Genomic DNA, 56,685 nt, shown 5'->3' with positions numbered 1-56,685 from the left:
AGCGTGCCGGCAATCCTGAAATGCTTGAAAAGACCCATGGTGCGTTTCCCTGCTGTTGGCGGATTGCCCGCGGTTGGCCCAGCCGGCTTCTTGGCGTCCGGCTCGGAAATCGAAGATCAGTCTGCGCGTTTGCCCTGGCGTACGAGGTTGATCAGAGGCTCGCCGGCATAGCAGCGCCGGATATTGTCGGCGATCGTCTGCTGGCGGCGGCGGATCGTGCCGCTTGTCCATCCTGACATATGCGGCGTCATCACGATGTTCGGCAGCTCTTCAAAAGGCAACGAGCCCGGCAGGGGATTCATGTCCCCGGGGCCGGGATATCGGTACCAAGTGTCGATCACGGCGCCGCCGATACGTTCCTGCTTGAGCGCCTGGTATAAAGCCGCCTCGTCGAGCAGCGGGCCGCGCCCGACATTGAAGATGGTCGCATTTCGGCGCATCGCGGCGAAGGCGTCGGCGCCGACAATGCCCCGCGTCTCGGGAGCCAGCGGCAGCGACACCACGATCGCGTCGGCCGAGCCCCAGAATTCGCCGAGCCTGTCGAGCGTGAAGGAGCGGTCGACGACCTCGGAGGTCGCGACCGGGCTGCGATTGGCAACATTGACCTCCATCTCGAAGGCCTTGGCGCGCCGCGCAACCGCCTTCCCGATATGTCCGAAGCCGAGCAGGCCGATGATCTTGCCGGCGATCTCGCCATGGATACGCTCGGGGGAGCCGGCCCAATAGGCCCAGTCGCCGCGCCGCAATCGCTGATCGGCATCGGCGAGCGGGATGTGCCGCGCCAGCAGCGCGCTCATCACATATTCCGCGATCGCCTGCTCATGCCCGAAGCAATTGCAGAGGTTTGCCCCTGGCGGAAGCTCGTCGAGCCGCACAGCGTCGTACCCAGCTCCCGGCACATGGAACAGGCGAAGGTGGACCGGCGTCGGGAGCGCGGCGTCGAACTTCACGCCGATGATGACGTCCGCCCCTGCGTAAGCGAGACGATCCGCCTCGGCCTCCAATTGATCCGGAAGAATTGTGATGTCGGCGTCCGCACCCGCCAACTCGGCAAAGCCATGGCTGAAGGAGGCGGCATTCTCACCGTGGAAGACGATGCGCATGATCGGGCAGCTTTCCTTAGGTCAGGTATTTAGCAGCGGCTCGACGCTGCAATCCAGCAACGAAGGGTCGATGGCAGCTTCCATCTCGTCGAACATGCCGTCGACGAAACCGATCAGCGCATCAGAGGCTGCGACGGCGCGGTCGCCATGGCGCATCGCGATAGCGTTCAGCACGGCGAGATGGTGGTCGATCGTGCCTTCCAGGCCGGCGCGGCGGGGCATGTAGTTGTGATAGATGAAGCCGATGCGCCTGAAGATCGTATGCAGGGGGCGCAGCGTATGCTCGAGGAACGGCTCGGCAGCGGCCGACAGCACCATCTGGTCGATGCGCCTGTCGAGGATGTTGAATTCGGCAAGCGTCAGCTCCGCCCGGCGTTCCCTCAGCAGACGCTCCATATGGAGCATCTGGTTGCGGTGCGAAGGCCCGGCACGCTCGGCGGCGAGGCCGATGACGAAGCGCTCGAGATCGCGCCGAAGCTTGAGCAGCAGACGCTCGCGCGCGAGGTCGATCGGGGCGATCTGCAGGCCATGGCGCGGGCGGATAATAATCAGCGTGTCGGCCGCGAGTCGGTTGACGGCATTATGGACGGGGGTCCGGCCGAAGCCCGTCAGATCCTGCAGGTCCTGTAGGGCAAGAAAACGGCCCGGGCTGAGCTCGCAGGTCACCAGCATCTCCTCGATGCGGCCATAGGCGAGCTCGAACAGGTTGACGCGATTGCGCCGCTTCGACGTTGCCGGATCGTCGGCCGAGACCAGTCGCGGCTGGTTATGGCGCCTCGCCATGCCGTGCTCCTCCCATGTTCGTTTCGAATCCCGCGTGACGCTTCGAAACGGCGCCATCTTGCGCTTGACGATAAACATGTTGTGAAATTTTACAAGCGCTCCTATGGTCTCGCCATGCGAGGCCGCCAGCGCTCATGGGCAGCCCGCGCAGCAAGCGAACAAGGCGCTCCCGAGATCGTCTCGCAGAAGAGCGCAGCTCCGGGAGGCCGATTTGAAGATCACCGCGATCGAAACGCTGCGGACGGACGAGTTCGCCAATGTTCTCTGGGTCCGCGTGCACACCGATGCCGGAGTCATCGGCCTCGGCGAGACCTTCTACGGTGCTGCCGCCGTCGAGGCGCATCTCCATGACACCCTCGCCATGCGGTTGCTCGGCAAGAACCCGCTGCATATCGAGGCGCTGCACAAGGAGATGACGAACCTGCCGATGGCGCAGGCCTCGACTGGCGTGGAGTCTCGCGCCACATCTGCGGTCGACATTGCGCTGTGGGACATCTTCGGCAAGGTCTGCGGCCAGCCGGTGCATCAGATGCTTGGTGGCCTGTGTCGCGACCGGCAGCGCATCTACAATACCTGCGCCGGCTACCGCTATGTCCGCTCGCAGAACATCAAGCCAGTCTCGACCTGGAACCTCGGCGAGACGCAAGGCCCCTACGAAGATCTGGACGGCTTCATGAACCGCGCCGACGCGGTGGCCGAGAGCCTGTTGGAGCAGGGCATCACCGCGATGAAGATCTGGCCTTTCGATCCGCCCGCGATCGAGAACCAGGGCCTTTTCATCACGCCCGAGCAGATGCGGAAGGCATGTGAGCCTTTCGAGAAGATCCGCAAGGCGGTAGGCGACAAGATCGAGATCATGGTCGAGATGCATTCGCTCTGGAACCTGCCGACCGCGATCAAGATCGCGCGGTTTCTGGAGCAGTATGAGCCGAGTTGGTACGAGGATCCGATCCGGATGAACTCGCCGCAGGCGCTGGCCGAGTTCGCGCGCTCGACGACGGTCTCGGTGACGGCGAGCGAGACGCTGGGCTCGCGCTTCCCCTACAAGGACATGCTCGACCGCGACGCGATGCATGTGGTGATGGCGGATCTCTGCTGGACCGGCGGCCTGACCGAGGGCCGCAAGATCGCGGCGATGGCCGAGACCTATCACCGCCCCTTCGCGCCGCATGACTGCATCGGCCCGGTCGGCTTCGTCGCTGCGATCCATGCCTCCTTCAGCCAGCCGAACACGCTGATCCAGGAATCGGTTCGCGCCTTCTACACCGGCTGGTACAAGGAACTGGTCACCGAGATGCCGCGGATCGAGGGCGGCTATGTCTATCCGATGGAGGCGCCGGGCCTCGGCGTCGAATTGCTGGAGGCCGTGTTCCAGCGGCCTGATCTGCATCATCGTCGGTCGAGCCTCTGAGGTTTCCGGGATGACCAATCCGTTGTTCGATCTCACCGGGCGCACCGCCCTCGTCACGGGTTCCTCACGGGGCCTCGGGAGGGCGATGGCTGAAGGCCTTGCGGCCGCCGGCGCAAGCGTCCTGATCAACGGCACCGACTCCAGCCGCGTCGACGTAGCGGTGCGAGAAATGCGCGAGGCCGGCTTCGAGGCCGCTCCGGCGGTATTCGACGTGACCTCCGAGGAGCAGATTGTGCAGACCTTCGCCGACTTCGATGCTGCCGGCATCGCGGTCGACATCCTCGTCAACAATGCCGGCATTCAGTTCCGCAAGCCGATGGTCGAACTGGCGACGGCCGACTGGCAGCGCGTGATCGACACGAACCTGACGTCGGCCTTCATCATCGGCAGGGAAGCGGCAAAGCGGATGATCGCGCGCGGCCACGGCAAGATCATCAACATCGGCTCGCTGACCAGCGCGCTGGCGCGCGCGACCGTCGCGCCCTACACCGTCGCCAAAGGCGGCATAAAAATGCTGACCCAGGCCATGGCGGCCGAATGGGCCGAGCATGGCATTCAGGCCAATGCGATCGGCCCCGGCTATATGCTGACCGATATGAACCAAGCGCTGGTCGACAATCCGACCTTTGATGCGTGGGTCAAAGGCCGCACGCCATCAAAACGCTGGGGCAGGCCCGAAGAACTGATCGGTGCGGCGGTATTTCTTGCTGCCCCTGCATCGCATTACGTCAACGGGCAGATCATCTACGTCGACGGAGGAATGAGTTCGGTTCTGTAAGATGCAGATCCGCTCCATAAGCCAGATATTCCGGGCGTTCGATATCGTCCGGGTTATCCGGGCAGGGCGCGCACCGCTGCCCCCACGCAGATGATCAACATCATCGCCGGCACCGCCCAGCGCAACTGGCAGCGCAGGTCCGCGGCATGGCCGCGCCAGCGAGAGCCGGGGTGGGCGATGGCGACCGAGAGGACGATCTCGAACATCAGCACCACGACAAGATAGAGGTAACCGAGCGAAATCATCTCGGCCACGGGAGTGTTGAGAGAGATCGAGCCGGGAACCGAGGATTCGAAGGTAAAGCTGATTGCGGCGAGGGCCAGCAGCGAGGAGAAGATCAGGCCGCCCTTGTCCGGCTCGTTAAAGCCCGGGGTCCACAGCACGAACAATGAGACCGCGAGCACGGCGATGATGGGAATGAAAACGCGAAGATGATAGCGCTCCGCATAGCGCGCGATCGTCACCGTCGTGTTGAGGCGCGAATAGGAGCGCGCGTTCCAGCCGATCGCCAGATCGTTGGTGAAACGCAAGCCGACGGGCCGCCGGTCGACGACCGAAATCCTCGACTCCCGAAAACGGCCGGTCCGCCCCTGTCGTCAGAACGATCGCCGCCAATGGTGTCGATAGCCGGGCGCCGACCAGGGATCGGGCGGAGGTCTGGTTTTGGCCGCGCAAGGTCAGGGCGAAAGCGCCGGCCTGGGTCTCGGTCAGGCTGTCCTGCTGGAAATAGTTCAGGCTGACGCCGGCTTCAGGCGACAGGTCGAGACCGGCAAGCGAGGCGAGCCGATAACCGGCGATGGCATGGCCGATGACGCCATAGCCGCTGCCCTCGCCATGCGCGACCCGCTGGATGTTGCCGAACTGGATCGTCCTGCGGAGGTCCGTCTACGGGCCGGCGAGGCGAGCCTTGAGGCGCGGGGTCGTCCAATTGAGAAAGGCGCGCAGTTTGAGCGGCATGGGTTTTCGCTCCGCGTATATAATGTGGATGGGCATCGGTTTCGGTTCAAACGCCTCAAGCACGATCGTCAGGAGGCCCGCGCGCCTTGCTGCCTCCATTTTGTAAGACATAACCCTCGCGATGCCCGATCCAGCAATGGCTGCCCCCACGGCTGCCTCGGAAGTATTCACGGTGAGTCTCGACCGAATCTGCTCGCCGACCTCCTTGTTGTCTCTGATGAACTTCCAACTGCGCGGCGCGCCAAAATCATCGATCGTTATGCAATCATGACCTGAGAGATCTTCAAGTCTTTCCGGGTGTCCGCGCGCTGAAAGATACGCAGGGCTTGCACAGGCCACGAGCCGGACAGAACCGATCCGAGTCGCTATCATACTGCTATCCGCAAGGGGCCCGATACGGATCAAGACGTCGATGTGGTCTTCCAGCGGTCGAAGCACGCGGTCGGTTAACAAGAGTCTGAGTGCGATATCGGGATAAGCCGTAAGGAATTCACTGGCGATGGGCAGCAAGTGTAGGTGCCCTAGTCCCCAAGGTGCAGTGACCGTAAGGTCTCCACTAGGTGTTCTATATTCTCCGGACACCTCTCTCTCGGCATCTTCTACCTGCTCTATGATCCGTCGGCAAGTTTCAACGTAGGATCTTCCGGCATCGGTCAATTTCATTTGCCGTGAAGACCTTTGGAATAGTTCGGTGTTCAGGTGCGCCTCGAGTTCGGCGAGCTTGCGGCTTACGGTCGCGACCGGCATAGCCAGCTTACGGGAGGCTGCGGAAAGACTCCCCACCTCAGCCACAGCGATGATGATCGACATCGATTCCAGGCGATTCATGCGCTGATCGCTCTCTCATGTTTGAAAAGAACCTTCTCAAATTTATGGACTGCCCTCGTGTGCCGCAATCGTCTAACCATGGCGGGACGGCACGAGCTTGTTAGCGCCCTTAAGGCGATCGTTATTGGCCGACTTCGTGCCACGGATGAATCTCAGCCTATGCGTGAATATTTGTTGTGACTGGCCAGCGAGCCGGCAGTTTGTTTGACGAGTAATCAGCAACTCCACGCGGCGCGCCAACGTTCAGTCTGCTTGTAATTCGAAGGCTTCTATGGAGCGCCGATGAACCCAGTTTCACTTGGGCCTCGTGGGTTCGGCATTCTGGCGACTTTGGAATTTGGCGCATGTCGCGCGGGGCGACCACAGATCCGATCAGAGCGTCTAACCAATTCTCACGTATTTGTACTTAGTTCGTAAAAGTTTAAATTTATCAAAACGGTTGTAAAATTTAATATATGTAGCCGTTCAAGGGGTAAAGATTACCGCTAAATGATTGCGCCCATAATTATATCATGGAGAAAAATGCGCATGACTCACAATTTTTCGCTTAAATTCTCTCGAGGAGCGATTTTGGCGAGCGCCAACGGCATTCTGGTGTTCTCCGCTTTGACGAGCCCGGTAAATTACTTGATGTCGCAGCCGGTATCGCGTGCCTCTCAGAGGGGCAAGAGCATGAATACAATCACAACAAAAGACGGCACAAAGATTTTCTTCAAAGATTGGGGCCGTGGTCCCACGATCGTCTTTTCTCATGGCTGGCCGCTGACCGCCGATGCGTGGGACCCCCAGATGTTCTTTATGATGTCGCGTGGTTTCCGCTGCATTGCCCACGACAGGCGCGGTCATGGCCGGTCCAGCCAGCCCGCGAACGGGAACGACTTCGACACATATGCCGACGATCTTTCCGCCCTGTTGGAAGAGCTTGAGCTCAAAGACGTTGTGTTGGTCGGACACTCCGTCGGCGGCGGGGAAGTGACAAGGTATATGGGCCGGCACGGCACGCGCCGCGTTTCCAAAGCCGTTCTTGTGTCGGCCATACCCCCGCTCATGCTGAAAACGCCTGCCAACCCCAGCGGCCTACCCATCGAGGTCTTCGACACTACGCGCGCCAGCCTCGCCGCTAGCCCCACCCAATTCTACAGAGATCTCGGCGACGGTCCGTTCTATGGCGCCAACCGCCCGGGCTCGAAGGTGCCGCAAGGTGTGAAGGACGCCTTCTGGCTGATGAGCATGCAAGCCGGGTTGATGAATGCCTATGAGTCCATCAAGGCGTTCTCGGAGACGGATTTCACTGAGGATCTCAAGAAGATCAACGTACCCACGCTGATCGTGCATGGTGACGACGACCAGAACGTCCCGATCGCGGACTCGGCGCTTCTGTCGTCGAAGCTGATCAGGCAGGCGACCTTGAGAGTCTATCCGGGCGCTCCGCACGGCCTGACGACTACGCATGCAGACCAGTTCAACTCGGACCTGCTTGCCTTTCTGAAGGCTTGAGGTCGGCTCGCTGCCTGCTGTCCTGCAACCGAACGAGGTCGCCATGACTGCTCTGTCGCGCTCCATGTCTCGCCGGCACTTCTGCCTCTGTTGCGTTGCCGCATCCGGTGCCGCCGCCCGTGGATGGCTCAGTCCGTGCGAGGCCTACGCCGAAGCGCGCGGCCTCGTCAGCCTGATCAAGGACAGCGCGGCCGCCGCGCCCATCGTCACCCATAAGCTGCGCAATAATATCAGCGTGCTCGAAGGTTCGGGCGGGAATGTCGCCGTGGTGACCGGGCCGGACGGCAAGGTGCTCGTCGACGCCGGCATCGGCGTCTCGCGCCCGCAGATGACAAAGGCTTTGGCCGATCTGTCCGCGGATCCCGTCACGCATCTGATCAACACGCATTGGCATTTCGATCATGCCGATGGCAACACTTGGCTGCACGAGCTCGGTGCGAAGATCATCGCCCAGGAGAACACCCAAAAATACCTGTCGCAGGTCCAGCGGGTCGCCGATTGGGACTATAACTTCCTGCCTCTGCCGCAGGGAGGCGTTCCCGACGATGTTTTTGCCACCACGCGCTCCCTCAAGCTCAACGGAGCATCAATCATGCTGAAATATTACGGCCCGGCCCATACCGACGGCGACATCTCCGTCACCTTTGCCGAAGCCGACATCGTCCATCTCGGTGATACTTTCTGGAACGGCATCTATCCCTTTATCGACTATTCGACTGGCGGCAGTATCGACGGAATGATCGCCGCATCCGACGCCAACCTGGCGGCCACCACTGACAAGACGATCATTATTTCCGGCCACGGCAAGCCCGTCAGCAGCAGGGCCGAGCTCAAGGACTTTCGCGACATGCTGGTCGCGATCCGGGAGAACGTCGCCAAGCTCAAGCAACAAGGCCGGTCGCGGGACGAGACTGTCGCCGCCAGGCCCACCGCCGCCTTCGATGCCAGATGGGGCAACTTTCTCATCGATCCCGCCTTCTTTACCCGCTTGGTCTACGCGGGCGTGTGAGTGCCGATCGCCAGCCATCCCGACTTCGCAGGAGTCCGACCTGGAGGATCAGATGAACACCGAGAGCATTTCCCAAAGATCTCCCGCAGTCGATCGCCGCGGACTCCTGGTCGGGCTTTCGGTCCTGGCCGCCGGAACTGCGGCAGCGCAGGCAACTCCCACGGCCGAGCCGCGCCAGAGCAACGCCCAAGCCGGTTCGCCCTTACCCCGCTACCATACCAGGACTGTCGATGGGGTCGGGATCTTCTACCGCGAAGCGGGGCCGGCAGACGGGCCGGTCGTGCTGCTGCTGCACGGTTTCCCGACCTCGTCGCATATGTATCGCAACCTGATCCCCGCGCTCGCGGATCGCTATCGCGTCATCGCGCCTGATTATCCCGGCTATGGCCAGAGCGACATGCCCGACCGCGCCACATTCGCCTATACGTTCGATCGCTTTGCGCAACTCGTCGACGGACTGCTCGATCAGCTCGGCCTGGCGCGCTACGCGATGTATGTGATGGACTATGGGGCGCCCGTCGGCTGGCGGCTAGCCCTCCGACACCCCGAGCGGATTACGGGCCTCATCGTCCAGAACGGCAATGCCTACGACGAGGGGCTCAAGGAATTCTGGGACCCGATCAAGGCCTATTGGTCGGATCATTCGGAAAGTCATCGCAAAGCCCTTTATGTGCTGGTCACCCCGGAGATCACGAAGTTCCAGTACACTGACGGTGTGGCGGATCTCAGTCGCATCTCACCCGACAACTGGGTTCACGACCAGGCGCTACTCGACCGGCCGGGTAATGCCGATATCCAGATGGACATCTTCTATGATTACCGCACCAATCTGCCACTATACCCTGCGGTACAGGCCTATTTTCGTAACCACCGGCCACCGACTCTGATCGTCTGGGGCAAGAACGACAAAATTTTTCCGGCTGACGGCGCCCATCCCTACAAGCGCGACCTGCCGGAGGTCGAATTCCATCTCCTCGACACCGGCCATTTCGCGCTCGAAGACAAGGCCGACGAGATGGTCCCACTGATCCGCGACTTCCTCCAGCGCAAAGTCGGGTAGCAGCCAGCTTCACAGGCTCTCAACCCGGGCAATTTCGTAGTTTCGGCGACAGTCGTGGAGCAACCGCTATGAACCCGGCTCCGAAAAATTTCGTACCAATGGCCACATCCATGCCCATCGTTGGGGCAGCTTCGGTTCGGACGGCCAGGGCAATTCGCTGTCCATCGCCGCTGATCGCCATCCAAGATGAGCCCGCGCCCAAGCTCATCGTAGACCAGCCGCTAGAAGGGCCATTGTCGCGAGGGTCGGTATTCATCCAGTATCGGACCGAGAATCTTCGCATCGCCCCGGTGTTCGGAGCGGGCGCGCTGGACGTGTCGCCGCGGGTTGGCCATGTCCATATCACCGTTGACGACGCTCCGTGGCATTTCGTCGACTCGAGCGGCGAGACTATTATCGTTGTCGGCCTGAAACCCGGGCCGCATCAGGTTCTTGTCGAGCTGGCGGACCCCACCCACAGGGTCATTACCAGCGAGACCGTTACGTTCACCGTGCCCGAGCGCGGGAACCGCTGAGCCATGCGCACTCCTTCCGTTCCAGCGTCATTTTTCGGGGTGGTTCTTGGTCTGGCAGGGCTCGGTGGCGCCTGGCGGTTGGCCCACCGGATCTGGGGAATGCCGCCCATCGTGGGAGAAATGCTGATGCTGCTCGCGAGCCTGATCTGGGCATGTCTCCTCCTGCTCTACTTTATGAAATGGCTTCTCGCGCGCGATGAGGCCATCGCCGAGCTCGACCATCCCGTGCAGTGCTGCTTCGTCGGGCTGATCGGTGTCTCGACCATGCTGATCGGACTGGCAACGCTTCCCTATTCCGCCACCGCGGCCAGGATCCTCACGCTGCTCGGCGCCTTGCTAACGTTAGCTTTCGCGCTGTGGCGAACCGGACGGCTCTGGCACGGCGAACGTGATCCCGGCACGACGACGCCGGTTCTCTACCTGCCCCTCGTCGCGGGCGCCTTCGTCAGTGCAACGGCTCTCGGAGCCATCGGGCACTCAGATTGGGGGCAACTTGCTCTCGGTGCCGGCTTCTTCTCTTGGCTGGCGATCGAATCCGTCCTGCTGCATCGGCTTTATACGGGGCCCGCGCTTCTGCCGGCTCTTCGTCCGACGCTCGGCATTCAGCTCGCCCCGCCAGTCGTGGGCCTGATCGCATACCTCAGTGTGTCCGAGGGAAGCCCCGATATCGTCGCCCATGCGCTTCTTGGATATGGCCTACTGCAGGCGCTTCTGCTCCTCCGCATGTTGCCCTGGATCATGCAACAACCTTTCGCGCCTTCCTATTGGGCCTTCACCTTCGGGGCGACCGCCCTTGGGGCAGCGCCGCTGCGCATGATCGAGCACGGAGAAACAGGCGCCGCGGCTGTTCTGGCCCCGTACCTGTTCATCGGCGCGAACCTGACCGTCGGGTTGATCGCGATCGCCTCGATCCTGCTCGTCGCTCGACCGTGGTTCTCTGCCACTTCGTCCCTGTCACCGGCGTCGCGCAGGGTGTCGCCAAACCGTAGTTCAAAGCTCGAAATAGGAGAGTGAACCATGCCCACGATCACAACCAAGGACGGCACGGAAATCTTTTACAAGGACTGGGGCAAGGGCCAACCGATCGTCTTCCACCATGGCTGGCCGCTCAGTGCCGATGACTGGGATAACCAGATGCTGTTCTTCCTGCAGCACGGCTATCGCGTCATTGCGCATGACCGCCGCGGCCATGGTCGATCGACACAAACGGCCATCGGCAACGAGATGGACACCTACGCCGACGATGTTGCGGAACTCGCGGCAGCGCTGGATCTCAACGCCGCCATTCACATCGGCCACTCGACCGGCGGCGGTGAGGTAGCGCGTTATCTCGGTCGCCATGGCACTCGGCGCGCAGCCAAAGCAGTGCTCATCAGTGCGGTTCCGCCGATCATGGTGAAGTCTGACAAAAACCCTGGCGGCCTGCCGATCGAGGTATTCGACGGCTTCCGCGAAACCCTCGCAGCCAACCGCGCTCAGTTCTATATCGACGTGCCCATGGGCCCCTTCTATGGGTTCAACCGACCAGGAGCGGCAATATCGCAAGGGGTCATCAACAATTGGTGGCGTCAGGGCATGATTGGCGGCGCCAAGGCCCATTACGACTGCATCAAGGCTTTCTCTGAGACCGACTTCACGGAGGATCTCAAGAAGATCGATATACCCGTGCTGGTCATGCATGGCGACGATGACCAGATCGTCCCGTTCGCCGACGCGGCGCCCCTCTCGGCCAAGCTGCTGAAGAACAGTGTCCTCAAGGTCTACAAGGGCTTCCCGCACGGCATGTGCACCACCCATGCGGACGTCATCAATCCGGAGTTGCTCGCCTTCATTAAAGGATAATCCGGCGATCGGGGGGAGTTCTTGGCGCCAAGTGCTTGTGGGGGCGCAACCAGGTCGGCGTGCGATGCCTAGCGAGAAAGACAAGCCACCATCAGTTCGTCGTGATGCACCGAATCCAGCCGAGGAGCGCTCCAATGGGTAGACTTCAGGGCAAAGTCGCCGTGATCACCGGCGCCAATAGCGGTATCGGGTTGGCTAGCGCCAAGCTCTTCGCACAGGAGGGGGCTCGCGTTTTTATGACAGCGCGTCGCAGCAAAGAACTCGATGCGGCGGTCGCCGACGTGGGAAGTAACGCCCGCGGTGTTCCAAGCGATGTCTCCAACCTTGCCGACCTGGGCCGCCTATTTGCGATCGTACGCGACGAGGCTGGCATGATCGATGTCCTGTTTGCCAACGCTGGCGGCGGCGAGTTCGCCGCGCTCGGCTCTATCACCACCGAGCACTTCGACAAGACATTCTCGACCAATGTCAGAGGAACACTATTCACCGTCCAGAAGGCTCTTCCTCTGCTCAAGGACGGAAGCTCGATCATTCTTACTGGTTCCACCACGGCAGTAACCGGTACACCAGCCTTCAGTGTTTACAGCGCAAGCAAAGCCGCAATTCGAAACTTTGCTCGCTGCTGGATTCTCGACCTCGCTCCCCGAAAAATCCGAGTCAATGTGCTTGTGCCCGGCGCCACTTCGACGCCTGGCTGGCATAATCTTGCGAGCTCTGAGGAGAGCCACGAGGAAATGATCGCGTTCGTGAAGTCGACGACACCGCTCGGACGGCTTGGCGGTCCGGAGGAAGCTGCGCGGGCCGCTCTTTTCCTTGCCTCAGATGACAGTAGCTTCGTTACGGGGAGCGAGCTTTTTGTCGATGGTGGTTCGGCTCAAATTTAACAATGCGCGGCGCGCCGACATCGATCCCGCGCAATCCAATGCCGTCCTGCGTTTCTTACAGGGATCCACACTATGTCACGACCTCCCTTACCCCCGTTCACAGAGCAGACAGCCATCGAGAAAGTGCGACTGGCCGAGGATGGTTGGAACACTCGCGAACCCGCCAAGGTCGCGCTCGCCTATACGATTGACAGCACCTGGCGAAACCGCGCCGAGTTCATCAATGGACGCGTCGAGATTGAGGCCTTTCTTGCCCGGAAATGGACGCGTGAACTCGACTACCGGCTGATCAAGGAGCTCTGGGCCTTCACCGGCAACCGGATCGCGGTGCGCTTCGCCTACGAGTTCCATGACGACAGCGGCACGTGGTTCCGGGCTTACGGAAACGAGAACTGGGAGTTCGATGGAGACGGGCTGATGCGCCGACGGCTCGCCTGCATCAACGAGCATCCGATCGCAGAGGCGGATCGCAGGTTTAAATGGCCTCTCGGCCGGCGCCCAGACGACCACCAGGGTCTCAGCCATTTCGGGTTCTGAGGATGGCAGCCCCTGTGTCGCGGGGAGAAGTCGACCGCTGCGATACACTTCCGGAGCTACATCGTCATTGGCCCCGCGCAAGCAGTTCGGTCGGCAAGCCATCGGGCTCATCGCCTCGCGCCAATGAAGGAGGATCGCATGCAAGCAACCCTAGCCTGCGCCTTCGCTGTCATCACCGTCACGTTCGGCGTATTGGCCTACGTTTCTGCACAGGTCCCAACGGAAGGGGGATCACCCAATCTATGATGTGACGCTTCCCGAAGGATATCGCGACTGAAAGCTCGTCAGCGTCGCCCAATGCCCTGACGCAGGAGACCGGGCTGGCGGTGGCGAGCACGACCTACACGCTCTTGCCTAGTCAGCAGAGCGCTCTGGAGGCGGTCCTCGAAGATCAGCTGATCCTGCAGCATGCCTGCGAGGCCGAAACCTCCATGATGATGGCCGTAAGGCCCGATCTGGTTCGGGCCGATCGGTTGGGGGAAGCATTTCAACCCGGGTACAGCAAAGGCGATGTATCACCGCTCAACGATCCCCTGCTGCTTTGGACCTCCTTCAAGGATTTCTGCCCCAGCGGCGTTCGCGGCGACGCCCGGCGCGCTTCGGCGAAAAAGGGCGAGCGCATCCGCACGATTGCGGCGGAGCTGCTGGCCGCGAAACTCATCGCCGGCGAACCGTGGAGCAGGCAGGGAGAGGCTGCGTGATGGATATTGCAATCAGAAATGTCGAGCGCCGCGACTTCGAACAATGGCGGGCGTTGTGGGACGGCTATAATAGTTTCTATGGCCGAGCTGGCCAGACCGCGCTGCCGGGCGACATCACACCGACCACCTGGGCACGTTTTTTCGACTCCTACGAGCCGGTCCACGGTCTGATCGCGGAGTGTGCCGGCGAACTCGTCGGCATCACGCACTACATCTTCCATCGCAGCACGACGATGATCGGGCCGGCCTGCTATCTGCAGGACCTGTTCGCGCGAGAGGCCGCAAGGGGCAAGGGCGTCGGCCGGAGGTTGATCGCTGGCGTCTACGAGCGTGCTGGCCATGCTGGTGCCCGGCGCGTCTATTGGCACACGCATGAAAGCAATGCGACCGCACGCGGGCTCTATGACGATGTCGCCTTGCGCTCTGGCTTCATTGTCTATCGCAAGGACCTGGCCTGATTCCGGCATTATCCGCCTACACGGGAGAGAGCGATCGGACCGGAGTGCGCTCTCTCGAAACTGCGCTGCACGGCTCTCGATGGGTGAGAGCTTTCGTGTCCCGCTTGAAACCAGGCACATCACGGTCTCCGACCCGAAACGGGAAGCGCGTGGCTCTGCCGCTACTTCGCAGCGGCCCCGTTCCCGGCCAGCCCGTTGCGCGGCAAGCGACTATTCAGAACGAAATGGGCGACGAGCCCGATGATCAGCCCCCAGAACGCTCCGCCAATCCCAAGCAGCTTAATGTTCGCTGCCGAGGCCAGGAAGGTGATAAGCGCTGCTTCGCGGGACGTCGGATCGGCCATCGCTCCCGCAAGGCTTCCGCCAATCGTCCCCAGCAACGCCAGGCCAGCGAGCGTGGTGATGAAGGCTGCCGGAAACGCCATGAAGACGGCAGCGAGCGTGACACCGAAGATCCCCACGAGCACATAGAAGCAGCCCGCCGCGATACCCGCGATCCAGCGCTTCGACGGATCGATGTGAGCTTCTTTGCCCGTAGCGATTGCAGCTGTGATCGCTGCGATGTTGAAGGCATGGGACCCGAACGGAGCCATGACGAGCGAGCCGAGGCCCGTCACGGTGACGATCGGGTTGGCGCTGGTCTTGAAACCGTCATTCCGGAGCACGAGCATCCCCGGCATGTATTGACCGCTCAAAGTGATCAGGAAGAGCGGCAGCGCGATCGACAGGAGAGCGTTCAGCGAGAAAGCCGGCATGGTGAAGACGGGCATCGCGAAGGCCGGCTTCAGCCCCGACAGATCGACGCGTCCCTGTATGAGCAGGAGCCCCAGTCCGATGACCAGGATGCCGACCACGGCATAGCGCGCTGAGAACCGCTTCAGCACCACGTAGGCGACGATCAGCAAGCCAACGAGCAGCGGATCGATGCTCGCACTGCCGAACGCGCCGATGCCGAATTGGAGCAGGATACCGGCCAGCAAACCGGAAGCGATACCCGGCGGGATCAACGGGATAACTTTCTCGAAATAGCCCGACAGCCCCAGCGCGACGAAGGCCGCTGCCGAGACCATGTAGGCTCCGACGGCTTCGGCATAAGGCGTGCTGCCGAGCGCGGCGACGAGAAAACCAGCCGCTGGCGTCGACCAGGCTGTGATGATTGGCTCTCGGTAGCGCCAGCTCAGAAATAGACCCGTCACTCCCACGCCGATCGAGACAGACCAGACCCAGGAAGCTGTCAGTTCGGGGCTCAACCCTGCGACCTTCGCGGCTTGGAAGACCAGAATGAAGGTGCCGCCATAGTTGACGATAACGGAGATCAGGCCAGCGACTACTGGATGCGGCAGGTCGTTCAAGCGAATGGAAGAAGATGCAGTGCGAGGCGACATGATCCTGAAAAAACCTCCTGGAGCCCCGCGCGCGGGACGGCAAACCGTATTGACACATAGCCAGTGAATGGCTCGGTGTTCCCATCCATTTTGATCAAGGGGTTCAGACCATTTGTTCAGGCATTCCCAGTTGGAATCCGCGAAGGCGTGGATCGCTCATCCTGCTCACGCGGCCATGCCCCTGCATGAGCGAATCCAGCGCGCCATTCGGCAGCTGATCGTCGATGGCGCGCTTGGACCGGGAAAGCCTTTGCCAGCCTCGCGAGCCCTCGCCGCATCGCTGGGCGTGTCGCGGGATACCGTCGAAGCAGCATATGGCCGGCTTCATGCCGAAGGCTTCATCGAGCGCCGTGTCGGCAGCGGTAGCTTCGTGGCACAGATCTCGGAGTTCACGGCCGGCCATCGGGCCGTTCGAAGGGAAGCTTTACTGCGCCACCAGGCTCCCAATCTCAGCAAGCGCGGAAATGCAATGTTCAGCAGCGGCGGGGGGCGCGAGATGCTGTCGCCGCGGCCTTTCGCACCCGGGGTTCCGGAAACCCGGACCTTTCCACTTCAGCTCTGGGAGAGGCTGGAACGGCAGGTCCGGAGGGAGGCCGGAACCCAGGCACTGGCACATTCCGATCCGCAAGGGACCGAAGCGCTGCGCCGTGCCATCGCCGATTACGTGAACGTCGAACGCGGCGCGCGCGCCACGGCGGACCGGGTGCTGGTTCTCACCAGTTCACAGCAGGCCATGATGCTGTGCGCGAACATGTTGCTTGATCCTGGCGACCGGATTTTCATCGAAGACCCCGCCTATTACGGCGCCCGCAAGGGGTTCGATGCAGCCGGGCTGGAATGCGTTCCGATCCGGGTGGATCCACAGGGGATCGCCATCGAGCAGATCCTGGCTGCCTCCCGCAAGGCGAAAGCGGTTTCCCTGACGCCGTCCCACCAGTTCCCGACCGGCGCGACTCTGGCGCTGGACCGGCGCCTGGCTTTGATCGAATGGGCCGCGCGGCATCAGGCCTGGATCATCGAGGACGATTACGACAGCGAATTCCACTATGCAGGCAAGCCGATGGCCTGCGTGCAAGGGCTCGATCGCCATGACCGGACGATCTATATTGGCACCTTCACTAAGTCGCTCTTTCCGGGCCTGCGGATCGGCTATGCCGTACTGCCGCCGCAACTGGTGGAGCCAATGACCGTCGCGCGCACTCTCCTCGATGGGCATTCCGCCCCGATGGCCCAACTGACGCTGGCCCGGTTCATCGAGGGCGGGCATTTCGGTGCCTATGTCCGCACCATGCGCGGCATCTATGCGCAGCGGCTCGATACGCTTGCAGATCTCGTCCGTAAGCACTTGGCCGACTTTATCGAGCCGCGCGTCCCCATCGGCGGGCTACAAATGCCTTGCCTACTGACGGGCGATCTATCCGAACGCATCGCCATCGATGCAGGGCGACGTTCCGGCATCGAGCTCCTGGGATTGTCCGCACTTCATGCCAGAAGCGATGCTGCCGCCGGGTTCCTAATGGGCTTTGCCGCCTATACGCCCATGGAGATCGAGATCGCGGTCAGGAAGCTGGTGCATGCGTTCCGGGCGATCGCCAAACCATAGCGCCAACTCGGGGCGGCAGCATTTTCCAGTCGGACGGCCCGAGCGCCGTTCCGTTTCGGTGTTCGATGACGCGGGTCATGTGGGCAGTAAGCCGAGAGCTGGAAGAACGCCTCGAGAAGCTGCTTGATCCATGCGGGGTGAGGCGCTCGTCACGATGCGGCCTGGCTTTCCAGCATCATGCCGACAGGGATGCTTTTCGTCCCGTCCATCGGGGGATCATCGGATAGATCGGTCGTCCCGCCCTAAGGGCCGCCGGTCGATTCTCAATGCCAGGATTCTATGGTCATTGGTGCACAATTAATGCAGCGGTGTCCCAAAGCATTTGCGGAAAGCCTTTGCATCGACCGCATCGGGAAAACTTACACGGATCCGCCGATGATATGGCTCCCAGAGGATGCGAGCCTGATGAGGAATTATGGCGCTCAATTAGCCATAGCCCGATGGCAAAGAGGCGCTCGTTCAGCGTGGCTGTGTCGAGGGGCAAGTCGACGTCGAAGTCGCCCTTGAGCCCAACCGGGTCGTTACGGCGACGACAGCCTGATGCATGTCGCCCTCCTGCTTTTCAGGTGCGGATCGCGTTACGTTACGCCTGCCTTTCCGGCGTTTCCAACCACTCGGCGTAGGGCGTGTTCTTCACGAGATGGCGATTGAGGTCTGGGGCTCCGTCGCTCCACCAGACCGGCCCGCTCTCACCGACGGCGACCTTGGCGGAATCGACGCGAGCGCGTGCGGCTTTCAACTCGCCGTTTCCGCGCTTGGCTTCTTTGACAGCCCGCCGAGCATCCATCAGTTCGGCAACAAGCTGATGACGGCGGTCTACTGGCAGGTCAGGATTGGTGGATCGCCAAATAGCGACAATCCGGTGTCGCAGGACRGGCGGCCCTATCCTTCATGACCGGCGCGCGATCCTCCGTACGGATCTTTGAAGCCCAGCGCCTCAGGATTGGTACACATCCATCCGGTGCGCCTGGCAGTCGCACTCAAGACACAACACGCCTTAATGCGAGCGTTACCATTCTCCGCCACATTGAATTGTCCAGCAATCGCGCCCCCTCATTTGGACGAGAGTTCACGCCAGTGAAGACGGATACCGCAAGGCCGGCTGGCCGATTGCTGGCGCCCGACATGCGCGAAACCATCGCCAAACGTGCCCGCCTGATGGCCTGGAGTGGCCTGGTCGCCGCCGCCATCATTGCGGTGACTGCCGGCTTTGCGCTCTGGCAGGGGCGCCAGACAGCAACCGACGTATCACGGCAGCAGCTCAGTACGCTCGCGGCGCTGCTCTCTGAACAAACCCACCAGACGCTCGCGACTGCAGATCTGGTGTTGCGCGGCTGGTCCGAAGCCGCCAGTGAGACCGATATCGCGTCGCCTGGCGATATTCGTACGAAGTTCGGCACGCGCCAGAATTTCGATGCTTTGATTGAGCGCACTCGCGCAATTCCGCAGATCGCAGCGGTGACGATCGTCGATATCAACGGCGAAGTCGTCAACTCGACACGGTCCTTTCCCCCACCCGCGGTCAGCCTGAAGGGCAGAGAATCCTTCCTGGCCCATATGGCCGATCCTGCGCTTGCGCTGCATTTGGCCGCCCCCGTCCTCGGCCAAAGCGCGTCAGGGGGGACGATGGCCTTGTCCCGCAAGATCAAGAACAGGAGCGGAGCCGTGGTCGGCCTTGCCATGGCCGAAATCGAGACTGGCTTCCTGAGTACCTTCTACGACAAAGCGCGGGCCGATCCGCTTGTCCATGTCGCGCTCTTTCGCCGTGATGGCGTGTTACTTGCCAGCCTGCCGAACAATGACGACGCTGTCGCTCTCTCGCCCGCCGGCCGTTCCGTCCTGTTCCACGACCTGCCCGAGGCGGCCGAATCCATCGGAACCCTGTTCGTCGGGACCCAGATTGCCGGCCGTCGAGACAGCGAGCAGGGGCTGATCTTAGTGCAGGCTGTTCGCGATTACCCACTCCAGATCAGTATCGCGGCGCCTGGAGAGTTGGTCTTTCAGTACTGGAAGAAGCGCGCGCTGCTCCTCGGAAGCATCGTCACCTTCTTCGTCTTTATGATTAGCCTCCTGACCATCTGGATCGCCAAGTTACTACGGCAGCACGGTGTCGTGCTTTCTGAACTAGCTGCTTCCGAAAAGACGGCCTCCGATCACATGCAGGAACTACAGCTCCGCGACGCGCGCGAGTCCCTGCTGCGGCGCGACGCCGCCATGAAATCCCGCGTGACAGCCTTCGACGCGCAATTGCGCAGTTCGCTCGACCGGCTCGGCCGTATGATCGAAAGTGTGGCGAGCCTGTCGCAGAGCATGATGGCGGCGGCCGGGCACGCGCGCCAAGGCAGCGAGCGGGCCGAGGTGGTCTCCAGCCGCGCAGCCGACCATGTCGCCAGCGTTGCTGCCGATGCCGAGAGCATTTCCAGCGCGGGGCACGAGATCGCGGCGCGCGTGGCGGCCTCGGTGAGCACCGCAGCCGACGTGATCGCGGAAGCCGACCAGACCGACCTTGCCATCGCGCAACTGGCGGAAGCGACGAACCAGATCGACAGCGTCTCAGCGCTGATCCGCGAAATCGCCAGCCAAACCAACCTGTTGGCGCTCAACGCCACGATCGAGGCGGCTCGCGCCGGCCAGGCTGGCCGTGGCTTTTCGGTCGTCGCCTCCGAGGTGAAGTCGCTGTCTGCGCAGACAAGCGGCGCGACCAACGAGATCAGTCGCCAGATCGAGGCGATCCAACTGGCGAGCCAACGCTGCATCGAGGCACTCCAGAGTATCCGGGGTCGGATGCTGGGCGCGCGCACGAGCGGTCAGGGTGTCTCCGACGAGATAGCCAAGCAAAGCCGCTCGACCACCCAGATCGCGTTGACCATCCGGGCGGCCGCAGACGATGCGCAAGGTGCTCTATCCAGCGCCAGGGCCGTGCGCCAGGCGACCGACTTGTCCAACACCAGCGCGACCGAGGTGATGGCGCTTGCTCGCGACCTCGATGGCGAAGCACGGCGGATCAGAAGTCAAGTCAGCGAGTTTTTCGGGGCACTCGACGCCGCTTAGCCGGACCCTGCCAACGGGACGGTTCGGCGCGGGGCGAGGAAATTCGGGCGGGATTCCGCTCGCCGGCCCCGGCGCAAGAAGCCGAGCTCGCGCGACGTCACGAGTGATGCCGCCAAAATTGCCGGTGACGAACGATAGGACGAGGATACCGAAGATATCGAGGCGGCGATTGACTGCGGCAACCGCCCCGCTGATCGCGAGTACGAAGGTGCCGCCCAGATCGAGAATTCGCACAAAGGTTTCGATGGCGATCATGACGAATCCGCCCGCGAAATCCTGGCACATCCGGACGAAAGCACCGAACAGCATTCAAATGAGACCGATCTCCAATGCAACCTCTGATGGTCCGCCTCAGTCAAAGAATGGCTTCGTGTCGGCCGGATCTCGAATAGGCAAAACAGTTTAAAGGTAAACGGCGATCGCCTTCTGGTCCTCCCCGGTCAGCTGGCGCCACTTCGAGATGCAGGACGGGCTGATCTGCACCGCAATCATCTAGGAACGATGTGGACGCGCTCCTTGGACCACCGGATGCCACAGCGCTCCCCCGAGCGAGCACTGGCATGTCGAGGCCTGGCACGCGGGCGCGCAGCTCCTGACCGGCGCTCTTGCCGATGACCAGGAAGCTGTCGCCGTAATTGACGATCTCGCCGACGGTGAAGCCGATGTTTTCGGGAGACTGCTCTTCTTTGGAGAGGCGGATGGTCTCCAGCCGCAGGAGCACGTGGACTGGAGTGCCCGGAGTGAGATCGTCGCGTCCGGCCGCGATCGAGCCGAAACCTGGCATGGCCCTTCAGGGCTCAGGTCCATTGCGCCGCTGGATCGGAGCGCGGGACAGCGCTGCTTGTTCGCGTCTGCCCGGATCGGGCCGGCACCGACGGCGAAGATTTCGCCGTCGTCGAGCCTCTCCGCGATGCAGCGCCGCACGGTCGTCTTGAATAGCTCTCTCGAGAGATCGCTCTCGCGGAAGCGGCCGTGCCGGTTTTTCGAGAAAGTCGAGTGTTCGGGCACATCGCCTTCGAACCCGAGCCGGCAGAACCACCGATAAGCGAGGTTCAGATGCACTTCTGCGTGGCAACCTCAGGAATTGAGCCAATTCGGCTCAATCCTCGCGCGCAGACAGCCGCGCAAAGGTGTCGAAATCAGTGGCGATCCGCGCGTGGATCGAGCCAGTCTCGCAGCCAGTCGCCCAGGAGATTGACGCTTAGTACCGTGAGCATCAGCGCCAAGCCGGGCAGGGTGATGATCCACCACGCGCTGGCGATATAGGTGCGCCCGTCCGCCAGCATCCGGCCCCAGCTCGGGGAGGGCGGTTGGATGCCGAGGCCGAGGAAGCTCAGGCCCGCTTCGAGCACGATGGTGCGCGCGAGTTCGAGCGTCGCGACCACCAAGACCGGCGTCAGGACATTGGGCAGGATGTGGCGCAGCAGCAGGCGGGCATGGCCCGCCCCCATGGCCAGCGACGCCTGGACGAATTCCCGTTCCCGGACCGTCAAAACCTGGGCCCTGATGATGCGGGCGTAGCGGACCCAGCTTGTCAGGGCGAGCACGGCGATCAGGTTGTGCAGGCTGGGGCCAAGCGCGGCGACGACCAGAAGCGCCAGCAACATCAGCGGAAAGGCGAGCTGGATGTCGACCAGTCGCATCAGCACGCGGTCATACCAGCCGCCGAAATAGCCGGCGACGAGCCCGAGCAGCACGCCGACGATGCCGCCGAGAATCACGGCCGAGCCTGCGATCGTCAGGGTGACGCGGCTGCCAGCGATGATGCGGCTCAGAATGTCGCGACCGAGCTGGTCAGTGCCGAACGGATGGGCTCCCAGCCCGGCCCAGGAGAGCGTCGGCGCCAGCATGCGGGCGCGCAGGTCGCCGCGCGTCGGGTCGGGCAGGCCGAGCCAGGGGCCGGCAAGGGCCAGCGCCAGCAGCAGGATCAGCAGTCCGGCGCCGAGCAGCCCCAACCAGTTCGCGCGCTGGCGGTGCAGGAACGAGAAAAGTCTCATGACGCCTGCCGGATGCGCGGGTCGATCAGGGTGTAGAGCAGGTCGACCAGAAGATTGACCACGACGAAGATCGTCGCGACGACGGCGACACCGGCCTGGACGACCGGAAAATCCTTGGTCTCGATCGCCTGCACGATCAACCGCCCGACGCCCGGCCAGGCGAAGACGGTCTCGGTCACGGCGGCGCCGCCGAGCAGCTCGCCGGCCAGGATACCGGTCATGGTCACCACCGGGATCAGCGAATTGCGGCCGACATGCCAGATATAGACCCGACGCGGTGCCAGGCCCTTGGCGTAGGCGGTGCGGACATAGTCGTCGCGCATCACGTCGAGCATGGAGGATCGCAGCAGGCGCGCGATGCTGGCCGTCGTAAAGCAAGCCAATGTCACGGAGGGCAGGACAAGGTTCTGCCATTCGCCGTAGCCACCCGTCGGAAACCAGCCGAGTTGCACCGCGAATAACAGAATCAGCATGATCCCGAGCCAGAAGGAGGGCGTCGCCTGGCCGAGCAGTGCTACCAGCAGGACCAGCCCCTCGATTGCGGAACCTCGATAGATCGCCGCGAGCGCGCCGGCCAGACCGCCGACCAGCACGCCGATCGACAGGGCGCAGCCGGCGAGGAGCGCCGTCGCGGGAAGCCGTTCGAGCACGACGTCGAGCGCCGGGCGGGCGAACTGGAAGGACTGGCCGAAATCGCCCTTCAACGCATGGAGCAGGAAGGTCAGATATTGCTGTAGAAGCGGCTGGTCGAGCCCGAGCTGCATGCGCAGCTCCTGCAATTGCGCCTCCGTCGCGCCGATCGGCAGCAGCAGCACGGCGGGGTCGCCGAGCAGCCGCGAGACGATGAAGACGATCGTCACCACGCCCCAGATCGCGATCAGGCCTTCGCCGAGGCGGGAGGTCAGGTGGCGCGGCATCCGGCGGCCTCCTTCGTCACGACGGTCCTCAGAGCTTCAGCCCGTAGATCTCCACGGCGGCCTGCCGCGAGATGCGCTCCTCGCGCAGGTCGCGCTCGACCAGCGCACGGTCGCGCTGCTTCGGATCGCCGAAGCCGCCCCCGCCGGCCGCCACCATGCCGACCCATTCGCCCGGCTGCAGGATGCCGGCGCGACGGTCGAGCGGCTTGGCGCCGGGCGACAGCTCGACGCGGGCGGTGAGGCCGTCCTGGCCGCCCTTGAGGCCAAAGGGGGGCACGATGCTGTTGGTGCCGCCGGCCGAGATGCGGGCGGTGTGGTCGAGCATCTCGACGCGCCGCCGCAAGGTCATGCCGCCGCGGTATTCGCCTGCGCCGCCGGAATCCTGCACCAGCTCGTAGCACTTCACCATGACGGGGTGCTCGATCTCGAGCGCCTCGATCGGCAGGTTGGCGGTGTTGGTCGTGTTCACCTGCACGCCGTCGAGCCCGTCCTTGTCGGCGCGCGCGCCCATGCCGCCGCCATGCATCTCGTTATAGACGTAGAAGCGGCCAGTGCGCGGATGGATGCCGCTGGTGGTCAGCAGYGTGCCGCCGGTCGAGGCTGCGGCGATGCGTTCGGGCACCACATCGGCGAGCGCGGCGAAGATCATGTCGACGAGGCGCTGGCCGATATCGGTGCGGCTGTAGACGGCCGCCGGCGGCGTCGAATTGAGCACCGAGCCCAGCGGAGCGGAGACATGGATCGGCCGGTGAAAGCCGGCATTGGCCGGCAGATCGGGATCGACGATCGCCTTCACCGCGAAATACACCGTGGCGAGCAGCGCCGTGTAGACCATGTTGATCGGCGCGCGTACCTGTGGCGGCGCGTCGGGGAAGTCGATGGAGATCTCGTCGCCCTTGACCTCGATCACGACCTTCAAGTCCATTACGCCATCGACGAGGTTGCTGTCGAAGTCGTGGCGGAAGCTGTAGGTGCCGTCCGGAATCTGCGCGATGCCGGCGCGCGTGCGCCGCTCGGTATAGTCGAGCACCTGCGCGCCGGCGGCACGCACCGTCTCGGCGCCGTATTTGTCGCAGAGCGCCTGGTAGCGCTGCACGCCGAGGCGGTTGGCCGCCATCTGGGCCCGGAAGTCGTTGATGCGCTCGCGCGGCACCTGGCAATTCAGCAGGATGAGCTGCATCAAATCTTCCTGCAGCACGCCCTCGCGATAGAGCCGCACCGGCGGGATGCGCAAACCTTCCTGGAAGATATGGGCGTGGCCGCGGTCGACGAAGTCGGAGTGGTGGGCGAGGTTCGTCACCCAGGCGACGAGCTTGTCGCCATGGAAGATCGGCTCCAGGAAGACGATATCGTTGAGATGCGTGCCGCCGCCGGTATAGGCGTCGTTGCCGACGAAGACGTCGCCGGGCCTGACCGTCGAGAGGTCGTGGTTCTTGAAGACGTGGTCGGCGATGCCGAGCAGCGAGCCCAGATGCACCGGGATATGCTCGGCCTGGGCGATGGTATGGCCTTGGGCGTCGAACAGCGCGGTCGAGCAGTCCTGCCGCTCCTTGATGTTGGTCGAATAGGCCGCACGGATGATGGCCTTGCCCATCTCCTCGACGATGGTGGTGAGTGCGCTGCCGATGACTTCGACGGTGATCGGATCGAGCTGTGTCTTGACTGTGTCCAGCATGGTCAGCCCTCGAGGATGAGGTTGAGATGGGCATCGACCGTCGCGACCTGCCCGGGCAGGACGAGGGTGGTCGAATCCATCTGGTCGATGATGGCGGGGCCGGCGACCCTGTGGCCGGGGCCGAGCCGTTCGCGGTCGTAGATCGGGCAGTTGGTGAAGCCGCCGGTCTCCGGCAGCCAGACGTCGCGATGGGTGGTGACGGCCGCTTCCACTGGACCAGCCGCCGGGGGATAAGCCTTGAGGTCGGCCTTCGGCACAAGGCCGACCGCCTCGATGCGCAGGGTCGTGACCTGCACCGGCTCCTCGGTGGCGACGTAGCCATAGACCTGCTTGTGGATGCGCTCGAACTCCGCGCGCAGCGTCACGAGGGCGGCCGCGTCGATCGGGCCGGCGGGGCAGGGCACGGTGAGCTCGTAACCCTGGCCGCCATAGCGCATGTCGAGCGAGCGGATCAGCGAGCGCCGCTCCTCGGGGATCGCCTCCTGCGCGAACCAGTCTTGCCCGCGCTCCTCGAGACCGGCGAAGCCGCTCTCCATGCCCGGCACGCCGGCTTCGCTCAGAGGCAGGAGCCGCGTCAGCGAGAGATTGGTGCGCAGATCGGTCAGCAGCAGGCCAAGCGCGCACATGATGCCCGGATATTTCGGGACGACGAGGCGCGGGATCTCCAGCTCGCGGGCGAGCCTGGAGGCATGGATCGGGCCGGCGCCGCCGAAGCCGAGCATGACGTAGTCGCGCGGATCGTAACCGCGCTCGACCGAGATCACGCGGATGGCCTTGGCCATGTTCGCTATGACGACGCTGATGATGCCCTGGGCCGTCTCCATGACGCCGAGGCCGAGCTGGTCGGCCAAGCGCCCGATCGCGGCCTTGGCGCGGGCCTGGTCGATCTTCATGCGGCCGTTCAGGAGATGCGTCGGGTTCAGCACCTGCAGCACGACATTGGCGTCGGTGACGGTGGGTTCCTCGTTGCCGCGCCCGTAGCAGACCGGGCCGGGATCGGCGGCGGCGGAGCGCGGGCCGACCTTGAGCAGGCCGCCGGCATCGATATGGGCGATCGAGCCGCCACCGGCGCCGACGGTGTGGATGTCGAGCATCGGCAGCTTCAGCGGATAGCCGTGCACGACGGCATCGTTCGACATCTGCGGCCGTCCGCGGTCGATCAGCGAAACGTCGGTCGAGGTTCCGCCCATGTCGAAGGTGATGATGTTGTCGAAGCCGGCGAGCCCGCCGACCGAGAGCGCGCCGATGACGCCGRCCGCCGGCCCCGAGAGCACGGTGCGGGCCGGGAAGTTCTGCGCCACCTCCGACGAGATCACACCGCCATTCGACTGGGTCAGATGCGGGTGGGCGTCGATGCCGATCTCAGCCAGCCGGGGCTGGAGCTTCGAGAGATAGGACTTCATGATCGGGCCGAGATAGGCGTTCACGACCGTGGTCGAGAGCCGCTCATATTCGCGGAACTCGGGCGCGACCTCGTGCGAGATCGAGACGAAGGCGCCCGGCATCTCCTGGGCCAGGATCTCCTTGACGCGCTTCTCATGCGCCGGCTCGACGAAGGAGAACAGGAAGCAGACCGCGACCGTCGTGATGCCGTCCGCCTTGAGCTTGCGGGCGGCGGCGCGCACTTCCTCCTCGTCGAGCAGGGTGTGGATGCTGCCGTCGAAGCGAACGCGCTCGCTGACCTCGAGGCGCTTGTCGCGCGACACCAGGATGCGCGGCTTCTGCGTCTGGATGTCGTAGAGGGAATCGCGCTTCTGACGGCGCAGTTCCAACACGTCGCGAAAGCCCTTGGTGGTGATCAGACCCGTTTCGGCGCCGCGCCCGACGATCAGCGCATTGGTAGCGACCGTCGTGCCATGGCCGAAATAGACGACGTCGACCTTCTGCCCCGTTGCCTTGGCAACTTCGGCGACGCCCTGCTCGATGCCGCCGGCAATGCCGAGCGAAGGGTCCTGCGGTGTGCTCGACACCTTCCAGACATGGATCTCGCCATGCGTCTCGTCGAACATGCAGACATCGGTGAAGGTGCCGCCGGAATCGACGCCGACGCGCAGCTTCAAGGTGGTTTCGTCTTGAACGGTCATGACTTTGTCGCGATCCGGTTGATCGGAAATTCAGGCAAGGTTCCGCCGTCGATGGGCCGGTGAAGCCCGCCGCTCGGGTCGTTCTGTCACTGTCAGCGCGTCTTGATGTCGATCGCGCGTACCCAGTCGTCGCCGCGCGCCTGCCATGCGATGCCTTTGGACTGGGCGTAGGTGATCGGCGTGAAGAACATGAAGATCGAGGGCGAGTCCTCGCAGAGCTGCTTGGTGAGCTTGCGGTAGAGCTCGGTGCGCTTGGCCGCGTCATTGGTCGAGCGGGCAGCCTGGGCGGCTTCGTTGAAGCTCACGTTCTCCCAATAGGATTGCGGGTTCTCCTTCTCCCAGAAGTTCAGGAGCCCGCCGGCATCCAGCGTCGGCCATCCCAGGCCGAAATAGGCGGCGTCGCCAAGGTTCTTGCCCACGATGTACTTGTTCATGAAGGCGCCGAATTCCATCTCGCGCAGCTTCACGGTAACGCCGATCTCGCCGAGCTGGGAGGCGACGACTTGGGCGATGTCAGAGGCCTGGATGTAGCGCCCGGTCGGAACTTCGAGATCCATGGTCAGGCCGTTGGCGAAGCCGGCTTCGGCCAGCAGCTTCTTGGCCTGCGCCGGGTCGTAGGTGATCGGCTTGAGATCGGGATTGTAGCCGAAATAGACCGGTGAGAGCGGCTGGCAAGCACTGACCTGGGCCAGCCCGTCGAGCAGCCCGTCATTGATCGCCTTGCGATCGATGCCGAGATTGAGCGCGCGCCAGAGCTTGGGATTGTCCTTGAAGGGTGCCTTCAACGCGTTGAGCTTGATGAACATGCCGCGCGTGCCGGCGACGGAGCTGGCATCGGCCTTGCCACCGGCCTTGATGCGCGCGATCTCGGAGGTCGGGAAGGCGGTGATCAGGTCGACATCGCCGGCCTCCAGCGCCGCGATGCGCGAGGAATCTTCTGGAATGATCCGGAAGGTGACGTTGTCGAAGGCGGGTTTCTCGCCCCAGTAGTCCTTACGCGCCTTCAACACGACGCGGTCGCCGCTGGCAAAGCGCACGAGCTCATAGGGCCCGCTGCCGAGTGCAGCAACGGAGGGGTTGTACTCCCCCGTCCATTTCGGGGGCATCAGGAGGAACATCGACATCTGGTCGGGCAGGTCGGGATAGGCGCCCTTGGTGTCGAATTCGACGACGGTAGGCGAGACGACCTTGACCTCGCTGATCGCTGCGAACCACGGCTTGTTGCGCGCGCCGGTCTTCGGATCGAGCACGCGCTCGACATTCCACTTCACGGCCTCGGCATCGAGCTTTTCACCGTTCGAGAAGGTCACGCCTTCGCGCAGCGTGAAGCGCCAGGCCGTATCGCCGATCGCTTCCCATTCCGTCGCCAGACCGGGACGAAGTTTCAGGTTCGGACCGCGATCGACGAGGGGCGTATAAATATGCGCGGCGACGCTGAGATCCGTGCCGACGGTCGTCGATTTGTCGGGGTCGAGCGTGTTGACGTTGCTCGACAGGGCGATGGTCAGATCGCGCGCCGCCGCTGGCATGAGCAGGGCGGCTGAGCCGAACCCGAAAGCGAGGGTGGCGACGAGCCGGTGGGCGAAGGCCTTGTGCATGACAATCCCCTGTTCTTGACTTTGGCGCCAATCCTGCGTTCATGATTGGCATCTGTCAATCGCCCGTCTTAAGATGTTTTGCTCAATGAAGGTGCATCGGCAGAGGATTTCATCTCCGCCATCCCGGAGGGCCGTGCCAATGAATTGCGGTCCAGGGGCAACGCAGGTGAAGATGGTTGCGAAGATGCAGGGATTCGTCTGCGGAACATGGCGCTGATGACTTTGGATACGGGACAAAGCGGTAGGGCTGGCGCCGGCGCGCGTAGCGCGCGGACGGCCGGTGGCAGCGCGTCGCGGGCCCGCGAGCTCGCCAAGCTGATCGAGAAGGATATCAGCACCGGTCGCCTCAGCGCCGGTTCTTGGCTGAAGCAGGTCGATCTCGAGTCGCAATACAGCGCCTCGCGGCTTGATATTCGTCAGGCGCTCGACCGGCTCGAGGAGAAGGGCTTCGTCAAGCTGGAGGCCAATCGCGGTTACCGCGTCGAGACCTTCGACAAGGCGCGCTTCCGCAACGTCGTGACGATCCGCGCCATCCTGGAGGTCGCGGCCGCCGCCGAGGTGTTGAAATACATCGATGAGGCGGGGCTGGAGCGGTTGCGGCAGCGGGCCGACGATTTCGCCGATGCTGTCAGTGCCGGAACCGTGATCGCGCAGGAGGAGGCCAACTACGCCTTCCACGCTGCCATGCTCGAATTTTGCCCGAACGGCGATCTCGTCTCGATGATCTTCGACCTGCGCAGCCGCGTTCCAGTCACGCTGACGCGTGAAAAGAACACCGCAGCGCTGCTCGCGAACACGGTGCGCGAGCATTACGAGATCGTCGAATGCCTACTTCAACGCGATGGGCCCGGCCTTGAAGCCGTCGTCCATAAGCACGTGCTCGGCGGCCTCGAAATCGTCTGACACCATCAAAGGGGATCGAACCCATGCGCGTTGCCATCATCGGCTTCGGCGGGATCGGGCGCGGCTACAGCGCCTACCTGACCGCTCAAGGGCACGAGCCGGTCATCTGGTCGCCGAGCGGCGCGGCGCTTGCCGATTTCGCGGGCGACGCGATGTTGACCACCACGGGTAAGCTCGAAGCCGCCGTGCCGCCGCGCATCGCCCGCGATTGCGCCGAGGCGCTTGCCAGAGCCGAAACGATCATCGTCGCGGTGCAGGCCAACGGCTTCAAGACGGTGATCGACGCGATCGCCCCTCATCTCACGGCGGGGCAGACCGTCATCATCAGCGCCCATTGCTCGTTCGCCGCGCTCTATCTGCACCGACTGCTGAAGGCGCGGGGGATCGATATTCCGGTTGCCGCCTGGGCCACAACGGCTCTGACCGCGCGCAAGAGCGGGCCACGCAGCGTCCATATCTCCGGTATACGGGCGAAGCTCGACGTCGCCACCTTGCCGGTCCGCCACGCGGAGGCAGGCCTCGCAACCTGCCAGGCACTCTTCGGCAATCGTTTCGAGCTGCGCGAGGACGTGCTGGCCATCATGCTCAGCAATCTCAACCCTCCGGCCCATGTCGCCAATATGCTCGGCAATCTGACCCGCGCCGAGCGCGGGGAGGATTGGCCGAATTACGGCTCGATCACCCAGGGTGTCGGTCGCATCGTCGATGCCATGGATGGCGAGCGCCTGGCGCTCGCCAAGGCCTTTGGCCTTTCGGTCCGCAGCGTGCAGGACCACTATGTCCATTCCTTCGGCGTCGCGCCCGGGCCCGTCGGAGAGATGGCCGCGGCGGTCTACAAGAACCGTCCGGAGCTTCTTGGCCCGAAGACGTTGGATACCCGTTTCATCACTGAGGAGGTCCCCTTCGGGCTAGTCCCTCTGGAAGCTTTGGGGCGGGTGATCGGCTTGCCGCTGCCCCTGCATGAGGCCGGCATCGCGCTGTTCGACGCGATCTGCGCCCGGAACTTCCGCGCCGAGAACGACTTGCTGCCCATGCTCGATCTAGAACTGCTGTCGGCAGCAGGGCTCCATCGGGAATTGCGCGGCGAATGAGTCGGGCGTAGCCGCGCCCGGATCTTCCACGACGGTATCGACCCGATCGTCCCATTATGAATGGCCCAGAGAGGGCTCCCCTGGTGGGAAGGTCCATTCCCGTCCACGGCTGTGAATGTCAGGTTTTGGTCGAGCGCCGAAGGCGCATCGCTCCCGAGCCAGGTACCCGGCATGATCTTCAATCACGACCAAGCCGGATTGCGGATTCCCGATTTCGAAGAAGTCGGTACACTCCGACGCAATCGGGTAACGCCCAGCAGACGTTCCTGTCGGGGGATACCGTCAGCGCGCCCGTTGGCGGCACAATGGCCGATTTCATGCGCCGCGCGGGGGTGACGCCAACCGACCTGGGTTGGAATTTTTGGTCAGGTGGGCCGTCGCGCATAGGTTTCTCCTTGTGCCACGTGCCTTGAACCATCAGCGGTCGATGTAGTTCCGGCGAGCGCTCAAAAGCGCCCGCCGCCAGCAATCAGGCGGGATTCTTCGCGCGCCCTCTTTTCGGAGTTGGCGCAGGCACAGGCGCGGCCTTCCGACGCCGCTGCCCGAGGCCCATGGATTTCGCAAGATTCGAGCGGGCTTCTGCGTAGGCCGGCGCGACCATCGGATAGTCGTTCGGCAGGCCCCACTTCGCCCGGTACTGTTCCGGGGCCATGTCGTAGGCTGTCCGAAGATGTCGCTTCAGCGACTTGAATTTCTTTCCATCTTCCAAGCAGATTAGAAATTCAGGCTAATTGATTTCTTGATGGCGACAGCTGGAACGGCCTTTTCTTCGACGGCAGGCTCTTTCTCTCTGCCAAGATTAGTCAATGCAGCATGCGTGCTAGCAATCAATGCCGGCAGCTCAGACATCGGCACGCTGTTGTGCGCTACGAATGCAGATACGATGCTGGCGACGATGTCGACGATCGCTTCGTTATTTTCGGACAATCTTCAGTCTCCTGAGTCGCTGGTTCGACTTGCCCACTTCATCAATGAATACATTCGGTAAAGCAAGTTATTTCCATGGCAGCCGACATTGACTAATTACAACTTTTACTAGAATTGCGGGCATGGTAATTTAATCGCGCCCTTAAGCGGCGTCGCGCATCTGCAAATCGTATCCTCCGACAATTGGATTGTAATGAGCGTTGGCGCCGACGCGCTCGGCAGGCGCATTACCGGCATCTTGCGGGTATCGCTGTCGTCTCGATGCTCAAGGACATCCGCACAGTTGCGGATGACTGCACGAAAATCATGAAAACGCTGATGGTCGCGGATGTTAAAAACGGTGACCTTAGCAGCACCTTCGACAAATTCTTCGCGTGCAGTTCCAGGTCAATGACGGTCGATATCCGACACTCGACCGCGACGTCACAAGACGGTCACGGGCCCGGCGATATGTCGGCCGTCATGCAGTCATCATCGACCTTGACGAAGCATCGCTTCAACAGACACGGCTCGAGTTTCATCGAAGGCCAAGCCGTATCCCCCCTGCTTCGATTGCATGGCTTTACCGTTGCCGTGTCCGGCGCGATGCCGATCGTACGCGGCATCGACCTGTCGGTGGGGCGCGGCGAGGCGCTCGGCATCGTCGGCGAATCCGGCTGCGGCAAGAGCATTACCTGGCTTGCCGCACTGCGCCTGCTCGGGCGCAATGTGACGACCGGCGGGGAGGCCCTGCTCGACGGACGGGATATCGGCACGCTCCCCGAGCGCGAGCTGGCGCGGGTGCGCGGTGGCCGCATCGCCCTGATCTTCCAGGATCCGAGCAGTGCGCTGAACCCGGTGCAGCGCATCGGGACGCAGATCGCGGAGGTCCTCCGGCTTCATCGCGGCCTGACCGGAGAACCGGCCCGCCGCGAGGCGCTGCGCTTGCTTGACCGGGTCGGCATCGCCGACGGCACGCGCCGCCTCAAGCAATATCCGCATGAATTCTCGGGGGGAATGAACCAGCGCGTGATGATCGCGCTGGCGCTGGCGGGCGAGCCTGATGTGCTGGTCGCGGACGAGCCGACGACCGCGCTCGACGCCACCATCCAGGCGCAGGTGCTCGACCTGATCCGCGAGCTGCGGCGCGAGACCGGCATGGCGCTAATCCTGATCTCACACGATATCGGTGTCGTCGGCGATCTCTGCGAGCGGATCGCGGTGATGTATGCAGGGCGAATCGTCGAGACGGCGGCGACGCAGGACCTGCTCACCCGGCCGCGCCACCCCTATACGCAAGGTCTGCTGGCGGCACTGCCGACGCTCGACGGTCCGCGCCGGCGGCTGACGCCGATCCCCGGCACCGTGCCGGCCCCGGCCAGCATTCCGCCGGGCTGCGCCTTCGCGCCGCGCTGCCCGATCGCGATCGAGCGCTGCGGCGATGAATTGCCGGAACTGACGCTCGCGGCGCAAGACCAGCGCGCCGCCTGCCTGCGGCTCGACGAAGCGTTGCCGCCTCGCGGCGCCGCCTTTCCGGATCTGTCGGTGCCCGCGCCAATCGGGGCGACGGCATGACCATGCTTCTCGATGTCCGCGATCTCGCCCGCGAATACCCGGTCGCGACTGCCGGCGGAGCGCGCCGCATCCTGCACGCGGTCGACGGCGTGAGCTTCTCGCTCGAACGCGGGAAAACGCTCGGCATCGTCGGCGAATCCGGCTGCGGCAAGTCGACCACCGCCAAGCTCGCGCTCGGTCTGCTGCCGGCGACACGCGGGCGGATCAGCTTCGAGGGCGAGCCGGTGACCGGCTTGCGCGATCGCCAGTGGCGCGCACTGCGTCGGCGCATGCAGCTCGTCCATCAGGACCCGCTGGCCGCGCTCGACCGGCGCCTGCCAGTGGGTGAGCAGGTCGTCGAGCCGCTGGTCATCCATGGGCTGGAAGGCAACACCGGCGCGCAACGGCAGAAGGCGCTCGCGCTGTTCGATGCGGTCGGCCTGCGGACCGATCTGTTCGAACGCTATCCGCACGAGCTGTCCGGCGGGCAGCGCCAGCGCGTGGTGCTGGCGCGGGCGCTCGTGCTCGAGCCGGCGCTGCTCGTCTGCGACGAGCCGATCTCGGCGCTCGACGTCTCCGTCGCGGCGCAGGTGATCAACCTGATGCAGGACCTGCAGACCCGCTTCGGCATGGCCTATCTCTTCATCAGCCATGATCTCAAGGTCGTCCGCCAGATCGCCGACAAGGTTGCGGTGATGTATCTCGGCCGCATCGTCGAGCAAGGCCCGCCGGATGCGCTGTTCCACGCCCCGGCCCATCCCTACACAGAGGCGCTCGTCTCGGCCGTGCCGACGCCGTTGCGCGGGACGCAAGGGCGCATCATCCTGCAGGGCGACCCGCCGAATCCCGTCGACAGGCCCTCGGGCTGCGCCTTCCATCCGCGCTGTCCGCGCGCCGTGGCCCGCTGCCGGGAGGAGGTTCCGGTGCTCAAGCCTGTGGCTGACGGCCGCCTCGCCGCCTGTCATCTGGCAACCGCACCGACCGCGGCGGCCGCAGCCTGATCCGAAACGACGCCGACCCCGGAGACGAGATGAGCCGCCCTGACCAACCGACCGCCAACCGCGTCATCATTGCCGTCTTCGACGGTCTGCGGCCGGATCTCGTCACGCCCGAGCTCACGCCGAACATCATGCGCCTTGCCGCGCGCGGAACCTGGTTCCGCCGCGCGCGCAGCGTCTTTCCGTCGGTCACCCGCGTGGCGACGAGCTCGATCGCGGCCGGCGCGCCCCCGATCGTCCACGGCATCGTCGGCAATGCCTTCTATCATCGCGCGGCGATCCCCGAGAGGATGTTCGACACCAGCGATGCCGGCCTGATCCGCCGCGCCGAGGCGCATCATGACGGTCGCCTGCTCGCCGCCGACAGCTTCGGAGACGTGCTGGCCCGTGCCGGCAAGCGCATGGCGGTGGTGCATACCGGCTCGGCCGGCTCGGCGCATTTCATCAATCCGCGCGCCCGCGCCAACGGGCACTGGACCTTCTCGATGCACGGCGCCGGGGCGACGCAGACGCCGGAAGCGGTCGAAGCCGCGATCGCCCGTCTTGGCCCGCTGCCGGAGCGCGAATTGCCGCGGCTGCAGGAACTCGCCTATGGCGGGCGGGTGATGACCGAGCTGGTGCTGCCTACACGGCCCGACGTCGCGTTGATCTGGTTCAACGAGCCGGATACGACCTTCCACTATCGCGGCCTCGGTTCGCCTGAGGCTATGGCTGGCCTTCGCGAGGCCGACCGAGCCTTCGGTGCGATCCTCGACTGGGTCGAGGCTCAGCCCGATGCGGAGCGTATCGCGGTGATCGCGGCCTCCGATCATGGGCAGATCTCGACCGGCACGGTCGAACCGCTGTTCGAGGCGGCGCAGCAGGCCGGCTTCGACCTCAGCGCGGAAAAGACAATCAACGGCGCCGCTATCGTGGCAACCGGCGGCATGAGCGGAGAGATCCGCCTGCGGGAAGGCGAGCACGCCGAGATCCAGCGCGTCGCAGCCTGGCTGATGGAGCATCCTGCCATCGGCCATGTCTTCTCGCGCGACCGCAACGGCGTCGAAGGCGAGATCGCGGGCACGCTCTCGCTGGGCCTTATGAACACGGGGCATGCCGAGCGCCAGCCGGAGTTGATGTTCATTCTGAAATCGACGCTCGACGCCGATCAATATGGGCTGCCCGGTCTCGGGGCGATGACGCCCGGCGACGTGCCACTCGGCGGCGGCATGCATGGCGGCATCAACCCGCATGAATTGAACACCGTGCTGATCCTCGGCGATGCCAGCGGCCAGGGCGCCGTCTCGCAGGAACCGGCCGGCATCATCGATATCGGGCCGACCGTGCTTGGCCTGCTCGGGCTTCAGCCCGCGGCGACGATGATGGGGCGCAATCTTGCCGTTCCAGCCCGCGAGGAGGGGCGTGAGCTTCGGCATTCGGCCGGCAGCGGCACCTTCGTCCAGCATGTCGATGTGGTCGAGCAGGACGGGCGGCGGTTTATTTTGGGTGGCGGGCAGTAGAGCTCGCTGGTTTCGAGGAAACCGCGCCGTCATTCCGAGGCAGGCCGCAAGCCTGAGCCCGGAACCCATGAACACGACCTCGCTCCAGTCGTCATGCTCGCCCTTGTGGCGAGCATCCGCGTCTTGAACACCGCATTGCACGAATGAAGACGTGGATGGTCGGCACAAGGCCGACCATGACGTATAGCGCCGCGCTTATCGGCTCGGGCCTGTGCCTACGGCGCAGCCCTGAAGCATAGTCGCTTTCAAACCTTGGCGAAGCTCAGATTGTCCGGGCGCAGATCCATGAAGTAGAAGGTCGTCGGCCGCCAGGCGATCGACTTCTTGATCGCGTAGGCCTCGCTCGGCTGGTAGAGGATCGTGGCCGGCGCCTCCTCCTCCCAGATGTCGAGCATCTCGGTGAACAGCGCCTTGCGCTTCACCGGATCGGTCTCGGCCTCCAGCGCCGTGCCCGCCTTGTTGAAGGCCTGCGCCGAGGTCCAGAACTTCGAGACCTGGATCTCGCCGGCCGGCCCCCAGGCCACCCAGATCGAGCCAAGCGGATCGGGCAGGCGTGTCGAGTTGGACCAGTTGAAGATCTGCGTGTTGGAGCCGCGCATCTGGGTCGAGTTCTCGACGACCTGCAAGGATGCGTTGATGCCGACGGCCTTCCACTGCTCGGTCAGGATCTGCGCGGCCTCGAGCGCATTGGTGTAGTAGTTGGCCTGCGTCCGGTAGACGATCGGCTCGCCCTTGTAGCCGGCTTCTTTGAGCAGGGCCTTGGCCTTCGCCGGGTCGTAGGAGAGCTTGCGGCCCTCGATGAACATCTGGCCGTATTCCGGGAAATTGTGGCTCGCCGGCACCTGCGCGGTGCCCTGCCAGAGCGCCTCGACCAGCTTCTGGCGGTCGATCGCGTAGTTCAGCGCCTGCCGCACGCGCTTGTCGGCGAGCACCTTGTCCTGATCGTTGTAGGCGAGGACATGGACATTCGCGAGCACGACCGAGCGCACGTCGATGTCCTTGTAGCCGCCGACCACGCTCATCTGGTCGGGCGGGATGTTGGTGATCAGGTCGTAATCGCCGGCGACGAGGCCGGCGACGCGCGCCGCCAGCTCCGGCACGCGCTTGAAGCTGACGCGCCTAGCCGTCGGCTTGCCCATGAAATAGTCGTCGAAGGCTTCCAGAACCGTGGCGTCGGCGGCCGAATGCGAGACGACGCGATAGGGGCCGGTCGCCACCGGCTTGCGCGAATAGGCCTCGAAGCCCATCGCCTCATAGGCGCGCTTGTTGACGATCCAGGCGCACCAGGAGGCGAGGCGCTGTTCGAGTAGTACGTCGGCGACCTTGGTCTTGAAGCGGACCGTGTAGCGATCGACCGGCTCGACCGAGGCAAGGATGCCGAAATAGGCCTTGCCGCCGGGGATCTGGGCCTTGTCGCCCCAGAGCCGGCCGTCGCGGAAGGTGTAGGCGACGTCTTCCGAGGTCAGCTCGTCGCCATTGTGGAACTTCACGCCCTGGCGCAGCGTGACGACGAGTTCCTGCGGCGAGACCCGCTCCCATTTCACCGCCAGATGCGGCTTGAGCTCCGAGCCGCCGCCATCGGCCGCGCCGAGGAAATCGCGCCGGATCAGCGTGTCGAAGATCGAATAGGTGACGCGGGTGCCGACATTGGAAAGCTCGCGCGCCGGTTCCAGCGTCGCCGGCAGGTCGGCGACCGCTACGGTAAAGCTCGGGCGGCTGTCACCGGCGGCGAAGGCGGTCGGCATGGAGAGCGCGACCGGCAGGGCGGCAGCAGCCTCGATGAAGCGGCGACGGGACAGGACGGGCATGGAGATCCTCGCAAGACATCGGGCGGGGCCGGCACAGCGGCGCCGCGATGCGGCTGCCTTGCATCAGATTGACGACGGGCCGGTGACAGTCCGGGCCGCAAGGAGAAGTCGCGGATCGTCGAGCATCACCGCATCGGGGCCGAGCGCCAGCAGGCGCGTGATGCCCTCCGCATCGATCCGGCCAACCGGAAAGGGCGGATAGCCGGTTCCGCCACGGAGCGCGGCTGACCGACCATGATGACCGAACCCAGACCGGCCTTCCGCACGGCGGCGAGCCGCTCCGGCGTGGCATCGCCCTGCCAGAGCCGGAACCAATCGGCGCCGGCGGATCGCGCTGCCGCGATGGAATCGGGATCGGGCACCAGAGCGAGGATCGCGATCTCCGGCGACTGCCGGCGCGCCGCGCCGATCAGGTCGATGTCGCGGAGGCCGAGCAGGCAGCGCGGAAGCGCATCCGTCGCATCGAGGGCGGCGAGGATCGGGTTCAGGATGCGGGGTTCGGACAGTTTGACGTCGAGCAGGAGGCCGAGCGGCGCGGAAGACGCGATCGCCTCGTCCAGCGTCAGCAAGCCGGGCAGAAGCGCCCTCAGCGTCGCGAGATCGGTCTCGGCGACCCGTCCCTGATGCCCGGCGAGGCGCATGAGGTCGGCATCGTGCAGGCAGACCAGCGCACCGTCGGCGCTGAAGCGCAGATCGGTTTCGACGACCTCGGCTCCGGCTGCGATGGCGGCGGAGAAGGCCTCCCGCGTATTCTCCGGCCCGAGCAGGGCTCCGCCGCGATGGGCGATGGCGAGCGGCCGGCCCGCATCCGAAAGGAGGCCGGGTCGCATCGTCTCAGTTCCTCTCGCTGGTCGGGTCGAAACGGTCGCGCAGCCAGTCGCCGAACAGGCTCATCGACAGCGTGGTCAGGAAGATCGTCAGCCCCGGAAAGACCGCGATCCACCAGGCGTTGAGCAGGTAGCGGCGGCCTTCGCCGAGCATCAGGCCGAGCGAGGTGCCCGGCGGCTGCACGCCGAGCCCGAGGAAGGAGAGCGAGGTTTCGAGCAGGATCGTGCCGGGAAAATTCAACGTGGCCTGCACCACCAGCGCGGCGGCGATATTGGGCAGGAGGTGGCGCAGGACGACCCGCGACGGGCCAGCGCCCAGCGCCTCGACGGCATTGATGTAGTCGCTCTCCTGTTCGGAGATGACGAGGCCGCGCGCCAGCCGGGTATAGCGATCCCAGCCGTCGATGCTGACGAGGAGGATGAAGAGAACGATGTTGTTGCCGAAGAAGGCGAGCATGGTCAGCGCCAGGAACAGCGCCGGAATTGCCGCTTGGGCATCGACCAGCATCATGATGGCCTGATCGGCGAAGCCGCGCAGACGCGCCGCGAGGAAGCCGAGCGCTGTCCCGAACACGGCTCCGATCAGGGTTCCCATCACGGCGATCAGGATCGAGGTGCGGACAGCGAAGATCATCCGGCTCAGGATATCGCGGCCGAGCTGGTCGGTACCGAGCCAGTAGATCGTGCCGCCGGCTTCGGTCAAAGGTGGCTTCAATCGCGCGGCGAGATTCTGCGCGGTATAGGGCAGCGGAGCCAGCCAGTCCGCGAGCAGCGCGACGACAACGACGGCGAGCAGGAAGCCGGCCGAGAGCATCACGACCGGCGACATCCGGTGTCTGGCCGCAGGAGCCGCAGGCGCGGAGGAGAGACCGACGGCGCTCATCAGGCCTGCCCGCCAAGCGCGCGGGCGAAGCCGCCGAGCCGCGGATCGATCAGGATATGCACGATATCGACCAGCAGATTGGCGCCGACCATGATAACCGTCACCGTGAAAATCACGGCCTGGACGACGGAGAGATCGCGCGTCGAGACGGAGTCGACCAGCAGCCGGCCGATGCCCGGCCACGCGAAGATGGTCTCGACCACCGCGCTGCCGGCGAGGATATGGCCGATCTCGATGCCGATGAACATCAGCAGCGGCACCGCGGCATTGGGAAGGGCGTGGCGGAGGATCACGCGGAGCGGCATCACGCCGCGCCCACGCGCCGCCCGGATATAGGGCTTGCCCAGCACCTCCAGCGTCGCCGTGCGGGCGAAGCGCGCCAGCCGGCCGGCAAGCGGCAGGCCGAGCGTCACCGTTGGCAGGATGAGATGCCAGAGGCTGTCAGATCCGGCCGAAGGCAGCAAGCGCAGCTTCAGCGCGAAGAGCAGGATGAGCAGGATGCCGAGAAAGAAGACGGGAATGGCGTAGCCGAACACCGCGACCGCCATGGCGAGCCGGTCGGCGGCGCGATTATGGCGCAGCGCCGCGAGGACGCCGAGCGGCAGGCCGACGAGGAGCGCCAGCATCAGTGCGGAGGAGCCGAGCAGGAAGGTCTTCGGCAGCGCTTCGACCACGGCGGTGAAGGCAGGCCTGCCATCCGCGAATGAGAGGCCGAAATCACCGCGGACGGCGCTCGCGATATAGAGCAGGTACTGCTCGGCCAGAGGCCGGTCGAGGCCCCAGGCCTCGCGATAATAGGCGACGACATCCGGCGGGGTGTCGCTCGGCAACATGATCTGGGCCGGGTCGCCCGCCAGGCGCAGCGCGACGAACACGGCCGAGACGCAGATGGCGACGGTCAGCAGGGCGCGCAGAGAGCGGAGAAGGAGAAAGCGAAGCATCTGGCCCGATCACGGAGTTGGAGATCCGGTTCTGCAAATGGCTTCACGACAGGTTGATGACGAGGCGCTGACGCAGCTGCTGTCTGGGCAGCGAAATGGACCGGAACCATACCCGCAGACTGATCCTTCAGATCGATTTCCGGCGCAATTTGCCGGATAGATCCAAGAAGCGGCCGACCGCACGTAAGGCATCGGCACGCCGCTCTGGGCTGAGTTCGTAGGGCAGCGTCCGGCGCCACCCGAAATTAGCCCATCATCGCACCGCCATCTGCGCCCCGACGACTTTACGATGCTTCGGCGCCGAAGTTGGGACCCGAATCGACACAGGAGTCCGCTATCTGTTCGACCGTCACGGGCTTGATTGGCATGCGTAACCTGAAATAGCCAATTTCACCCGGGCTGCGCCCGCTCAACGCCGACATCGTCTCAGTGATCGTGTGCCCGCAAAGTCGCCCCTGGCAGGGACCCATGCCACACCGCAGGAAGCCTTTCGCTTGGTTCGGTCCGGCCGCGCCTTCCTTCACGACCTGGGCGATTTCGCCGCGCGTCACCTCCTCGCAGCGGCAAACGACGACATCGTCGGACTCGGGCGCGATGAAAGCATCAGCCGGACGGTAGAGCGCCTCCAGAAACGGCCTGATCGCGCGGTCTCGCCAGAGCGCGGTGCGAAGGGAGCTGCTCGCCCGATCCCGCTCGGCTGCACTGATCGCGCTGAGGTCTCGAGCGATGTCGAGCGCGGCAAGCGTGCCGCTCAAACGCGCCGAAATGGCGCCGGATATGCCGGCCTCGTCACCCGCGATCCAGAGCCAGGGCTGGCTGGAGCGCCCCCATGCGTCGAGCTCCGGCCGCCAGCAACGCTGACGCTCGTCCCAGACATGCGGGCAGCGCAGCGCCATGGCGAGATTCACATTGGGCACGATGCCCTGATGGAGCGCCACGCGGCTTGCATCAGTGCGCTGCCAGCGCCCGCCGCTGAACCATTTCACGCCGCGCACCGCATCTTCGCCCTCGATCTCAACCTGCTCGACGCCGCGTTCGATGCGGACGCAGGCAGCACGTAGTTCGCGGAGCAGGCCAAGTCCTTTGGAGAGATACGGGGCGGCCAGAAGCGCCCGCGGGAGATAGGGCAGCGCGGCCGCCAAATTCTTCCGCGGGGTCGTCTCGATGATAAGCCGCGGCGGATGCCCTGCGCGGCAGTATTGCGCAGCGACGAGATAGAGCAGCGGGCCACCGCCGACGAAGACGAGATCGTCCTCCAACAGACCAGCGGTTTTCAGCAGAATCTGCGCCGCGCCGGCAGTCATGGCTCCGGGCAGCGTCCAGCCGCGGATAGGGAATGGGCGCTCCATAGCACCGGCGGCCGCGACGATCCGGCGTGCCCCGGTGACGCCGGAGCCTTCGCGCGAGCGCCAACGGATCTCACCCTCCGCGACGGACCAGACCATCGCCGCGGCCCGGTGCTCCGCGCCGGAGCGTTGGAAGGCCTCGACCAAATCGCGGCCCGCATAATAATCTCGTCCTAGAATGTCGGCGCGGTCCGGTGCCGGGCGCTCGGTGATGGCTCGGTAGATCTGGCCGCCGGGCTTGCCGGCCTCGTCGAACACCACGCAGCTCAGTCCGTGCTTGCGGGCTGTGACAGCGGCCGCCATGCCCGCCGGACCCGCGCCAATCACCGCGACGTCGAAGGGCGCGCTCACTGGCTGAGCTCCGCGGCGCCTGTCTGAGGTTCGACGACCATGCCAGCGCGTACGGTCTCGAGGCAAGCCTGCCGGTTGGGCTGCCCGTCCACCGTGACAAGGCATTCGAAACAGACCCCCATCATGCAATAGGGGCCGCGCGGAGCCCCGGAACGAGGCGTGCTGCGGAAGGTCTTGATCCCCGCGCGCAGGATCGCTGCCGCGAGGTTCTCGCCCTCGCGGGCGGGCACGGTCGTGCCGCCGAAGCTGAAGGCGGTGTCGAATTCCGTGAGATCAAGGCGCTGGAACACTGAAGCGATCCGATGAGAAGGGCTGCCAGGCCGGGTCGAGTCGCCCGGCGGAGAGGGCGGTTGCGAGCGGCCCGGCGTGGAAGGGCGCAAGCGTGACGCCGCTGTGGACCGTCACTAAGAAAGCGCCCGGATGTGCCGCGGATTCGGCATAGACCGGCATGCCGTCAGGCGACATCACGCGCAGAGCGGCCCAACTGCGCACGACCTGCGCATTGGCGAGCAGCGGCAGGGCCGTCACGGCCCGCTGGGCCGTCGTCTGAATGACATCGGGCGTCGTGCGGTCGTCGAGTCCGGCCTCCTCAGAGGATTCGCCGAACACGATACCGCCTTCCGCGGTCTGGCGGATGAAGCTGATTCCGTAGCGCAGGAAAGGCTTCAACTTCTCCGTGACTAGGATCTGTCCCCGCACCGGGCGGATGGGAGCGCACAGGCCTAGGCCTGGAGCGAGCTCCTTGTTGCCGAGCCCGGCGGTCAGGATGACGCGGTCGGCGAGCCAGTCGCCCTGTTGCGTCTTCACCCGAAAGCCCGCGCCGTCCGGGACGACGCCCGCGACGGCGTGGCGGGGCCGGTAGTCGCCGTGCCGCTCGAACACCGCGATCAGCGCGCGCAGCAGATGGAACGGGTTCGTCGTGCCGTCGTCGCTGCAAAAGGTCGCGCCGACGACGGCGGGTCCGACTTCGGGAAGGAGCTTGCGGATGCCGTCATTGTCCATGACCTCGAACCGGCTCGGCACCGCGGCATGCGCTTCCAGATCGGCCATCGTCTTGCTGCGGCGCTCCAACTCCAGCTCGGAGAAGCAGAAGAAGAAGGCCCCCGGCCGGCGGAAATGCAGATCGATTCCGCTCTCAGTGCCGAGGTCGCGGGCGAAGTCGTCCCAGTCCTTCGCTGCCCGTCGGGTCAAATAGGCATAGGCCGGGCCGCTCGCACCCTTGCCCTGCACCCAGACATTGCCGAGATTGCCGCGCGCCGCCCGGAAGGCGATGTCGCCCTCGTCGAACAGCGTCACGGTCTCGCCGTGGGCGGCGAGACCGTAGGCGACGCTCGCGCCGACGATGCCCCCGCCGATGACGGCGATACCCGTCCTGTTCTGGCCGCTTTCCATCGTGGCGCCGGCGATCAGTCCGTGCCGAAGCGTCGCGGCTTCAGCGCCGCATGGAAGGTGTTCACCATCGTCACCGCGTCGAAGACCGGCACGCCGTAACGTTCGGCGATATCGGCGCTGAAGGGCGTCAGATTGGTGCATTCCCCGACGATGGCGCCGACATCGGGATGCCGGCTGAGCAGGTCGCCTGCGGCCGCGAGGACCTCGCCGCGCAGCACGTCATAAGGCACGGTGTCGTCGCCTTCGCGGATGCTGCGGACGAATTCGGAGCTTTGCGGCAGGCCGACGACCGGCGTGTCCTCGGCGATGCCGACGGCGCGCAGATAAGGGCCGTTCAGCACCTCGGCGTTGTAGGTGAGGATGCCGACCTTCTTGCCCGTCGGCAGCATGCGCTCGACCATCGGCACCTGTAGCAGAGCGCTGGTCGCGACCGGCACCGAGCAAAAATCGGCGAGCTCGCGCTGGTAGATCGAGAGGAAGCCGCAGGTCGTGGTGATGCCGTCGACGCCGGCATCGATCAGCTCTTGGGCCGCCCGCTTGAACGGTTCGAGCAGGCTGGATTCGTGCAGCTCCGTCATGCGCGAGGGCACGGCGTCGTGGACGATTCTGTACTGCACGGGAAAATCCCAGGTGCCGGCATGGCCGATATCGCCGGGCCAGCGCCGGAAGCGGCTGTTGACCATGAGGATGCCGACGGTGACGCCGTAATAGGTTTTCTTGCGAAGGTTGTTGCCCATCGAAGCCTTCCAGATCGCGCCACGCGGGCGTCAGTTGCGGCCGGCTGAACGCCGGAAACGCTCGTTGAGGAACAGGAGACCAGTCATCAGCACCAGCAGCAGGGTCGCGACGGCTGCCAGGGTCGGATTGATCTGGAGCAGCAGGTCCGACCACATCTGGCGCGGCAGCGTGTTGAATGAGCCGCCGGTGATGAACAGCGCCACCGTCAATTCGTCGAAGGAGGTGACGAAGGCGAAGAGGAAGGCCGAGAGCAGGCCCGGCTTGATGATCGGCAAGGTGATCCGGCGCAGAGTCTGCCACCGGCTTGCGCCCATCACCGCTGCCGCTTGGTCGAGCCGCCGGTCATAGGTCGCGAGCACCGCCATGACGGTGATGACGACATAGGGGACGGCGAGCACGGCATGCGCGATAACGAGCCCCGTCACCGTCCCGACCAGCTCCAGCTTCGAATAGAGGAAGAACAGGGCGACCGCGATCACGATACGCGGCACGATCAATGGCGACAGGATCACGGCGAGCGCAGCGGTTTTGCCGGGAAAGCGGTTCCAGGCCATCGCGAAGGCCGCCATCGTGCCCAGCACCAGCGCCACCGCGCCCGAAGCCAGACCGACGATCAGAGAATTCCAGGCCGCGCTGGTCCAGTCGGAAGAGGCGAAGACGGCCTCGTACCAGCGCAGAGAGAAGCCGTTTGGATTGGCCTGGACCGCATTTCCTGGCGTGAAGGAGGCCGGGATCACGAAGAGCGTCGGGATCAGCAGGAAGGCGACGACGATGAGGAACAGCGCGAGGCTGCTGCCCCGGCCGAGCCCGCGGAAGGCGCGCGCGGGCAGCAGTCCGGCGAACACCGCGCCGATTCCGGCGCAGAGGCTTCCCAGCCCATTGACGATCGCCCGGCCGATCACGTCGAGGATGCACGACCAGGCCGAGACCGTCCGCGCCGAGCGGTCCGAGGAGCCACCGGCCAGGCTCGACAGCCCGATGACCCGGTCATAGGCGACGAAGACCACGATCGAGGCCGCGAGCAGCAGGACCGAGAGCGTGCTGGCCGCCGGCCAGTTCAGCAATTCCTGGATCTGGGTGATGATGACCTGCGTCAGCATGGTCTCCCGCGCGCCCCCGAGCAGGGCAGGGGTGATGAAGAAGCCGAGCGAGCTGATGAACACCATCATCGCGGCCGCGCTGATACCCGGCATGCATTGCGGGATGTAGATGCGCCAGAAGATCTGGGCGCGACCGGCGCCGAGCGTTTCCGCGGCGCGCGACAGGTTGCCGTCAATCGTCTGCATCACCGGCAGCATGGTCATCACGGCAAGCGGCAGCATCGCATGCGACATGCCGATCAGAGTGCCCGTCAGGTTGAAGATCAGCGAGGCCGGCGCGTCGACGATGCCAAGTGCCAGCAAGAGCTGGTTGACCGCACCGTTCCGCCCCAGAAGGATCATCCAGGCGAAGGTCCGCACCAGGAAGCTGGTCCAGAACGGCAGCAGGACCCAGATGATCAGAGCGTTGCGGCTCTGGGGCGCGGCGTTCGCGAGGTAGTAGGCGACCGGGAAGCCGCCGACGACCGAGATCACCGTGGTCCAGCCGGCGATCTTGAAGGTGATGAGCAGGACGTCGAAATAGAGAGGGTCGGAGAAGGCCTTCGCGAAGTTGGCGGAGGTGGCGGCTCCGCCCCGGTCGAACAGCGACAGCGACAGGATCTGTGCGACCGGGAAAAAGAAGAAGATCGCCAGGAAGGCGAGGAGCGGAACCAGTGGCAGGAGCGGCCTTGCGCGACGCAGCCGCGGCTGAAGGGCTGATATCGCGGGCTCGGCCGTCGGGGCAGGTTCGCAATCGCGCGTGGACATGGTCGTCATGTCACGCGCCCGGCGGCAGCACGATGGCGTCGGCGGCCGACCAGCCGAGCGTCACGTTCTGCCCGCGCTCCGGCAGCGGCCGCCCGGATGTCAGCTCCTTTGCGAGGAGGGTGGTGCCGTCGTCCAGCCGGACATTGATCTTGGTGAAGCCCCCGACGAAGACGGCATCGAGCAATTGGCCGCGCCGGATGTTCTCATGCGCCTCGCCGTCGCGGATGAGCTTCAGCCGTTCCGGCCGCACCATCCAGTTGACGTCTTCATCGGTGCGGTGGCCGGCATCGGCCGCCACCCTGATCGTCGAGCCGTCGACCGAACCGAGCAGGGTCTCGGCTCCGGTCGACAGCACCTTCGCCGGGGCGATGTTGGATTCGCCGAGGAAACCGGCCGCGAAAACGGAGGCCGGTTTGAAATACAGCTCCGCCGGGGTGCCGATCTGCTCGACCCGCGCATTGTTCATCAGGCAGATGCGGTCGGACATCGACAGCGCCTCCTCCTGATCATGGGTGACGTAGAGAATGGTGATGCCGAGCTCGACATGCAGCCGCTTGATCTCGGTCTGCATGTGCTCGCGCAGGTTCTTGTCGAGGGCGCCGAGCGGTTCGTCCATCAGGATGATGGAGGGCTCGTAGACGATGCAGCGCGCCAGCGCGATCCGTTGCTGCTGCCCGCCGGAGAGTTCCCGCGGCAGGCGCTCGGCGACATGGGGCAGATGGATGAGGTCGAGCACGCGGCGCACCGCCGCGTCGATCTCGGCCGCGCCCATCCGGCGCATGCGCAAGGGGAAGGCGATGTTCTCGTAGATCGAGAGATGCGGGAACAGGGCATAGTTCTGGAAGACCATGCCCAATCCCCGCTTCGCTGAGGGCTCGTCGGTGACGCGCCGCCCGTCGATCCAGATGTCGCCGCCCGTCGGCTCGGTCAGCCCGGCGATCAGGGACAGGAGCGTGGTCTTGCCCGAGCCGGACGGCCCGAGCAGCGTCAGGAACTCCCCGTCGCGCATCGAGAGTGTCGTCGGTTGCAGCGCCACGACTTCGCTGTAGCGCTTGGTGACCTGCTCGGTTCGCAGCTTCTCCGACATCGGGCCAGTGCCTCAGCTACGGAGTAGCCAGGCGTTGAAGCGCTCGAACATCTTGTCCTTGTTCGCGCCCCACCATTCGTCGTTGCTCGGGATCAGCTTGCTGAAGTTGGCCGGCTCCGTCGGCAATTGCTTGGCGCGGGCGGGGTCGATGAACTTGAACGCGGTCTGGTTGGTCGGGCCATAGGCCAGCGCCTTGGTATAGAGCGCCTGCCGTTCGCCATTGGCGCAGGAGGCGATGAACTTCTTGGCGAGTTCCGCGCGCGGGCAGCCTTTCGGGATGGCCCAGCCTTCCATGCCGTAGAGCCCGCCATCCCAGATGATCTCGACCGGCGCGCCGTTGTCGATCGCCGCCTGGATGCGCGCATTGCTGGAAGGCAGGAAATCGACCTCGCCGCTCTGCAGGAGCTGCGTAGTCTGGGTGAAGCTCGTCCACCAAACCGCGATATGCGGCTTGATCGTGTCGAGCTTCTTGAAGGCCCGGTCGACATCGAGGGGGTAGAGCTTCTTCGGGTCGACGCCGTCAGCAAGCAGGGCGCCTTCGAGCGTATGGATCGGGCTCTTCGGCAGGGCGCGGCGACCGGGGAATTTGGCAACGTCGTAGAAATCGGCCCAGTTCGAGGGGCGGGCCTTCATGCTGTCGGTGCGGTAGCCCAGCACGCTGCCATAGACGTTGGTGCCCAGCCAGTCTGGCTGCTTCGCCAGAGGGAGAAGCTCGTCGTAATCCGTTCCCGAGAACTGCAATGGCTCGAGCAGCCCGGCATCCGAGAGCAGCTTGCGCGATGACAGGGTGATCGAGACGACGTCCCAGACATAGGACTTGGCGTCGACCTGCGCCTTTACCTGGCTGGTCGGCTCGGAGTCGCGGGAGACGTTGACAAGCTCGGCGCCGGTCTTGCGGAAGGGCGCATAGAAGGCGGGCGTAAAGCCGGTGACGTAGACGCCGCCCGGATCGGCCACGGTGATGCGCTCCGCGGCGTAAGCCGGACGGATGATGAACGGCGCGGCGATGAGGCCGGCGCCACCGCTCAGAAGTCCGCGCCGCGAAATTCCATTACGAACGAACGAGTGATCCGGCATGACATTCCCCTTTTTTTGGAGTCAGGTGGAGAAATGGTCTTCGATGGTCATCTATGCCTGCGTCGAAATTGGAGACTGTTCTGCAAACAGGTCCAATTTGTTTTTCGAGGCGGACAAATCCATTTACGCTCGATTCTCTGCTTCCGCGAGGGATTGAATTACTGAATTCCAAACTGTTTGTGGTAGAATAATCTATGAATACGTTATGTCCGGGCGCTTTCAGGAAAGTGATACGCTCATCAGAGCTGGGGTAGGAAAAGTTTAGCGAGAGGGTGGCTGTCCCGATTGGCGGCATGCCAACACCGGCAAGTTGAATCCTGGGAACGACCGCCGCTATGTCCCGGCCGCTGCATCGCATGCGGGGTTCGATATGCGGTGCAAGAGGACGTCGATCGAGCCGCCTATCGCGCCGGCCCGAGTCCGAGGCGGACGAAATTGGCTCCGCCACTGTCCTTCGGCTGAGGAGCGAGGATGCGGCCATCGACTCCATCACGAGGTCATTGTCGATTTCATGTTGTCGACAATACGCAAGGCATGTAGGTTTACAACATCAAATTTGCGTCGCACCCACATTCGCAATGTGGAAAGCGACTCAATGAGGAGACGGGCATGAACAAGCCGGCGATGCCGGGAGGTGCTGTGACGGCGGTCGGGGCCCGGCGGGCCGCGGCGATCGTGGCGCCCAAATCGCTAACCCAGCAGATCTCAGATCACATCCGGTCTGAGATCATCCATGACAACATCAAGCCGGGCGAATGGATCCGGGAGAAGGCGCTCACCGACCAGTTCGGGATTTCGCGAACCCCGTTGCGCGAGGCCCTGCAGATCCTGGCGACGCAAGGGCTGATCGAGATTATCCCGAACCGCGGCGCCGTTGTGGCGGCGCTGTCGGACGACGAGATCCGCCATCTCCTGCAGGTCTACGTTCGCCTCGACGTCTTCGCCGCCGAACTCGCTTGCGACCAGGCGACGCAGCAGGATGACGAGGCAATCCGTCGGCATCTGGAGACCATGGCGGAGGCTTACCGCGTCAGCGACCGCTACGCCTATTTTGATGCCAACCAGGCCTTCCATCTCGCGATCGCTGCGGCCTCCCACAATCCCGTGCTGATCGAGATGCACGCGCAGCTCAACCTCCGCCTCTATCGCACGCGTTATCTCGGCGTCCTGCAGGCGGAGAACTGGGCGAAAGCCTTCAACGAGCATGAGCCCATTGCCCAGGCTTTCCTCGACCGGAATGGCCCCCTGTTGGCTCGATTGGTCTCGGAGCATCTCGGCTTCGCCTGGCGCATGGTTTCGCCTGACGCCGTCGATCGGACCGAGGCGAAGCCCGCCGATCTGGCGAGGTCCGCCTGACCAAACGCCGACCTCCAAAGCCCTGGCGACGATGATGTTGAAGACACCCGCACGACCGACCGTCGCCACGCATTGGGGCACCTATCGAGTGCGGATGTCCGAGGGGCGTCCCGCCGAGCTCGAGGGCTTCGAGCAGGATCCGGCGCCGTCTCCCATTGCCGGGTCAATGATCGGAGCGTTGGACGATCCGACCCGGATCGAACGCCCGATGATCCGCGCCTCATTCCTCGAGAAGGGCTTTCGGGCGACGGGGGCTGGCCGCGGCGCCGAGCCTTTCGTCGCCGTGGACTGGTCCGAGGCCATCGCCATCGCGGCCGGCGAGCTCGACCGGGTTCGCAAGGAGCATGGCAACCGCTCCATCTTCGGCGGCTCCTATGGCTGGGCGAGCGCGGGGCGCTTCCATCATGCGCAGAGCCAGATCCATCGATTCCTGAACGCTATCGGCGGCTATACGCGCTCCGTCGGCAACTACAGCTACGCCGCCGCCGACGCGATCGTGCCGCATGTCGTCGGCGACCGCCGCGGGCTCGTCACCGAGCATACCTCATGGCCCGTTATTGTCCGCCACGCCCGGTTGCTGGTGATGTTCGGCGGCCTGCCGCTTAAGAATTCCCAGGTGAGTTCCGGCGGGATAGGCCGTCATATCCTGGCCGAAAGCCTCGAGACTTTCAGGGCAGCCGGGGGCGAGCTCATATCGGTCACGCCGATCCGGGACGATGTCGAGGAGCGCTTCGGCGCCACCTGGCTTCCGATCGCGCCCAACACCGATACGGCGCTGATGTTGGGTCTCGCCCACACGCTGTGGAGCGAAGGGTTGCACGACAAGGCTTTCCTTGCGCGCTGCACCACCGGCTTCGACAGGTTCCTGCCCTATCTCGCGGGCGAGAGTGACGGCATCGCGAAGACGGCGGAGTGGGCGGCCGCGATCTGCGGGATCGAGGCGGAGGCCATCAGGGGGCTCGCACGCAAGATGGCGGCGCAGCGGACCATGATCATGCTGGCCTGGGCCGTGCAACGGGCGGATCATGGCGAGCAGCCCTGCTGGATGGCGATCACACTGGCCGCGATGCTGGGCCAGATCGGTCTGCCCGGTGGCGGTTTCGGCATCGGCTACGGCTCGGTCAACGGCATCGGCAACCCGACACTCGACCTGTCCTGGCCGTCATTCGGGCAGGGGATCAATGCAGTCGACGACTACATCCCTGTGGCGCGGATATCCGACCTGCTGCTGAAGCCGGGCGGCAGCTATCAGTTCAACGGGCAAGACCGGAGCTACCCCGATATCCGCCTCGTCTATTGGGCCGGCGGAAATCCCTTCCATCACCAGCAGAACCTCAATCGCTTCCTCCAAGCGTGGAAGCGACCGGAAGTGACGATCGTCCACGAGAGCTGGTGGAACCCGCTCGCACGCCATGCCGACATCGTGCTGCCGGTGACCACCCAGCTGGAGCGCAATGACATCGTCTGTTCCAGCCGCGACCGGCTGATTGCCGCTTCGCATCGGGTCAGTGCGCCCTTTGGGCAAGCGCGGAACGATTACGACATCTTTGGCGCGCTGGCTGCCGAACTCGACGCGGCGGCGGTCTTCTCCGAGGGGCGGGGCGAGGAGGACTGGCTCCGATCCCTCTACGAGAAGGCGCAGGAGCGCCTCTCGGCGCTGGGTTTCAACGTGCCCGATTTCGAGACCTTCTGGGAGGAAGGGGCGCTGCTCTTTCCCGAGCCGGAGCAGCAGCCGACCCTGTTCGAGGAATTCCGGCGGGACCCGGTCGGGAACGCCTTGCCGACGCCCTCCGGCAGGATCGAGATCTGGTCTGACCGGATCGCTTCCTTCGGCTACGACGATTGCCCCGGCCATCCCGCCTGGCTCGAACCCAGGGAATGGCTCGGGGCCTCCAAGGCGAGGCAGTTCCCCCTGCATCTGATCTCGAATCAGCCCAAGACCAAGCTCCACAGCCAGTACGACCAGGGGGTGCATTCCCGGGCTGCCAAGATACGCGGCCGTGAGCCCGTCCGGATCCATCCAGCCGATGCTGCGACGCGGCGGATCGGCGACGGCGACATCGTCCGCCTTTTCAACGAGCGCGGCGCCTGCCTTGCGGCGGCCGTCCTGTGCGACGCGGTTCGTCCCGGCGTCCTGCAGCTCGCCACCGGTGCCTGGTACGACCCGGTGATGCCCGGCAAGGCCGGGGTCCTCGAAAAGCACGGCAATCCCAATGTCCTGACGCATGATCTGGGCACGTCGCGTCTAGGCCAGGGGCCGAGTGCACAATCCTGTCTCGTCGAGATCGAGCGCTACGAAGGCGAACTGCCGCCCGTGACCGCTTTCGATCCTCCCCTGATCGTCAACCGTTCGTAACGACGCAACCTGCGCGGAGATTTCCATGCCGATCACGAGAGCCGATTCGAATGGGCGCCGCAGCCGCGCCGTCGTGCACAACGGAACGGTCTACCTGGCAGGGCAGGTCGCGGATGACCGTTCCCTCTCCGTAGCCGGACAGACCACACAGGCGCTCGCGAAGGTCGACGACATGCTCGCACGTTGCGGCAGCGACCGTACGAAGGTGCTGTCGAGCATCGTCTGGCTGAAGTCGATGGACGACTACAAGGCCATGAACGAGGTCTGGGACGGTTGGGTCGATCCCGATCATGCGCCGGCGCGCGCCTGCGTTACCGGCGACATGGCCTACCCCGATATTCTGGTGGAGATCATGGTCGTCGCCGCCGCTTGACCGACGCCCGACATTTCAGACACAGCCCGAGGAGAAAGCCGATGCCTCGCCCCAGAGCGATCGAGTACAACGAAGCCAGCGATGCAGTCAAAGCCGTCTACGACGAAATAAAGACCGCTCGGAAACTCGACGACGTCAACAATTTTTGGAAATACCTTGCCAATGACGAGAAGACCCTGCGGCGGACCTGGGAGAGCGTCCGCGAGGTCATGGCGCCGGGCGCACTCGACGCCCTCGTCAAGGAAATGATCTATGTCGCGGTCAGCGTGACCAATAACTGCGGCTACTGCATCGCGAGCCATAGTGCTGCGGCGGCCAAGGCAGGAATGACGCCGGAGCAGTACCACGAGCTCCTCGCCGTCGTTGGCATGGCGAACGAGACGAACCGGTTGGTCAATGGCTATCGCGTCCCGATCGACCCCGCATTCGAGAAATAGCCGAGACGGTTTTTGGGCGATCGGCCAAAGTGGGTATCCGGCGGCGTGTCGCGCCGCTGGGGAACATGCCTCGGAGCGCAAGGATAGGACGAAGCTTCGTGTAGATCTTGTCGGTCTCGGTCGTATCACTCGGACGTTTTTGAGCCTGCGAACGGCTGAAGACAATGGGCGCTGGGAAATCGTCGGTGCCCTGAAGCGAAATGCCGCAACATCAGACGAGCGGCGATTTCCAGTTGTCGAGACGCTTGCCTGCCTTGGAGCATTAGGGCCGGGCCTTCTAATTGACTTCACTGGGCCAAGCGCAATCAAGGATTATGGAGCCGACCTTCTCCGGCTCGCTGATGTTTGGACCGTTGGAGCTGCGGCCCTCGTCTCTGCAGAACTCGAACGGGATCTACGCGAGGTTTCGCGGCAGACGCATCGCCCGCGATTGCTGCCGGGTGCGATCGGCGGCGTAGACGCGCTCTCCGCCATTGCAATCGATCCCGGAGCTGTGGTCTCGATACTGGCCTGCACAACGTCGAATCCGGTCGCCTCGGGGAAGGTCGACGACGCGCGATCCGTCGTTAGCCGTGCCGAAGGCGTCAATGTCATTGCAACTGCGGCCTTCGCATCGCGCGCCCTGAATCATACACCTGTCGATCACGTTAGCGCTGGGGAGGGGAACAACGCAGATTTGGCATTGAGGGCACTGGCGCCTATGGAGCGTTGCGTCTCAGTATCGATCCGGTCGTCGATGCGGAACATGGGACCATGCTCGTTGCGGCCAGCGCCATGTCGGGGTTGCGCAATTGCCATCGACCTGGTCGGCAAAATTGTGGGATGGCGTCGGAAATTTCGTCTATCAGAGGAAGTTCCCAGTTGCCAATCTACATCGCGATAAGAAACGCGCGAATCCCTCGACGCCAAAAGCCTTAGCGTAGGATTTCGCCGAAGCCTCGAAAGTCTTGCTGCCTTCGATAAAGCGGCTGGAAGATAAGCTTGGTCCGCTGGGCCTCAAGGTCGAACGGTGGAGGCAATTCGGTCAGCGCTTGAAGCCGGGGTCGAATACATCCCCGAGAACGGCGGCGGCGCTTGGGTGCGCAAGGCGAAGCGGGCCGATGGCAGGAGCGGGGAGCATTGAGGTGGCCCGTAAATTCCAACTTCCGTCTCTACCGGCACGATAGAGAGCGCGGCGAAATGGAGACTCAGAAGGCCCTGCAACATGCGGCTGCCGGCTAAGGGATACTCCAGGTGCAGGGCGTCGATCCGGCGCATCAGAGCGAGATCGGCGCCAGAGACTGCGCGATGCAGGTAGTAGATGCTGCCCCGGCTGATCCCGAGAACCTTCGCCTGTCGACTGAGCGGCAGATCGTGATGACGGTCGATCATCGCTTTGCGCTCAGAAGGCCGGCCTTCCCGAGCGCGCCGGACAAAAAATCATTCTCCAGCGTCAGCTCTCCAATCTTTGCGTGCAGCGTCTTTACGTCGACCGCCGGCGCCGGCGCTGCGGTCTTCGCCTCGCCATCGAAGACGCCTGCTGCCCCATCGAGAAGCTGATTGCGCCACTGCGTGATCTGGTTCGGGTGCACGTCGAACTGCTGTGCCAGCTCGACAATCGTCTTCTCGCCCCTCAGGACTGCAAGGGCCACCTTTGCCTTGAAGGCCGGCGTGTGGTTCCGCCGCGGTCGTTTCGCCATGTCTCTCCTGTCGCGGCCATCGTGCCGCCTTCAGGCAGAAACTCCACTCATCCGGCCTGTCCAATTTTCCCGAGCCAGCTCTTAGGGAGCTGAAACGCGCCAGTGCAGTTTCAAGCTGCGCTCAGCTGAAGCGTTGAGCGAGCGGCTGCCCAATCGGGCGCCGGTCGGGCGATAGAGATACCACCCCGAAAATGGCAGCGAGTCTGCGCCGAGGGAGGTGAGATCTGGATACCGTTGACCAGCGTATCGACCCTGTTTCCAGGCAGGTAGTTCGATCCGAAAAGCGCCCCCATCGATGTCTTGAGCTGATCATCCGACGAAGCAAGATGATGACGGACAAATCCCGGCATTTTACAACCCCATGGGTTGCAACTCTCGAATGAGGTCGATCAGAAGGCGCAGTCCTGTCGGGACCTGACGGCGGCTCGAATAATAGATGTGAAATCCTGCTCCGCGAGCAGCCCAGTCCGAGAGCACTGGGCGCAGCCGTCCGTCCGCGAGATGCGGAGCGATGAGCGGCTCGGGGAAATACATCAGGCCTAGCCCTCCGAGGATCGCCACGAGACCCGTTTCCGCCTGGTCGACCGTGATCGATGTCGGCACCGCCACCTGCAGATCCTCGCCGCGGCGCTCGAACTCCCATCGATAGACCCGATCGTCACCGAGCCGGTTGCTGATGCATCGGTGCCGGTGCAGATCGTCGGGATGCTCCGGAGTGCCGAAGCGGTCGAGGTAATCGGGCGAGCCCGCGACCACCCAGCGGATATCGGCCGACAGCCGCTGCGCGATCATATCCTCCGGCACTGTGCCGCCATAGCGGATGCCGGCATCGAAGCCCGCGTCCGTCACATCCACCATGCGATTGCTGGCTCGCCGATCGCTGCCGCGAGGACCTCACCGGCAGCGGTTAGGGTCACGCTCTTGGTGGTCCGGTTCAGAAGCCTGACGCCGAGCCTGCCCTCCAGGCCCTTGAGCGCGTGGCTCAACGCGGAGGCGCTGACGCCGATTTCAATGGCTGCCCGGCTGAAGCTGCGGTGCCTGCGCTGCGTCGGCGACGGCTATGACAACGCTGTCGCCGAGGCGATCAACGGACTCTACACGGCCGAACTGACCCATGGACGTGAGCCACGGCGATCGGAACCCGTCTGTTGGATCGCGATGCCCCTCAGCCTGAAATCGAGGGGGCGATGAGGCCCGAGCAGCATGCCGAAACTTGGGTCTGAAGAGCCTCTCGGCCTTCGCGGGGATTACGGCGACCGCCGGAAACGCGAAAATGAACTGGTTGAGTTGCTCATTCCCGTCAGCCGGAGCCTGAAAAATGCGGATGGGAAGCGTCAGGAAAGTTCGAACTATTTCCCGCATGATCCGCCGCTCTCTGCCGCTAATCGATTGAATTTCAATCGGGTGACTGGACAATCGGCCGCTGCCCGGCCATTTGCGTCACGGCGCAAAAATAAGGCTCGCTGTCCGTTGATCTCCTGGCGCATGCCCTATGCTCGTGCATCTTACCACTTCCAGCGGCAGCGGGCGGATTCCAGGGGCCTGTGAGCATTCGGCAAGCTGCGGGCCAAGAAGGCGAAAATGTCTAAACGTACAAAATCCAAAGCTCTCGACACCGAGTTCACGATGTTCGATGTCGTTTACGAAGACGGATCGAGAACCTCCAACCGGCGCGTGCCCACATCCTTGCTCGGTGGCCTGGACGGCGACGAGCCCGCGCGAACGACGATTATGGAGCAGGATCGCGCGATATCCGAGCGGTCCGGCAAGCCACCTTTGGCAATAGCGACGATCGCACGGTCCACTAAGGCGGCAGTCGAGCAGGACAAGCGCAAGGATGACCGCAAGAAGCGCTCGGCGTGACAGGGCGGGCCAACACATCAAGCGACACCACGGCGAGGCGGCTGTCGTTCGTCTACGTGTCGAAGTTGATCGCCGCGTCGCGCTGACAGCCGCTGACGGAAGGGCCCGAAAAGGGCCGTCCAGCCCAGTCCCCAGATCCCCCGACGCGCAAGAATGGATGCAAACACCGCAAGGAACGCGGTTGGCCTTTCCTGAGCGGCGCAGCTATCGGATGTTCGGTGTCAGGCACCTCCGGCGGCAAAAGTCACGCCGATGCGCCTTTCGCGGCCAGACGTCGATTTTCGCTGTGGCCGGGGGGCTTTGTGATCACCGGCTTCGCGCTCCTCGGGCCGGGTGGTTAGCCGTCGCCGCACGAGGGGGCTGCCGACAGCTTCTGAGAATGGCGGCGATCGAGCAGCTCATGTCGCCGAGAGGAGCGTCAGCCGGCGCCTTCGTCAGCGCCATTCACATCATAGCCACGGGTCACCCCATATTCGCTGGAGGACCCTCGCTTTTCATCCAGCCGGTACCCCGTCGCGGCCAGGCCGCGACGAAGCAGCTCGCGGACAGCGGCTGCGCGACTCGGCATTCGGTTATTGAACCGAAAATCCTCGAGGGCTGCGAGTTCCTCGCTATCGACCATGATCTGCAAGCGCTCGCCTCGCGCGAGATCATTGCCCTTCGCGGTGCTCTCAGACATCAGACTTACTCATTTGCTGCT

Annotated in this window: 51 protein-coding genes and 5 pseudogenes (1 of these 56 only partly in view); 24 read left to right on the top strand and 32 right to left on the bottom strand. The window is 64.0% G+C overall.

Annotated features, from left to right (window positions below; all coding sequences use genetic code 11):
* From AC1DE3_RS16315 to AC1DE3_RS16305, 3 genes are all read right to left on the bottom strand, one after another.
* On the bottom strand, positions 1-38 hold the 5' portion of the coding sequence (locus tag AC1DE3_RS16315; RefSeq protein WP_476779964.1) for a transporter substrate-binding domain-containing protein. Its footprint begins 766 nt before the window's first position; the window shows 38 of its 804 coding nt (coding positions 1-38); the start codon lies at positions 36-38; its stop codon lies off the left edge, out of view.
* A gap of 78 nt (positions 39-116) precedes the next feature.
* On the bottom strand, positions 117-1,103 hold the full coding sequence (locus AC1DE3_RS16310; protein WP_441510647.1) for a 2-hydroxyacid dehydrogenase: 987 nt from the start codon (positions 1,101-1,103) through the stop codon (positions 117-119).
* A 21-nt stretch (positions 1,104-1,124) separates the two neighbouring features.
* Positions 1,125-1,886 (bottom strand): GntR family transcriptional regulator, encoded by a 762-nt coding sequence (locus AC1DE3_RS16305; RefSeq protein WP_476852567.1) that lies wholly within the window; start codon positions 1,884-1,886, stop codon positions 1,125-1,127.
* Between the two features lie 211 nt (positions 1,887-2,097).
* On the opposite strand from AC1DE3_RS16305, the gene AC1DE3_RS16300 reads away from it, so the two are divergent.
* Complete coding sequence (locus AC1DE3_RS16300; RefSeq protein WP_476779962.1) at positions 2,098-3,297, top strand: mandelate racemase/muconate lactonizing enzyme family protein; 1,200 nt, start codon at positions 2,098-2,100, stop codon at positions 3,295-3,297.
* A gap of 10 nt (positions 3,298-3,307) precedes the next feature.
* Positions 3,308-4,075 (top strand): SDR family oxidoreductase, encoded by a 768-nt coding sequence (locus AC1DE3_RS16295; protein WP_476779961.1) that lies wholly within the window; start codon positions 3,308-3,310, stop codon positions 4,073-4,075.
* A 53-nt stretch (positions 4,076-4,128) separates the two neighbouring features.
* Here AC1DE3_RS16295 and AC1DE3_RS16290 read toward each other — a convergent pair whose 3' ends face one another.
* The 3 genes and pseudogenes from AC1DE3_RS16290 to AC1DE3_RS16280 form a co-directional block, all read right to left on the bottom strand.
* Positions 4,129-4,605, bottom strand: a complete 477-nt coding sequence (locus tag AC1DE3_RS16290) for a hypothetical protein (RefSeq protein ID WP_476779960.1) — start codon at positions 4,603-4,605, stop codon at positions 4,129-4,131.
* A 91-nt stretch (positions 4,606-4,696) separates the two neighbouring features.
* Positions 4,697-4,945 (bottom strand): annotated as a pseudogene (locus AC1DE3_RS16285) (autotransporter domain-containing protein); the annotation flags it as partial.
* Between the two features lie 15 nt (positions 4,946-4,960).
* Entirely contained in the window at positions 4,961-5,860 is a 900-nt protein-coding gene (locus AC1DE3_RS16280; protein ID WP_476779959.1) for a LysR family transcriptional regulator, read from the bottom strand.
* Between the two features lie 528 nt (positions 5,861-6,388).
* Between AC1DE3_RS16280 and AC1DE3_RS16275 the strand changes: the two genes are divergently transcribed.
* The 10 genes from AC1DE3_RS16275 (at position 6,389) to AC1DE3_RS16230 (ending at position 14,363) form a co-directional block, all read left to right on the top strand.
* The gene (locus AC1DE3_RS16275) at positions 6,389-7,357 is read left to right on the top strand and encodes an alpha/beta fold hydrolase (RefSeq protein ID WP_476852566.1); all 969 of its coding nucleotides are present in this window, start codon (positions 6,389-6,391) and stop codon (positions 7,355-7,357) included.
* Positions 7,358-7,400: 43 nt separating this feature from the next.
* Complete coding sequence (locus tag AC1DE3_RS16270; RefSeq protein WP_476779957.1) at positions 7,401-8,366, top strand: MBL fold metallo-hydrolase; 966 nt, start codon at positions 7,401-7,403, stop codon at positions 8,364-8,366.
* A 52-nt stretch (positions 8,367-8,418) separates the two neighbouring features.
* Entirely contained in the window at positions 8,419-9,426 is a 1,008-nt protein-coding gene (locus tag AC1DE3_RS16265) for an alpha/beta fold hydrolase (RefSeq protein WP_476852565.1), read from the top strand.
* Positions 9,427-9,494: 68 nt separating this feature from the next.
* The gene (locus tag AC1DE3_RS16260; RefSeq protein WP_476852564.1) at positions 9,495-9,941 is read left to right on the top strand and encodes a DUF6130 family protein; all 447 of its coding nucleotides are present in this window, start codon (positions 9,495-9,497) and stop codon (positions 9,939-9,941) included.
* Between the two features lie 3 nt (positions 9,942-9,944).
* Positions 9,945-10,955, top strand: a complete 1,011-nt coding sequence (gene tehA / locus AC1DE3_RS16255; protein WP_476779955.1) for a dicarboxylate transporter/tellurite-resistance protein TehA — start codon at positions 9,945-9,947, stop codon at positions 10,953-10,955.
* Between the two features lie 3 nt (positions 10,956-10,958).
* The gene (locus AC1DE3_RS16250) at positions 10,959-11,783 is read left to right on the top strand and encodes an alpha/beta fold hydrolase (RefSeq protein WP_476779954.1); all 825 of its coding nucleotides are present in this window, start codon (positions 10,959-10,961) and stop codon (positions 11,781-11,783) included.
* A 134-nt stretch (positions 11,784-11,917) separates the two neighbouring features.
* Positions 11,918-12,667 carry an SDR family NAD(P)-dependent oxidoreductase gene (locus AC1DE3_RS16245; RefSeq protein ID WP_476779953.1) on the top strand — a complete coding sequence of 250 codons (750 nt, stop codon included), beginning with the start codon at positions 11,918-11,920 and terminating at the stop codon, positions 12,665-12,667.
* Between the two features lie 72 nt (positions 12,668-12,739).
* Positions 12,740-13,204: a nuclear transport factor 2 family protein gene (locus tag AC1DE3_RS16240; protein WP_441510633.1), complete on the top strand. Its 465-nt coding sequence runs from the start codon at positions 12,740-12,742 to the stop codon at positions 13,202-13,204.
* Positions 13,205-13,530: 326 nt separating this feature from the next.
* Positions 13,531-13,905, top strand: a complete 375-nt coding sequence (locus AC1DE3_RS16235; protein ID WP_476779952.1) for a creatininase family protein — start codon at positions 13,531-13,533, stop codon at positions 13,903-13,905.
* Complete coding sequence (locus tag AC1DE3_RS16230) at positions 13,905-14,363, top strand: N-acetyltransferase family protein (protein WP_476852606.1); 459 nt, start codon at positions 13,905-13,907, stop codon at positions 14,361-14,363. Before AC1DE3_RS16235 ends, AC1DE3_RS16230 begins: the two co-directional genes overlap by 1 nt.
* A gap of 161 nt (positions 14,364-14,524) precedes the next feature.
* Here AC1DE3_RS16230 and AC1DE3_RS16225 read toward each other — a convergent pair whose 3' ends face one another.
* Positions 14,525-15,748, bottom strand: a complete 1,224-nt coding sequence (locus AC1DE3_RS16225) for a benzoate/H(+) symporter BenE family transporter (RefSeq protein WP_476779951.1) — start codon at positions 15,746-15,748, stop codon at positions 14,525-14,527.
* A 112-nt stretch (positions 15,749-15,860) separates the two neighbouring features.
* Between AC1DE3_RS16225 and pdxR the strand changes: the two genes are divergently transcribed.
* Positions 15,861-17,351 carry a MocR-like pyridoxine biosynthesis transcription factor PdxR gene (gene pdxR, locus AC1DE3_RS16220; protein WP_476779950.1) on the top strand — a complete coding sequence of 497 codons (1,491 nt, stop codon included), beginning with the start codon at positions 15,861-15,863 and terminating at the stop codon, positions 17,349-17,351.
* Positions 17,352-17,934: 583 nt separating this feature from the next.
* On the opposite strand, the gene AC1DE3_RS16215 is transcribed toward pdxR, so the two are convergent.
* Positions 17,935-18,237, bottom strand: coding sequence for a hypothetical protein (locus AC1DE3_RS16215; protein ID WP_476852605.1), 303 nt, complete (start codon positions 18,235-18,237; stop codon positions 17,935-17,937).
* Between the two features lie 239 nt (positions 18,238-18,476).
* Between AC1DE3_RS16215 and AC1DE3_RS16210 the strand changes: the two genes are divergently transcribed.
* Positions 18,477-20,402, top strand: a complete 1,926-nt coding sequence (locus AC1DE3_RS16210; protein ID WP_476779948.1) for a methyl-accepting chemotaxis protein — start codon at positions 18,477-18,479, stop codon at positions 20,400-20,402.
* Between the two features lie 102 nt (positions 20,403-20,504).
* Here AC1DE3_RS16210 and AC1DE3_RS16205 read toward each other — a convergent pair.
* The 8 genes and pseudogenes from AC1DE3_RS16205 to AC1DE3_RS16170 form a co-directional block, all read right to left on the bottom strand.
* A pseudogene (locus tag AC1DE3_RS16205) lies at positions 20,505-20,657 on the bottom strand (TRIC cation channel family protein); the annotation flags it as partial.
* A gap of 100 nt (positions 20,658-20,757) precedes the next feature.
* Positions 20,758-21,186, bottom strand: a complete 429-nt coding sequence (locus tag AC1DE3_RS16200; RefSeq protein ID WP_476852563.1) for a hypothetical protein — start codon at positions 21,184-21,186, stop codon at positions 20,758-20,760.
* A gap of 50 nt (positions 21,187-21,236) precedes the next feature.
* A pseudogene (locus tag AC1DE3_RS16195) lies at positions 21,237-21,467 on the bottom strand (transposase); the annotation flags it as partial.
* A gap of 74 nt (positions 21,468-21,541) precedes the next feature.
* Complete coding sequence (locus tag AC1DE3_RS16190) at positions 21,542-22,399, bottom strand: ABC transporter permease (protein ID WP_476779947.1); 858 nt, start codon at positions 22,397-22,399, stop codon at positions 21,542-21,544.
* Positions 22,396-23,316 carry an ABC transporter permease gene (locus AC1DE3_RS16185; protein WP_441510623.1) on the bottom strand — a complete coding sequence of 307 codons (921 nt, stop codon included), beginning with the start codon at positions 23,314-23,316 and terminating at the stop codon, positions 22,396-22,398. Before AC1DE3_RS16185 ends, AC1DE3_RS16190 begins: the two co-directional genes overlap by 4 nt.
* A gap of 28 nt (positions 23,317-23,344) precedes the next feature.
* Positions 23,345-24,991, bottom strand: coding sequence for a hydantoinase B/oxoprolinase family protein (locus AC1DE3_RS16180; RefSeq protein ID WP_476779944.1), 1,647 nt, complete (start codon positions 24,989-24,991; stop codon positions 23,345-23,347).
* 2 nt (positions 24,992-24,993) lie between these two features.
* Positions 24,994-27,075 (bottom strand): hydantoinase/oxoprolinase family protein, encoded by a 2,082-nt coding sequence (locus tag AC1DE3_RS16175; protein ID WP_476852562.1) that lies wholly within the window; start codon positions 27,073-27,075, stop codon positions 24,994-24,996.
* Between the two features lie 92 nt (positions 27,076-27,167).
* Complete coding sequence (locus AC1DE3_RS16170; protein WP_476852561.1) at positions 27,168-28,673, bottom strand: ABC transporter substrate-binding protein; 1,506 nt, start codon at positions 28,671-28,673, stop codon at positions 27,168-27,170.
* A gap of 216 nt (positions 28,674-28,889) precedes the next feature.
* Between AC1DE3_RS16170 and AC1DE3_RS16165 the strand changes: the two genes are divergently transcribed.
* Together AC1DE3_RS16165 and AC1DE3_RS16160 are read left to right on the top strand one after the other, a co-directional pair.
* Entirely contained in the window at positions 28,890-29,576 is a 687-nt protein-coding gene (locus tag AC1DE3_RS16165) for a GntR family transcriptional regulator (protein WP_476779941.1), read from the top strand.
* A 23-nt stretch (positions 29,577-29,599) separates the two neighbouring features.
* Positions 29,600-30,667: an NAD/NADP octopine/nopaline dehydrogenase family protein gene (locus AC1DE3_RS16160; RefSeq protein WP_476852560.1), complete on the top strand. Its 1,068-nt coding sequence runs from the start codon at positions 29,600-29,602 to the stop codon at positions 30,665-30,667.
* A 469-nt stretch (positions 30,668-31,136) separates the two neighbouring features.
* Here AC1DE3_RS16160 and AC1DE3_RS16155 read toward each other — a convergent pair.
* Positions 31,137-31,594, bottom strand: a pseudogene (locus AC1DE3_RS16155) (Ros/MucR family transcriptional regulator).
* Between the two features lie 585 nt (positions 31,595-32,179).
* Here AC1DE3_RS16155 and AC1DE3_RS16150 point away from each other — a divergent pair.
* The 3 genes from AC1DE3_RS16150 to AC1DE3_RS16140 are packed head-to-tail and all read left to right on the top strand — an operon-like array spanning position 32,180 to position 35,624.
* Complete coding sequence (locus AC1DE3_RS16150) at positions 32,180-33,148, top strand: ABC transporter ATP-binding protein (protein ID WP_476779939.1); 969 nt, start codon at positions 32,180-32,182, stop codon at positions 33,146-33,148.
* Positions 33,145-34,128 (top strand): ABC transporter ATP-binding protein, encoded by a 984-nt coding sequence (locus tag AC1DE3_RS16145; RefSeq protein WP_476779938.1) that lies wholly within the window; start codon positions 33,145-33,147, stop codon positions 34,126-34,128. Before AC1DE3_RS16150 ends, AC1DE3_RS16145 begins: the two co-directional genes overlap by 4 nt.
* Before the next feature lie 29 nt (positions 34,129-34,157).
* A complete protein-coding gene (locus AC1DE3_RS16140) occupies positions 34,158-35,624 on the top strand; it encodes an alkaline phosphatase family protein (protein WP_476852559.1) in 1,467 nt (488 codons plus the stop codon).
* Between the two features lie 245 nt (positions 35,625-35,869).
* Here the strand turns inward: AC1DE3_RS16140 and AC1DE3_RS16135 are convergent, their stop codons facing one another.
* The 11 genes from AC1DE3_RS16135 to AC1DE3_RS16085 all read right to left on the bottom strand — a co-directional run bounded on the left by AC1DE3_RS16135 (position 35,870) and on the right by AC1DE3_RS16085 (position 47,921).
* Positions 35,870-37,432: an ABC transporter substrate-binding protein gene (locus tag AC1DE3_RS16135; RefSeq protein ID WP_476779936.1), complete on the bottom strand. Its 1,563-nt coding sequence runs from the start codon at positions 37,430-37,432 to the stop codon at positions 35,870-35,872.
* A gap of 125 nt (positions 37,433-37,557) precedes the next feature.
* Entirely contained in the window at positions 37,558-38,262 is a 705-nt protein-coding gene (locus AC1DE3_RS16130; protein ID WP_476852558.1) for a glycerophosphodiester phosphodiesterase, read from the bottom strand.
* A gap of 4 nt (positions 38,263-38,266) precedes the next feature.
* Positions 38,267-39,142: an ABC transporter permease gene (locus tag AC1DE3_RS16125; protein WP_476852557.1), complete on the bottom strand. Its 876-nt coding sequence runs from the start codon at positions 39,140-39,142 to the stop codon at positions 38,267-38,269.
* Positions 39,142-40,083: an ABC transporter permease gene (locus AC1DE3_RS16120; RefSeq protein WP_476852556.1), complete on the bottom strand. Its 942-nt coding sequence runs from the start codon at positions 40,081-40,083 to the stop codon at positions 39,142-39,144. The genes AC1DE3_RS16125 and AC1DE3_RS16120 overlap by 1 nt, the downstream gene beginning before the upstream one ends.
* A gap of 284 nt (positions 40,084-40,367) precedes the next feature.
* Positions 40,368-41,780 carry an FAD/NAD(P)-dependent oxidoreductase gene (locus AC1DE3_RS16115; RefSeq protein ID WP_476852555.1) on the bottom strand — a complete coding sequence of 471 codons (1,413 nt, stop codon included), beginning with the start codon at positions 41,778-41,780 and terminating at the stop codon, positions 40,368-40,370.
* Positions 41,777-42,070 carry a (2Fe-2S)-binding protein gene (locus AC1DE3_RS16110; protein WP_476779931.1) on the bottom strand — a complete coding sequence of 98 codons (294 nt, stop codon included), beginning with the start codon at positions 42,068-42,070 and terminating at the stop codon, positions 41,777-41,779. Before AC1DE3_RS16110 ends, AC1DE3_RS16115 begins: the two co-directional genes overlap by 4 nt.
* A complete protein-coding gene (locus tag AC1DE3_RS16105) occupies positions 42,054-43,172 on the bottom strand; it encodes an NAD(P)/FAD-dependent oxidoreductase (protein ID WP_476852554.1) in 1,119 nt (372 codons plus the stop codon). The genes AC1DE3_RS16110 and AC1DE3_RS16105 overlap by 17 nt, the downstream gene beginning before the upstream one ends.
* A 14-nt stretch (positions 43,173-43,186) precedes the next feature.
* Positions 43,187-43,909: an aspartate/glutamate racemase family protein gene (locus AC1DE3_RS16100; protein WP_476779929.1), complete on the bottom strand. Its 723-nt coding sequence runs from the start codon at positions 43,907-43,909 to the stop codon at positions 43,187-43,189.
* A 30-nt stretch (positions 43,910-43,939) separates the two neighbouring features.
* Complete coding sequence (locus AC1DE3_RS16095; protein WP_476779928.1) at positions 43,940-45,766, bottom strand: ABC transporter permease subunit; 1,827 nt, start codon at positions 45,764-45,766, stop codon at positions 43,940-43,942.
* Between the two features lies 1 nt (position 45,767).
* Positions 45,768-46,844: an ABC transporter ATP-binding protein gene (locus tag AC1DE3_RS16090; RefSeq protein ID WP_476779927.1), complete on the bottom strand. Its 1,077-nt coding sequence runs from the start codon at positions 46,842-46,844 to the stop codon at positions 45,768-45,770.
* Positions 46,845-46,856: 12 nt separating this feature from the next.
* Positions 46,857-47,921: an ABC transporter substrate-binding protein gene (locus AC1DE3_RS16085; protein WP_476779926.1), complete on the bottom strand. Its 1,065-nt coding sequence runs from the start codon at positions 47,919-47,921 to the stop codon at positions 46,857-46,859.
* Between the two features lie 609 nt (positions 47,922-48,530).
* Between AC1DE3_RS16085 and AC1DE3_RS16080 the strand changes: the two genes are divergently transcribed.
* From AC1DE3_RS16080 to AC1DE3_RS16065, 4 genes are read left to right on the top strand one after another with little or no spacing between them, the layout of a single operon-like run.
* Complete coding sequence (locus tag AC1DE3_RS16080; RefSeq protein WP_441510602.1) at positions 48,531-49,277, top strand: GntR family transcriptional regulator; 747 nt, start codon at positions 48,531-48,533, stop codon at positions 49,275-49,277.
* A gap of 34 nt (positions 49,278-49,311) precedes the next feature.
* Entirely contained in the window at positions 49,312-51,633 is a 2,322-nt protein-coding gene (locus AC1DE3_RS16075) for a molybdopterin-dependent oxidoreductase (protein ID WP_476779925.1), read from the top strand.
* A 25-nt stretch (positions 51,634-51,658) separates the two neighbouring features.
* Positions 51,659-52,006, top strand: coding sequence for a RidA family protein (locus AC1DE3_RS16070; RefSeq protein ID WP_476795157.1), 348 nt, complete (start codon positions 51,659-51,661; stop codon positions 52,004-52,006).
* Between the two features lie 41 nt (positions 52,007-52,047).
* A complete protein-coding gene (locus AC1DE3_RS16065) occupies positions 52,048-52,443 on the top strand; it encodes a carboxymuconolactone decarboxylase family protein (protein ID WP_476779923.1) in 396 nt (131 codons plus the stop codon).
* A 1,188-nt stretch (positions 52,444-53,631) separates the two neighbouring features.
* Here the strand turns inward: AC1DE3_RS16065 and AC1DE3_RS16060 are convergent.
* The 3 genes and pseudogenes from AC1DE3_RS16060 to AC1DE3_RS16050 form a co-directional block, all read right to left on the bottom strand.
* A pseudogene (locus AC1DE3_RS16060) lies at positions 53,632-54,122 on the bottom strand (transposase); the annotation flags it as partial.
* A gap of 351 nt (positions 54,123-54,473) precedes the next feature.
* Positions 54,474-54,980: a LysR substrate-binding domain-containing protein gene (locus tag AC1DE3_RS16055; RefSeq protein WP_476779922.1), complete on the bottom strand. Its 507-nt coding sequence runs from the start codon at positions 54,978-54,980 to the stop codon at positions 54,474-54,476.
* On the bottom strand, positions 54,968-55,108 hold the full coding sequence (locus AC1DE3_RS16050; protein WP_441510597.1) for a LysR family transcriptional regulator: 141 nt from the start codon (positions 55,106-55,108) through the stop codon (positions 54,968-54,970). Before AC1DE3_RS16050 ends, AC1DE3_RS16055 begins: the two co-directional genes overlap by 13 nt.
* A gap of 595 nt (positions 55,109-55,703) precedes the next feature.
* Between AC1DE3_RS16050 and AC1DE3_RS16045 the strand changes: the two genes are divergently transcribed.
* Entirely contained in the window at positions 55,704-55,985 is a 282-nt protein-coding gene (locus tag AC1DE3_RS16045) for a hypothetical protein (protein WP_441510596.1), read from the top strand.
* 418 nt (positions 55,986-56,403) lie between these two features.
* Here AC1DE3_RS16045 and AC1DE3_RS16040 read toward each other — a convergent pair whose 3' ends face one another.
* Positions 56,404-56,664, bottom strand: coding sequence for a hypothetical protein (locus tag AC1DE3_RS16040; RefSeq protein WP_441510595.1), 261 nt, complete (start codon positions 56,662-56,664; stop codon positions 56,404-56,406).
* Between the last annotated feature and the right edge of the window lie 21 nt (positions 56,665-56,685).

It is taken from the genome of Allobosea sp. 10L417, assembly GCF_056395485.1.
Note: the sequence above shows the minus strand (reverse complement) of the source record. Positions and strands in the feature narration are given on the sequence as shown.

Bases quoted from the DNA above. Each gene is read 5' to 3' on its own strand.
- AC1DE3_RS16310 (WP_441510647.1), bottom strand. From the start codon at position 1,103: ATGCGCATCGTCTTCCACGGTGAGAATGCCGCCTCCTTCAGCCATGGC.
- AC1DE3_RS16305 (WP_476852567.1), bottom strand. From the start codon at position 1,886: ATGGCGAGGCGCCATAACCAGCCGCGACTGGTCTCGGCCGACGATCCG.
- AC1DE3_RS16295 (WP_476779961.1), top strand. From the start codon at position 3,308: ATGACCAATCCGTTGTTCGATCTCACCGGGCGCACCGCCCTCGTCACG.
- AC1DE3_RS16280 (WP_476779959.1), bottom strand. From the start codon at position 5,860: ATGAATCGCCTGGAATCGATGTCGATCATCATCGCTGTGGCTGAGGTG.
- AC1DE3_RS16275 (WP_476852566.1), top strand. From the start codon at position 6,389: ATGACTCACAATTTTTCGCTTAAATTCTCTCGAGGAGCGATTTTGGCG.
- AC1DE3_RS16270 (WP_476779957.1), top strand. From the start codon at position 7,401: ATGACTGCTCTGTCGCGCTCCATGTCTCGCCGGCACTTCTGCCTCTGT.
- AC1DE3_RS16265 (WP_476852565.1), top strand. From the start codon at position 8,419: ATGAACACCGAGAGCATTTCCCAAAGATCTCCCGCAGTCGATCGCCGC.
- AC1DE3_RS16260 (WP_476852564.1), top strand. From the start codon at position 9,495: ATGAACCCGGCTCCGAAAAATTTCGTACCAATGGCCACATCCATGCCC.
- tehA (WP_476779955.1), top strand. From the start codon at position 9,945: ATGCGCACTCCTTCCGTTCCAGCGTCATTTTTCGGGGTGGTTCTTGGT.
- AC1DE3_RS16250 (WP_476779954.1), top strand. From the start codon at position 10,959: ATGCCCACGATCACAACCAAGGACGGCACGGAAATCTTTTACAAGGAC.
- AC1DE3_RS16245 (WP_476779953.1), top strand. From the start codon at position 11,918: ATGGGTAGACTTCAGGGCAAAGTCGCCGTGATCACCGGCGCCAATAGC.
- AC1DE3_RS16240 (WP_441510633.1), top strand. From the start codon at position 12,740: ATGTCACGACCTCCCTTACCCCCGTTCACAGAGCAGACAGCCATCGAG.
- AC1DE3_RS16230 (WP_476852606.1), top strand. From the start codon at position 13,905: ATGGATATTGCAATCAGAAATGTCGAGCGCCGCGACTTCGAACAATGG.
- AC1DE3_RS16225 (WP_476779951.1), bottom strand. From the start codon at position 15,748: ATGTCGCCTCGCACTGCATCTTCTTCCATTCGCTTGAACGACCTGCCG.
- AC1DE3_RS16210 (WP_476779948.1), top strand. From the start codon at position 18,477: ATGCGCGAAACCATCGCCAAACGTGCCCGCCTGATGGCCTGGAGTGGC.
- AC1DE3_RS16200 (WP_476852563.1), bottom strand. From the start codon at position 21,186: ATGCCAGGTTTCGGCTCGATCGCGGCCGGACGCGACGATCTCACTCCG.
- AC1DE3_RS16190 (WP_476779947.1), bottom strand. From the start codon at position 22,399: ATGAGACTTTTCTCGTTCCTGCACCGCCAGCGCGCGAACTGGTTGGGG.
- AC1DE3_RS16185 (WP_441510623.1), bottom strand. From the start codon at position 23,316: ATGCCGCGCCACCTGACCTCCCGCCTCGGCGAAGGCCTGATCGCGATC.
- AC1DE3_RS16170 (WP_476852561.1), bottom strand. From the start codon at position 28,673: ATGCACAAGGCCTTCGCCCACCGGCTCGTCGCCACCCTCGCTTTCGGG.
- AC1DE3_RS16165 (WP_476779941.1), top strand. From the start codon at position 28,890: ATGACTTTGGATACGGGACAAAGCGGTAGGGCTGGCGCCGGCGCGCGT.
- AC1DE3_RS16160 (WP_476852560.1), top strand. From the start codon at position 29,600: ATGCGCGTTGCCATCATCGGCTTCGGCGGGATCGGGCGCGGCTACAGC.
- AC1DE3_RS16150 (WP_476779939.1), top strand. From the start codon at position 32,180: ATGCCGATCGTACGCGGCATCGACCTGTCGGTGGGGCGCGGCGAGGCG.
- AC1DE3_RS16145 (WP_476779938.1), top strand. From the start codon at position 33,145: ATGACCATGCTTCTCGATGTCCGCGATCTCGCCCGCGAATACCCGGTC.
- AC1DE3_RS16140 (WP_476852559.1), top strand. From the start codon at position 34,158: ATGAGCCGCCCTGACCAACCGACCGCCAACCGCGTCATCATTGCCGTC.
- AC1DE3_RS16135 (WP_476779936.1), bottom strand. From the start codon at position 37,432: ATGCCCGTCCTGTCCCGTCGCCGCTTCATCGAGGCTGCTGCCGCCCTG.
- AC1DE3_RS16130 (WP_476852558.1), bottom strand. From the start codon at position 38,262: ATGCGACCCGGCCTCCTTTCGGATGCGGGCCGGCCGCTCGCCATCGCC.
- AC1DE3_RS16125 (WP_476852557.1), bottom strand. From the start codon at position 39,142: ATGAGCGCCGTCGGTCTCTCCTCCGCGCCTGCGGCTCCTGCGGCCAGA.
- AC1DE3_RS16120 (WP_476852556.1), bottom strand. From the start codon at position 40,083: ATGCTTCGCTTTCTCCTTCTCCGCTCTCTGCGCGCCCTGCTGACCGTC.
- AC1DE3_RS16105 (WP_476852554.1), bottom strand. From the start codon at position 43,172: ATGGAAAGCGGCCAGAACAGGACGGGTATCGCCGTCATCGGCGGGGGC.
- AC1DE3_RS16100 (WP_476779929.1), bottom strand. From the start codon at position 43,909: ATGGGCAACAACCTTCGCAAGAAAACCTATTACGGCGTCACCGTCGGC.
- AC1DE3_RS16095 (WP_476779928.1), bottom strand. From the start codon at position 45,766: ATGACGACCATGTCCACGCGCGATTGCGAACCTGCCCCGACGGCCGAG.
- AC1DE3_RS16090 (WP_476779927.1), bottom strand. From the start codon at position 46,844: ATGTCGGAGAAGCTGCGAACCGAGCAGGTCACCAAGCGCTACAGCGAA.
- AC1DE3_RS16085 (WP_476779926.1), bottom strand. From the start codon at position 47,921: ATGCCGGATCACTCGTTCGTTCGTAATGGAATTTCGCGGCGCGGACTT.
- AC1DE3_RS16080 (WP_441510602.1), top strand. From the start codon at position 48,531: ATGAACAAGCCGGCGATGCCGGGAGGTGCTGTGACGGCGGTCGGGGCC.
- AC1DE3_RS16075 (WP_476779925.1), top strand. From the start codon at position 49,312: ATGTTGAAGACACCCGCACGACCGACCGTCGCCACGCATTGGGGCACC.
- AC1DE3_RS16070 (WP_476795157.1), top strand. From the start codon at position 51,659: ATGCCGATCACGAGAGCCGATTCGAATGGGCGCCGCAGCCGCGCCGTC.
- AC1DE3_RS16065 (WP_476779923.1), top strand. From the start codon at position 52,048: ATGCCTCGCCCCAGAGCGATCGAGTACAACGAAGCCAGCGATGCAGTC.
- AC1DE3_RS16055 (WP_476779922.1), bottom strand. From the start codon at position 54,980: ATGGTGGATGTGACGGACGCGGGCTTCGATGCCGGCATCCGCTATGGC.
- AC1DE3_RS16045 (WP_441510596.1), top strand. From the start codon at position 55,704: ATGTCTAAACGTACAAAATCCAAAGCTCTCGACACCGAGTTCACGATG.
- AC1DE3_RS16040 (WP_441510595.1), bottom strand. From the start codon at position 56,664: ATGTCTGAGAGCACCGCGAAGGGCAATGATCTCGCGCGAGGCGAGCGC.